56 protein-coding genes and 1 tRNA gene (2 of these 57 cut by a window edge) are annotated in these 57,671 nt (G+C 50.2%); 32 read left to right on the top strand and 25 right to left on the bottom strand.

Annotated elements, in window-relative coordinates; all coding sequences use genetic code 11:
• The 3 genes from ABF87_RS00255 to ABF87_RS00265 all read right to left on the bottom strand — a co-directional run.
• Positions 1 to 853, bottom strand: partial view of a hypothetical protein gene (locus tag ABF87_RS00255; protein ID WP_160827124.1) — the 5' portion only. The gene continues 422 nt to the left of window position 1, outside the view; 853 of the gene's 1,275 nt are visible here — the first part of the coding sequence; the start codon lies at positions 851 to 853; its stop codon lies off the left edge, out of view.
• 255 nt (positions 854 to 1,108) lie between these two features.
• Positions 1,109 to 2,935, bottom strand: coding sequence for a DUF5666 domain-containing protein (locus ABF87_RS00260; protein WP_160827125.1), 1,827 nt, complete (start codon positions 2,933 to 2,935; stop codon positions 1,109 to 1,111).
• 16 nt (positions 2,936 to 2,951) lie between these two features.
• Positions 2,952 to 3,836, bottom strand: a complete 885-nt coding sequence (locus ABF87_RS00265) for a DUF6502 family protein (RefSeq protein WP_160827126.1) — start codon at positions 3,834 to 3,836, stop codon at positions 2,952 to 2,954.
• Positions 3,837 to 4,053: 217 nt separating this feature from the next.
• On the opposite strand from ABF87_RS00265, the gene ABF87_RS00270 reads away from it, so the two are divergent.
• The 17 genes from ABF87_RS00270 to ABF87_RS00350 all read left to right on the top strand — a co-directional run bounded on the left by ABF87_RS00270 (position 4,054) and on the right by ABF87_RS00350 (position 21,337).
• Positions 4,054 to 5,874 carry a copper oxidase gene (locus ABF87_RS00270; RefSeq protein ID WP_160827127.1) on the top strand — a complete coding sequence of 607 codons (1,821 nt, stop codon included), beginning with the start codon at positions 4,054 to 4,056 and terminating at the stop codon, positions 5,872 to 5,874.
• A gap of 289 nt (positions 5,875 to 6,163) precedes the next feature.
• The gene (locus ABF87_RS00275; protein WP_160827128.1) at positions 6,164 to 7,054 is read left to right on the top strand and encodes a hypothetical protein; all 891 of its coding nucleotides are present in this window, start codon (positions 6,164 to 6,166) and stop codon (positions 7,052 to 7,054) included.
• Positions 7,055 to 7,300: 246 nt separating this feature from the next.
• Positions 7,301 to 8,374 carry a molybdopterin-guanine dinucleotide biosynthesis protein B gene (locus ABF87_RS00280; protein WP_160827129.1) on the top strand — a complete coding sequence of 358 codons (1,074 nt, stop codon included), beginning with the start codon at positions 7,301 to 7,303 and terminating at the stop codon, positions 8,372 to 8,374.
• 252 nt (positions 8,375 to 8,626) lie between these two features.
• Positions 8,627 to 9,916, top strand: a complete 1,290-nt coding sequence (locus tag ABF87_RS00285) for an HlyC/CorC family transporter (protein WP_160827130.1) — start codon at positions 8,627 to 8,629, stop codon at positions 9,914 to 9,916.
• 119 nt (positions 9,917 to 10,035) lie between these two features.
• Positions 10,036 to 10,112 (top strand) — tRNA-Arg (locus ABF87_RS00290).
• 84 nt (positions 10,113 to 10,196) lie between these two features.
• Positions 10,197 to 10,793, top strand: coding sequence for a TetR/AcrR family transcriptional regulator (locus tag ABF87_RS00295; protein ID WP_160827131.1), 597 nt, complete (start codon positions 10,197 to 10,199; stop codon positions 10,791 to 10,793).
• 62 nt (positions 10,794 to 10,855) lie between these two features.
• On the top strand, positions 10,856 to 11,128 hold the full coding sequence (locus ABF87_RS00300; protein ID WP_160827132.1) for a DUF4242 domain-containing protein: 273 nt from the start codon (positions 10,856 to 10,858) through the stop codon (positions 11,126 to 11,128).
• 50 nt (positions 11,129 to 11,178) lie between these two features.
• Positions 11,179 to 12,897 (top strand): hypothetical protein, encoded by a 1,719-nt coding sequence (locus ABF87_RS00305; protein ID WP_160827133.1) that lies wholly within the window; start codon positions 11,179 to 11,181, stop codon positions 12,895 to 12,897.
• 298 nt (positions 12,898 to 13,195) lie between these two features.
• Positions 13,196 to 13,801: a riboflavin synthase gene (locus ABF87_RS00310; RefSeq protein ID WP_160827134.1), complete on the top strand. Its 606-nt coding sequence runs from the start codon at positions 13,196 to 13,198 to the stop codon at positions 13,799 to 13,801.
• A gap of 10 nt (positions 13,802 to 13,811) precedes the next feature.
• A complete protein-coding gene (ribBA, locus tag ABF87_RS00315) occupies positions 13,812 to 14,921 on the top strand; it encodes a bifunctional 3,4-dihydroxy-2-butanone-4-phosphate synthase/GTP cyclohydrolase II (RefSeq protein WP_160827361.1) in 1,110 nt (369 codons plus the stop codon).
• A gap of 192 nt (positions 14,922 to 15,113) precedes the next feature.
• Complete coding sequence (gene ribH / locus ABF87_RS00320; protein ID WP_160827135.1) at positions 15,114 to 15,596, top strand: 6,7-dimethyl-8-ribityllumazine synthase; 483 nt, start codon at positions 15,114 to 15,116, stop codon at positions 15,594 to 15,596.
• Complete coding sequence (nusB, locus tag ABF87_RS00325; RefSeq protein ID WP_205012637.1) at positions 15,593 to 16,087, top strand: transcription antitermination factor NusB; 495 nt, start codon at positions 15,593 to 15,595, stop codon at positions 16,085 to 16,087. The genes ribH and nusB overlap by 4 nt, the downstream gene beginning before the upstream one ends.
• 78 nt (positions 16,088 to 16,165) lie before the next feature.
• On the top strand, positions 16,166 to 17,074 hold the full coding sequence (gene thiL, locus ABF87_RS00330) for a thiamine-phosphate kinase (RefSeq protein ID WP_240143461.1): 909 nt from the start codon (positions 16,166 to 16,168) through the stop codon (positions 17,072 to 17,074).
• Complete coding sequence (locus ABF87_RS00335) at positions 17,055 to 17,603, top strand: phosphatidylglycerophosphatase A (RefSeq protein WP_160827137.1); 549 nt, start codon at positions 17,055 to 17,057, stop codon at positions 17,601 to 17,603. The genes thiL and ABF87_RS00335 overlap by 20 nt, the downstream gene beginning before the upstream one ends.
• A 150-nt stretch (positions 17,604 to 17,753) precedes the next feature.
• Positions 17,754 to 19,016: an extracellular solute-binding protein gene (locus ABF87_RS00340; RefSeq protein WP_160827138.1), complete on the top strand. Its 1,263-nt coding sequence runs from the start codon at positions 17,754 to 17,756 to the stop codon at positions 19,014 to 19,016.
• Between the two features lie 10 nt (positions 19,017 to 19,026).
• Positions 19,027 to 20,910: a HAMP domain-containing sensor histidine kinase gene (locus ABF87_RS00345; protein ID WP_160827139.1), complete on the top strand. Its 1,884-nt coding sequence runs from the start codon at positions 19,027 to 19,029 to the stop codon at positions 20,908 to 20,910.
• Entirely contained in the window at positions 20,900 to 21,337 is a 438-nt protein-coding gene (locus ABF87_RS00350) for a response regulator (RefSeq protein WP_160827140.1), read from the top strand. Before ABF87_RS00345 ends, ABF87_RS00350 begins: the two co-directional genes overlap by 11 nt.
• A gap of 43 nt (positions 21,338 to 21,380) precedes the next feature.
• Here the strand turns inward: ABF87_RS00350 and ABF87_RS00355 are convergent, their stop codons facing one another.
• Positions 21,381 to 21,581: a YbdD/YjiX family protein gene (locus ABF87_RS00355; protein ID WP_160827141.1), complete on the bottom strand. Its 201-nt coding sequence runs from the start codon at positions 21,579 to 21,581 to the stop codon at positions 21,381 to 21,383.
• A gap of 16 nt (positions 21,582 to 21,597) precedes the next feature.
• A complete protein-coding gene (locus ABF87_RS00360; protein WP_160827142.1) occupies positions 21,598 to 23,670 on the bottom strand; it encodes a carbon starvation CstA family protein in 2,073 nt (690 codons plus the stop codon).
• A 139-nt stretch (positions 23,671 to 23,809) separates the two neighbouring features.
• Here ABF87_RS00360 and ABF87_RS00365 point away from each other — a divergent pair, with 139 nt between their 5' ends.
• Complete coding sequence (locus tag ABF87_RS00365) at positions 23,810 to 24,529, top strand: Crp/Fnr family transcriptional regulator (RefSeq protein WP_160827143.1); 720 nt, start codon at positions 23,810 to 23,812, stop codon at positions 24,527 to 24,529.
• 69 nt (positions 24,530 to 24,598) lie between these two features.
• Here the strand turns inward: ABF87_RS00365 and ABF87_RS00370 are convergent, their stop codons facing one another.
• The 3 genes from ABF87_RS00370 to adk form a co-directional block, all read right to left on the bottom strand.
• Positions 24,599 to 26,656 carry a sodium-translocating pyrophosphatase gene (locus tag ABF87_RS00370; protein WP_160827144.1) on the bottom strand — a complete coding sequence of 686 codons (2,058 nt, stop codon included), beginning with the start codon at positions 26,654 to 26,656 and terminating at the stop codon, positions 24,599 to 24,601.
• 222 nt (positions 26,657 to 26,878) lie between these two features.
• The gene (locus ABF87_RS00375) at positions 26,879 to 28,138 is read right to left on the bottom strand and encodes a 6-phosphofructokinase (protein WP_160827145.1); all 1,260 of its coding nucleotides are present in this window, start codon (positions 28,136 to 28,138) and stop codon (positions 26,879 to 26,881) included.
• Positions 28,139 to 28,271: 133 nt separating this feature from the next.
• Positions 28,272 to 28,925, bottom strand: a complete 654-nt coding sequence (adk, locus tag ABF87_RS00380; RefSeq protein ID WP_160827363.1) for an adenylate kinase — start codon at positions 28,923 to 28,925, stop codon at positions 28,272 to 28,274.
• Positions 28,926 to 29,145: 220 nt separating this feature from the next.
• Here adk and recA point away from each other — a divergent pair, with 220 nt between their 5' ends.
• The 8 genes from recA (at position 29,146) to mutS (ending at position 37,910) form a co-directional block, all read left to right on the top strand.
• Positions 29,146 to 30,195 carry a recombinase RecA gene (gene recA / locus ABF87_RS00385; RefSeq protein WP_160827146.1) on the top strand — a complete coding sequence of 350 codons (1,050 nt, stop codon included), beginning with the start codon at positions 29,146 to 29,148 and terminating at the stop codon, positions 30,193 to 30,195.
• A 9-nt stretch (positions 30,196 to 30,204) separates the two neighbouring features.
• On the top strand, positions 30,205 to 30,657 hold the full coding sequence (gene recX, locus ABF87_RS00390; RefSeq protein ID WP_160827147.1) for a recombination regulator RecX: 453 nt from the start codon (positions 30,205 to 30,207) through the stop codon (positions 30,655 to 30,657).
• Positions 30,654 to 31,019, top strand: coding sequence for a hypothetical protein (locus tag ABF87_RS00395; protein WP_160827148.1), 366 nt, complete (start codon positions 30,654 to 30,656; stop codon positions 31,017 to 31,019). Before recX ends, ABF87_RS00395 begins: the two co-directional genes overlap by 4 nt.
• A complete protein-coding gene (alaS, locus tag ABF87_RS00400; protein WP_160827149.1) occupies positions 31,016 to 33,613 on the top strand; it encodes an alanine--tRNA ligase in 2,598 nt (865 codons plus the stop codon). The genes ABF87_RS00395 and alaS overlap by 4 nt, the downstream gene beginning before the upstream one ends.
• Positions 33,614 to 33,684: 71 nt before the next feature.
• A complete protein-coding gene (locus ABF87_RS00405; RefSeq protein WP_160827150.1) occupies positions 33,685 to 33,846 on the top strand; it encodes a hypothetical protein in 162 nt (53 codons plus the stop codon).
• Positions 33,847 to 33,911: 65 nt separating this feature from the next.
• Positions 33,912 to 34,736, top strand: coding sequence for a class III extradiol ring-cleavage dioxygenase (locus ABF87_RS00410; protein ID WP_160827151.1), 825 nt, complete (start codon positions 33,912 to 33,914; stop codon positions 34,734 to 34,736).
• 49 nt (positions 34,737 to 34,785) lie between these two features.
• Positions 34,786 to 35,199: a YceK/YidQ family lipoprotein gene (locus ABF87_RS15190; RefSeq protein WP_205012638.1), complete on the top strand. Its 414-nt coding sequence runs from the start codon at positions 34,786 to 34,788 to the stop codon at positions 35,197 to 35,199.
• 104 nt (positions 35,200 to 35,303) lie between these two features.
• Complete coding sequence (gene mutS, locus ABF87_RS00420; protein ID WP_160827152.1) at positions 35,304 to 37,910, top strand: DNA mismatch repair protein MutS; 2,607 nt, start codon at positions 35,304 to 35,306, stop codon at positions 37,908 to 37,910.
• Positions 37,911 to 37,939: 29 nt separating this feature from the next.
• On the opposite strand, the gene ABF87_RS00425 is transcribed toward mutS, so the two are convergent.
• Positions 37,940 to 38,419 (bottom strand): peptidylprolyl isomerase, encoded by a 480-nt coding sequence (locus tag ABF87_RS00425; protein WP_160827153.1) that lies wholly within the window; start codon positions 38,417 to 38,419, stop codon positions 37,940 to 37,942.
• Positions 38,420 to 38,775: 356 nt separating this feature from the next.
• Between ABF87_RS00425 and ABF87_RS00430 the strand changes: the two genes are divergently transcribed.
• Positions 38,776 to 39,219, top strand: coding sequence for a hypothetical protein (locus ABF87_RS00430; protein ID WP_160827154.1), 444 nt, complete (start codon positions 38,776 to 38,778; stop codon positions 39,217 to 39,219).
• A gap of 42 nt (positions 39,220 to 39,261) precedes the next feature.
• On the opposite strand, the gene ABF87_RS15195 is transcribed toward ABF87_RS00430, so the two are convergent.
• Positions 39,262 to 39,393 carry a hypothetical protein gene (locus tag ABF87_RS15195; protein ID WP_275689390.1) on the bottom strand — a complete coding sequence of 44 codons (132 nt, stop codon included), beginning with the start codon at positions 39,391 to 39,393 and terminating at the stop codon, positions 39,262 to 39,264.
• Here ABF87_RS15195 and ABF87_RS00435 point away from each other — a divergent pair.
• The 5 genes from ABF87_RS00435 to ABF87_RS00455 all read left to right on the top strand — a co-directional run bounded on the left by ABF87_RS00435 (position 39,386) and on the right by ABF87_RS00455 (position 41,123).
• Positions 39,386 to 39,529 (top strand): hypothetical protein, encoded by a 144-nt coding sequence (locus ABF87_RS00435; protein ID WP_160827155.1) that lies wholly within the window; start codon positions 39,386 to 39,388, stop codon positions 39,527 to 39,529. The genes ABF87_RS15195 and ABF87_RS00435 overlap by 8 nt on opposite strands.
• Before the next feature lie 45 nt (positions 39,530 to 39,574).
• Positions 39,575 to 39,886: a histidine kinase dimerization/phospho-acceptor domain-containing protein gene (locus tag ABF87_RS00440; protein WP_160827156.1), complete on the top strand. Its 312-nt coding sequence runs from the start codon at positions 39,575 to 39,577 to the stop codon at positions 39,884 to 39,886.
• Positions 39,887 to 39,966: 80 nt separating this feature from the next.
• Positions 39,967 to 40,269, top strand: a complete 303-nt coding sequence (locus tag ABF87_RS00445; RefSeq protein ID WP_160827157.1) for a hypothetical protein — start codon at positions 39,967 to 39,969, stop codon at positions 40,267 to 40,269.
• 59 nt (positions 40,270 to 40,328) lie between these two features.
• On the top strand, positions 40,329 to 40,676 hold the full coding sequence (smbP, locus tag ABF87_RS00450; RefSeq protein WP_160827158.1) for a small metal-binding protein SmbP: 348 nt from the start codon (positions 40,329 to 40,331) through the stop codon (positions 40,674 to 40,676).
• 93 nt (positions 40,677 to 40,769) lie between these two features.
• Complete coding sequence (locus ABF87_RS00455; RefSeq protein ID WP_160827159.1) at positions 40,770 to 41,123, top strand: DUF883 family protein; 354 nt, start codon at positions 40,770 to 40,772, stop codon at positions 41,121 to 41,123.
• Between the two features lie 114 nt (positions 41,124 to 41,237).
• Here ABF87_RS00455 and ABF87_RS00460 read toward each other — a convergent pair whose 3' ends face one another.
• The 15 genes from ABF87_RS00460 to bamA form a co-directional block, all read right to left on the bottom strand.
• Entirely contained in the window at positions 41,238 to 42,716 is a 1,479-nt protein-coding gene (locus ABF87_RS00460; RefSeq protein ID WP_160827160.1) for a tyrosinase family protein, read from the bottom strand.
• A gap of 30 nt (positions 42,717 to 42,746) precedes the next feature.
• Positions 42,747 to 42,962: a hypothetical protein gene (locus tag ABF87_RS00465; RefSeq protein ID WP_160827161.1), complete on the bottom strand. Its 216-nt coding sequence runs from the start codon at positions 42,960 to 42,962 to the stop codon at positions 42,747 to 42,749.
• 106 nt (positions 42,963 to 43,068) lie between these two features.
• Positions 43,069 to 43,629: a hypothetical protein gene (locus tag ABF87_RS00470; protein WP_160827162.1), complete on the bottom strand. Its 561-nt coding sequence runs from the start codon at positions 43,627 to 43,629 to the stop codon at positions 43,069 to 43,071.
• A 4-nt stretch (positions 43,630 to 43,633) separates the two neighbouring features.
• Positions 43,634 to 44,407, bottom strand: a complete 774-nt coding sequence (locus tag ABF87_RS00475) for a Kazal-type serine protease inhibitor domain protein (RefSeq protein ID WP_160827163.1) — start codon at positions 44,405 to 44,407, stop codon at positions 43,634 to 43,636.
• Between the two features lie 154 nt (positions 44,408 to 44,561).
• Positions 44,562 to 47,594 (bottom strand): galactose oxidase-like domain-containing protein, encoded by a 3,033-nt coding sequence (locus tag ABF87_RS00480; RefSeq protein ID WP_160827164.1) that lies wholly within the window; start codon positions 47,592 to 47,594, stop codon positions 44,562 to 44,564.
• Positions 47,595 to 47,751: 157 nt separating this feature from the next.
• Positions 47,752 to 48,210: a Kazal-type serine protease inhibitor family protein gene (locus ABF87_RS00485; protein WP_160827165.1), complete on the bottom strand. Its 459-nt coding sequence runs from the start codon at positions 48,208 to 48,210 to the stop codon at positions 47,752 to 47,754.
• Between the two features lie 915 nt (positions 48,211 to 49,125).
• A complete protein-coding gene (locus ABF87_RS00490) occupies positions 49,126 to 49,815 on the bottom strand; it encodes a response regulator transcription factor (RefSeq protein ID WP_160827166.1) in 690 nt (229 codons plus the stop codon).
• A gap of 202 nt (positions 49,816 to 50,017) precedes the next feature.
• A complete protein-coding gene (locus ABF87_RS00495; RefSeq protein WP_160827167.1) occupies positions 50,018 to 51,286 on the bottom strand; it encodes a glycosyl hydrolase family 28-related protein in 1,269 nt (422 codons plus the stop codon).
• 94 nt (positions 51,287 to 51,380) lie between these two features.
• Complete coding sequence (locus ABF87_RS00500) at positions 51,381 to 51,752, bottom strand: hypothetical protein (RefSeq protein WP_160827168.1); 372 nt, start codon at positions 51,750 to 51,752, stop codon at positions 51,381 to 51,383.
• Between the two features lie 361 nt (positions 51,753 to 52,113).
• A complete protein-coding gene (locus tag ABF87_RS00505; RefSeq protein WP_160827169.1) occupies positions 52,114 to 53,082 on the bottom strand; it encodes a helix-turn-helix transcriptional regulator in 969 nt (322 codons plus the stop codon).
• A 319-nt stretch (positions 53,083 to 53,401) separates the two neighbouring features.
• Entirely contained in the window at positions 53,402 to 54,535 is a 1,134-nt protein-coding gene (locus ABF87_RS00510) for a LuxR C-terminal-related transcriptional regulator (RefSeq protein WP_160827170.1), read from the bottom strand.
• Positions 54,536 to 54,681: 146 nt separating this feature from the next.
• On the bottom strand, positions 54,682 to 55,296 hold the full coding sequence (gene rnhB / locus ABF87_RS00515) for a ribonuclease HII (RefSeq protein ID WP_345789857.1): 615 nt from the start codon (positions 55,294 to 55,296) through the stop codon (positions 54,682 to 54,684).
• A gap of 37 nt (positions 55,297 to 55,333) precedes the next feature.
• The gene (gene fabZ / locus ABF87_RS00520) at positions 55,334 to 55,777 is read right to left on the bottom strand and encodes a 3-hydroxyacyl-ACP dehydratase FabZ (protein WP_160827171.1); all 444 of its coding nucleotides are present in this window, start codon (positions 55,775 to 55,777) and stop codon (positions 55,334 to 55,336) included.
• Positions 55,778 to 55,840: 63 nt separating this feature from the next.
• Positions 55,841 to 56,380 (bottom strand): OmpH family outer membrane protein, encoded by a 540-nt coding sequence (locus ABF87_RS00525; protein WP_160827172.1) that lies wholly within the window; start codon positions 56,378 to 56,380, stop codon positions 55,841 to 55,843.
• A 22-nt stretch (positions 56,381 to 56,402) separates the two neighbouring features.
• Positions 56,403 to 57,671, bottom strand: the 3' portion of a protein-coding gene (bamA, locus tag ABF87_RS00530; RefSeq protein ID WP_160827173.1) for an outer membrane protein assembly factor BamA. 1,086 nt of this gene lie beyond the right edge of the window; only the last 1,269 of its 2,355 coding nucleotides appear in the window; the start codon falls outside the window, past its right edge; it ends in the stop codon at positions 56,403 to 56,405.

The raw sequence follows: 57,671 nt of genomic DNA on the forward strand, positions 1-57,671 counted from the left end.
GAGCATGGTCGAACATGTTGTAACTGAACGCCGTGACGATATCGCCGAGTCCGGATTGCGTCGTGCTCCTGAGGCCAGGTTCAGTGCCTATCGGAATTCCTCCGACTAGAGCCAGAGCAGCGACTTTGCTTTGCCTTAGCGGAGTGTCATCTTCGCTATCACCGTTATTGTCGCGGTTATCGTCATTGCCGCCGCCACTGCCGCTATTTCCGCCATCGTCATTACCGCCGCCGCTGCCGCTGTTTCCGCCATCATCGTCACCGCCACCATTGCCGCTGTTGCCGCCGTCATCGTCACCGCCACCGTTGCCGCTGTTACCACCGTCATCGTCGCCACCGCCATTGCCGCTATTGCCTCCATCATCGTCGCCGCCGCCACTGCCGCTGTTGTCATCATCATCGTCGTCACCGCCACCATTGCCGCTGTTGTCATCATCGCCGTCATCGCTACCGCTGCCTCCAGAACCGGAATTGTCTTCGTTTCTGCCGGGATTTTCCCCCGAGCAATCCTCGCTGGCTTCATCACAAACGACGATACCGCCGCCTATGGTTGAACCGCCGCCGACTGCACCGCCTCCGATGATGGTTCCGCGGCCATCGATGCCGCCTATGCCGGGTCCGAGCACATTTCCGGGTCCCGTGATGTTGAGATAAGGAATGATGACCCGGAACGACGCGCGATCTTTGTCGTAGCGGGCAGTAAAAGGCACATACCAGATATCCGTGGAAGCAGCGCCACCATACTTACCGGTGGTGAAGTCGGTACCCGCGCCAAAGCTGAATCCTTTGGCCGATACGATTGACGGGCTGCAAACCAAGAGCAGCAACAGGATGCGATTCATTCGCTGAAACATGAGAACTGGATACATGGACGTTAGCGGGTGATTGTCATTGAGCGTAAGTGATGAAAGCAAGCCTGATAATCTATCTGTATTCCTACAAAAAACATAGTTATCTTTTCTTGCAAAAATAATAATAACTGATTGAAAAGTAAATAAATATTTTGATTGGTATGATGCAAGAATAGATTTCTTGAGTGAGACTTTGCTAGCTCGCTAGTATTCTGATGCTGGCTTGCCTCACCTTCGTTTTGTGCTGACTTATTGGGTTTACCGGTCAATCCCGCGGTCATGAATGGGCCTGTCATGATGATGGCTATGATCACGGGCACGATCGGGAATGTCGATGGTATCGCGTACGTTGTCTCTCAGGTCATTGCTGGAGTTATCGCGCAGATCGAGATTGTCCGGTTTTTCGGGCCTGTCTATCACTCGTTCGATGTGCGAGTGGTCAATGCGTTTATCGTGATGTCCGCTATGGTCCCGGTTCAATCCATCCCGTGCATCCACATCCACAGGTTTCTCCGGTTTGTTATCCAGCTTATCGATCCTGTCCATTTGCGGGCGCTCATCATGCGGTTTGCCTCCACCGTGTCCGGAGTGATCGAGTTCTTTGGAATCTCGTGAAGATCCAGAAGAATCCCTCGAATGAGAGTCGCCGCCCGAAGAATGATCCTTACCAGAACCCGAACCGGAATTTCGATCGAGTTCCTTGCTGGAGTCGTCCCTACTCCCGTGACCATGGCCGCTGTTGTCCTGGCTCGAATCTTTGCCTTTATGCTCCGATTCTCTATCGGAATCATTCCTGTTGCCTTTGCCGCTGTTATCGATCTGATTCTTTTCCATTCTTTCTTGAATTTGAATGGATAATTCCTGCTTGGTATCGATATGCTCAGCAATGATGCGTTGATCCGACGCTACCCGACCGCTGATCTGGATGCGTTGGCCCAGCCGGAGCTCGTCTTTTCCGGAAGCCGAAAGCTGAGTTCCGGAATCTACCGTGATGATCCGATTATTTACTGTCAATTCTTTACCGGCGATGGCATGCACATAACCTTCGATGACGATTTTCTCGACGTTGCCGATGCTTTGGCGAGTTGGTTCAGTCAGGATATGCTGAGCCTTCATGCGAGTGCCATCCCAGCGTCCTGCTACCTGTACCTCCATGCCTGGAGTGACGGTAACCGGTGATGATTTAGAATCTTGGTTGACACGGGTGCCATTGATTTCGAATCCATCCTTGAAAATTCCCGTGACATGTCCATTGATTTTTGCTTCGGGCCGCGGAGCGATCGAGTCAATTCGCGACGCCATCACGGTGCCGCCCGACAATCGATGACCGCTGACCTGCACCCAATCTCCAGCTTTCAAATGTAATAACTGATCCTGTTGATTGGATTGAGCAACGTAGATGGTTTGATCCAGTACATGTATTAGCCGGGTCTCTGAATTCAGGTTGCTGATAGGGCCAACTACTGCATGGATGACTGTAATATTACGGGCTGTCAGTTCGCGATCGGCCCCGACGGCATTCGCAGCAATGATTTGCCCGACAGCGAGTTCGCGCAGAGTGGCTGGTTTTCCATCGACTGAAATCGGTGTGCTCGGGTCATAATGGATTTCCACGCCATTGACGCACACACTGGCAAATCCGGTAATCGTGCCGACGATACCTGTGCCGCCGATTCCTGAATTGCCAGCGATGTTTCCGGTGCCGCCGATTCCACCTCGCTCAACACTGCCAGTGCCGCCAATTCCTCCATCATGATGACCGGTGCCGCCAATGCCTGAATCGGATGCGATGATTCCCGTCCCACCGATCCCAGACTCCGGTTTCGCTGACGAATGTACGCCTGTTCCTCCGCTGCCGCCAGAGCGAATGCCTGTGCCGCCAATGCCTGAATCAGATGCGATGGCGCCTGTGCCACCAATTCCTGACTCGATGAGAAGTGCCGGATTAATTAACGATGCACTGACATCACAATTATTTTTTGCCAGCGCGTTGGCTGAATAACTCAGGATCAGAGAAAAAATACTCACTCCATATACGACATATCGAGTAAGGCGGTCTAACGATGTCAATGCAGTGAGGGCCATTTGATGAACTTATTGATTACATATCGGCAGTATGATTTTGATGATCTTTTGTTTCTGTCAGGATTGGTGATTCCACCGGCTCGCTGAAGTAATAAATACCGAATGTCATCCGATACCGCGGACCTTGTTCAAGAGAATCATTTTTCTCCAATTCAGCAGCTTCTTTGTTGATTGCCAGCAATGACTCCATCCCAAGAATTTCAGACTTTTCGCCCAATAATTTGACCGAGTCGGCGCTTAACTCATCGTAGTACACACTTCGCTCCATGAAGGGTTGATTTTCTTCCAATAAGTTGCTGGTAGCTGCGGCAGCATGATCATGCAAGTTATGGCCAAAGAAGAACACTTTCTCATCAAAGCCATGTACGGGAATAAAAGCCGCGGTATTGAGGCAGACCCGCTTTTGCTCATCAAAACGAGCAACACCAAGCCTCAGCCATTCATCAAGCACCACCCGCGAACGAATGTCACAGCTCACATTGGCCACGAGCCCTTCGAATGAGATATCTCCACCTTCCCGGATGAAGCGGGGGAGCGGTTTCGGTTGATTATTCTCATCGAGAAAACGCTCGTCACTCGTCCATAAGCTGACGAGGCGTGCCCCCATTGAAATCGAATGCGGGGCGACATCCGTATCGGTGCGGGCGCAGTGGCGCAATCGCCGAATATCCTTACGATGAATGCCGGTCAGCAAACTCAAGTGGCTATCGGTTGAGGGTTTTCCTGCAATCCTGAATTCCTTATCCGCCACTTCCACAAAAATATCCTTCAGCATGTCGGACAAGTAAGTGTAAGTAATTCCTTTGGCAAGCATTAGTTTGATCAGAGGTCGCAATACACGACGCAGGGCATTAACCAGCGCAGGTGAGAGTATTGAAATCGAAGGAAGAGTACCGTGCATAATCAAAGCCAAGATATTGGGTAAGAAATCAAAATTATATTAAATAATAAAATGAATAAATAGCGTAATAATAACATTATTTTCCTTTTCGTGGGAAATTTTTACACAAACTGTTGACATATAATTTGACGCGTGTACTATGTGTCATTGTGGGAAATAATCACACAAACGGATAAGGTAAAAAAGTAAATCTCTAAACATTTTTGAGGAGGGTATTGTGTTTAAAAAAAATATTCAAAAGATTGCGAATAGAACGATTTGTTCTTCGGCAATCTTGACGATGTTGTCGATAACGAATGTTTCAGCCGGGGATAACGAAATCAAATTTGAATTGACCGATAATCCAGGGCGTTGGTTCGATACCGGAACACCCGTGGCAGGGAACCGCTCGATTGCCGTTGCCACGCCTGGGGTAAAAGTTAAGTTTTCCGGCAATTCCAATACGGTGCATACCCGATCGAGCTTAATTTATCCTACCGGTGCGGCTAATATGCCGTTCAATACGAAGCCAACCAAGGGCGGCGATGATGTCACCCTGACCACACCCGGTTTATACGTATTCACATGCAGCATCCATCCCTACATGTTCGGTGCAGTCATTGTCGACGATCCCAATACTCAGGGACTGGATCTCGGCTCATCGATCAGCTTGATCAATGGAATCAAAGTTCCTACCAGCAGTGACTTGGCCACGCGTTTGCTGCGGACTTTCTTTATCGCAACTAATCCGCAGAACTGGCAAAACTATGCCAGCAACAAACCCTGGCATATCACTTATCCGGACGTGAATGTGCGCGTGGACGCCGGTGTCGTTAATCTGCCCGAGGTATTGAACGCTCGCTATGGCAATAATATTGCTCTAGCTCCACTGAAAAACCCCGCCACCCCAGCAGTTGGTGAAATTTGGGTAGCCACGCAGTTTGAAACGACGGCCAATAAAGACAAACCTGGCACCGTGTCGGCGATCAACGGTGCTTCGTGGCAAGTCACGCGCAAAGTGGCCTTGCCGTCTATCGACATGAACAATCCTCACAATATGTGGACTGATCGTAATCAAAATGTCATTTACGTGACGCAATGGTTCGACAAGAAATTGACGGTCTATGATCGCAACACCGGCGCTCTTATTCGCAACGTCTCAGTCGGCGAAGCTCCGGCGCACGTGATGACTCTCACCGATTCCGACCGGCTGCATATCACCAATAATGGCGATACCCGGGCAGACTCGGTGATGGAATTGTCGCCCCTGGCCACCAATGTACTGCGCCGGATCAATATTGGACGAGGCAATGCGCATGCTCACTGGATGAGTCATGACGGTAAGACCATGGTGACGCCCAACGTGCTCTCAGGTGACTCCACACAATACAATTTTCACAGCAACTCGATTGACGCCATCACCAAAGTCAGCGGCCCGCTCAGTCATCCGCTGGCGACAGGCATGATGCCCGATGCGAGCAAATACTATGTGGCCAATCTGCTCGACAGCACCATTGCTGTTGTCAATATGGATACGCACAAGGTTGTCAAACACATCAATTTGATTAAGAATTATAATCCTGTCACCGGTGCCGTTACCGGACCTGTCGGTGCACTGCCGATTCAGACGCCGGTCTCGCCGGATGGCAAGAATATGGTCACCGCCAATACCCTGACGGGAACGATTACTGTGGTGGATACCGACACCGACACTCTGGTTGCAATGTTGCCCTGCGACCCTGGTTGTCATGGCGTGCAGTATGGCGCAAAACGCGGAGGTGGGTATTATGCGTACGTTTCCAGTAAATTTTCTAATCGGATGCTGGTGGTCGATCCCGATCCGAACAATGACGGCAATCCGGCTGATGCCAAAATTGTCGGCTCAGTAGGATTGTTCTCAAAAGCATCGACAGCGGCGGATGACACCGTCAGTGGTAACGCAGGAATGGGTGGACAAGGTATACTCCCGATTCCAGTCGTCTATAATGGTTGGGTTCAGAATCTTCCTGCTGCCTGGGGGAATCAACTGACCCCAGCGCAACGTAATCCTATCCAATAATCCATTTTCAGATAGAATATAAACTGTTTGACCCCTGACTGAATGGATTGACAACGAACATAAAGGGTGCTGAAAGGCGCTTGAGCTTGCTCGGCACCCTTTATTTAGGGAAGCTCTGAAAACGGTAGCCAGCGGCAGTCAGATCAGCAATCGGGTAAGAAAAGCGCAGCCAGAGGCTGTAAATGTAAATATAAGCCAATTGAGCCTGATTTCATGCATTATGACCTAGTCGCAGTAGTTTTCAGATTTCCTCAGCTTGACCTACTTGAACCTTTAACAGGAGAAAACTATGAGTACAGTAAACGATGATTCATCCAACAGTAACAAACATTTTGAGTTCACGTTTGATGACAATGGTGAGGTCACCGCTTTTTACGAGGTCGAAAACGACGTAAGAACACAGGAATCGATCGGCACTGATGATTTTTTTGAAGTCGATGGCACGACGATCACTCAAGTCAAATCAAGTTCCAATGACCCGGTGGAAATCGTCTATTCGGATCCCGAAGCGGATGGTACCTACGTCATCACGTCCGATTCCTCCAATACCGGCGGCGAGGACAACTCGAGCGGCGGCGGAAAAGGGTATAAATTTACCATCGATGCCGGTAACAATATTACAGCGGTGTTTGAAGTCAAGGATGGCGAAGAAAAACCCTTGCCCATCGACGATGACGGTACCGAAACCTATACTGTAGGCGACAACAACACCGTAGTTCGCACTGATGAAGAAGTGGGCGTGGGTTCAGAAATTACCGTTTACGACGATACTGATGGCGATAAAATTTACCATCGTCTCTCAGAGCAATGGGCCCCTGATTCACCGGGAGCTGGTCCATTCAAGATCGAGGAGCGCCTGGTCTATACTGGAACGGATGATAGTGAAAAAATCGCTGTCCGCGACGGCGAAGATTGCCATGGTGGGGGCGGCAAGGATGATTTTGTGCTTCGCGAAGCCGGCAATTTGCGCATTGCGGATTACAGCAGCAGCGATGACGGTCTGATCATATTCGATACCGGTCTTGGCTTGACCTCGAAAGAGGAAGTGCAAGGTTATGTCACCGATCTGCACTATGAAGGTGACGATTTAGTGGTTGTCTTCGGTTCCGCGGCAACGGTCACGCTGGTTGGCGTGCCGTCCGATCAAATCAGTTGGGACAATGTTGACGTTCAAAGTTAAATCTAACAACGGCAGAGGGGGGGTAATTCCCCTCAAACTGCACGGCAATTCTCTTAATGTTGATAATCCGTTAAACAGATTAGGCAATTTCACTGTTTAACGGTTTTTTCAAAGCACATCAATGACGATGCATGGCTTCATTCTCGTTCCGATGGTTGAACTTTTCTGAGTCCGTACATCCTTATAGTAACGAATCACAATAAACAGCAATTCTTCGTTTCATCCTACTCGTTAGGAAATTAAAATATGAATACTTCTCTGATTAATCAGGCGAATCTACGGAATGGCAAGATTGCTTACAGCGCTCGAAATGTAACGCTCGAGTCGACTGCTTTACTGTTGCACGGAGATGATGTCATACCGAATAGCGGCGATATTGTTCTGGCACGGGTGACCAAGATCGGACAGCAAAATGAGTTGGAGCTGGCCAATGGCCGCCGTTCAGTGCTTTTTGTCGACGATGAGATCATCGCCTGCTATGGCGATTGCCATGCCCCGGATCAGTATGACGCGCAAGTGCCGACTGATCTGGAATCCTGTGATTTGGTTGCTGCTGGCGGGATTGCTTCGCTGATCAATCACCGTCATGTCCATGCCAAGCCGTCGACTACGCTTCAGCCCATCGGCCTGTTGGCTGACAGTCACCAGCGCCGCATCAATTTGAAGGATAGTGCGCTACCCAAGGTTGTCAGCCTGTTCTCACGTCCTTACACCGTCGCTGTTGTCGGCACGTCGATGCATGCCGATAAAACCACGGTAGCGGCCAACATGATTCGCGGTCTCACCAACGCTGGCTATACCGTAGGCGCCGCCAAGATCACCGGAACGGCGTCAGGCAGCGACACTTGGCTGATGATCGATGCCGGCGCGCAAATAGCGCTGGATATGATCGATGCCGGATTCCCGAGCACTTATCTGGCTTCGCCCGAGCAAGTGGAGGGCATCGTCGAGACATTGATGACGCATCTGTGTGTAGCTCGAGTCGACGCCATCGTGATTGACGTCGGTGATAGTCTGTTTCAGCGAGAAACGGCAGCACTGCTGGATTCCAAGATTTTTACAAAAACGGTCGATGGCATCATTCTCGCCGCGACTGATGCCATGAGCGCCGTCTCGGGCGTGGAAACGCTGGTGAGCAAGAAATTACCCATCATCGCCCTCGGCGGCCATTTGATCGATTCTCCGCTGGCGGCCATGGAAACCGTCAGCGCCATCGGACTCCCGTTGTTAGATCGGGCGGCGCTCGGCTCATCCGGTATTGTCAATACATTGCAAATCCCGTTGCAAGAAAATATCCATCACATCCAAGCCGCGGGTTGAAGTAACTTATCGAAACCAATCGGCTTGATCATACGCCGTCGATAAATCACCTATTGCAGAGTTTATTCAGAGAGTTTTCTTCAGTATCGTTGCTATGCTCGTGTCTCGGCGTATGCCGATGCATGGAGGGCTCATTTTCTTGTTGACAAACCTCCGTTGGAATCCGGAATATATCGGCATTCGACTGAAGATCGAGTTATTTTTAGTCCTTAGTTACGCTAATTACAATATAAAAGGTGATCATTGGAAGATATGCCGCTGCACCTCATGCTGATTGTGCTGGTGTTGTTGTTGATTTTATCAGGCTTTTTTTCCCTTTCCGAAACCAGCATGATGGCGATAAACCGGTATCGTCTGCGCCATCTGGCCAAACAAGGGCATCGCGGCGCTCGTTTGACGGTCAAGCTGCTCGAGAAGACTGATCGGTTGCTGGGTGTTATTCTGCTTGGCAACAATCTGCTGAATACCGCATCGGCAACGCTGGTAGCCATTATTGTGGCGACACTGTTCGCAAACGATGATTTTGCGTTGTTCATCGGCACAGTGGCTGTCACTTTCGCCATCCTGATATTCAGTGAGATCACGCCGAAAGTCATCGCAGCCGCTTACCCTGAACGCATCGCGTTGGCAGCCAGCTATGTCCTTACGCCGCTGCTATTCATTTTTTATCCCATCGTCTGGTTCGTTAATTTATTTGTACGGGCATTGCTGGTGCTGTTCAGGTTGCAGCCTCAGGAGGGCGAGCTTGATCAAAAAATAAGCACGGAGGAACTGAAAACGCTGGTGTTGGAAGGCGGGCATTTCATTCAACACAAATATCAAAGCATGCTGTTGAATTTATTTGATCTCGAGACCATCACGGTGGACGATGTGATCGTGCCGAGAAGTCAGGTCGAAGCGATCGATCTGGACGCGGACGATGATCTCATCGAATCGCAGTTACTGACTTGTCACCACACGCGTTTGCCTATTTACCGCGAACGCATGGACAACATTGTCGGCATCGTGCATGTCCGCAAGGTGCTCAATCAAATGCAAAATGGAAAAATCACCGCGGCGACCCTCGAGAAAGTCATGCGCAAGCCTTATTTCATCCCATCCGGCACGCCACTCTTTACGCAGTTGCAACTGTTTCAGGAAAACCAGAAACGCGTCGGCTTGGTGGTTGATGAATATGGCGAATGGATGGGTCTGATCACGCTGGAGGACATCGTCGAAGAAATCATTGGTGAATTTACTACGCATGCGCCTACGCAAACAAGTGCTTTCCAGAAACAGGACGATGGCAGTATCATTGTCGAGGGCGGTACATTATTGCGGGAACTCAATCGCAAATTGAATGTTCAGTTTCCTCTGGATGGGCCTAAGACTTTGAATGGCCTTATTTTAGAGCATTTTGAAGATATTCCGGAGGCTGGGATCGGACTCAGTATCGCAGGTTGTCCGATGGAAATTATTCAAACTAAGAATCGTGTGGTAAAAACCGTTAAAATCTTTCCGTCCTTGATGATCTCGGATACAAAACCAAAACCGACCGATTGATCAGTTGTTTTTTCTGAAGCACAGAATAATTTGCCTGGTCTTCATCATCGTGGTTGGACGAGGAGAACAAAAGCGGTTATCCTGTCGCCCGGTCAGTCATTTGGACAATGATCACCCGCGCGCCCATAGCTCAGCTGGATAGAGTACCGCCCTCCGAAGGCGGGGGTCGCACGTTCGAATCGTGTTGGGCGCGCCAATTAATCAAAAAAACCTTCAGGCTGATGTGATTCACAAATAAATTTTATTTGATTTTTGAGACAACCGGTCGTATTATGCCGATATGTCAAAACTCAACAAAAAAGACTCCAATCGGGAAAGCTTGCTGAATCAAGGGGTCACTTTTTTCATGCATCAAGGCTATCACGGTACCGGCCTGCAGGAGATTCTGAATGCAGTCAAGGTTCCGAAAGGTTCATTTTATAATTACTTTGAGAGTAAGGAAGAATTTGGGGCGGCGGTGATTCAGCACTATGTCGAGCCATTCATTTCGAAGTTATCGATGCATCTCCAACGATCGGATTCGGATGCGCTCAGTGCCATCCGGCGTTATTTTGACGAGCTTGCTGTAGAACTTGAGGAAAACAAATTCAAAGGAGGTTGTCTGTTGGGCAATCTTATGGGAGAAATTGGCAGCACCAGCGATGCATGTCAGCAATCCTTGCAATCGGCCATCAGGCGATATCGGGATGTATTGCAGTCCGGATTGGCCCAGGCGCAGAGGCAAGGATCGGTCAGGCTGGACAAATCAGCAGAAGAAATGGCTGATTTGCTGATCAATACGTGGCAAGGTGCGCTTTTGCGAATGCAAATAGAAAAATCATCTGCGCCGGTTAAGCAATGTTGTCACGATTTGTTGGATGATTTTTTTTTACGGTAATTATTTTTTTGGTTTTTAAAAATACGACCGGTCATTTTTAACTGAAAGTAAAGGAGAAAGATATGCCTAAATATATTATTGAACGTGAAATTCCTGGCGCAGGCTTGCTCACGCAACAAGATCTGCAGGTCATTTCACAAAAATCATGCTCTATTCTCAACAGAATGGGGTCACACATCCAGTGGCTGGAAAGTTATGTGACCGATGATAAAGTGTATTGTCTCTACATTGCCCCTGACGAGGCCGCTATTCGAACGCACGCAGAACAGGGTGAATTTCCTGTGACACGCATTGCCCAAATCAAATCCGTAATTGATCCCGCCACGGCGGAATAGAAGCGAAATTTCCGGACAACCTGATCATCAGCATTTTTTGGAGTAAGGTCATGCAACCTCGAATTATTTTCTTTTCTTTTTTGATAGCGGCGCAGGTCGTTATCAATCCATCCCAATCATCGGCCGCTTCTGAAATGGAAAGTGGCCAGCCTCACGTATCGGCAGCCAGCGCAGCACAGCAACCGGCGAGCAACGATCAGCCTGGCCCCCGACTGCAAAACCTGGGCAAGCACACATTTTCGGTCAGTACCCGCAATCCATTGGCGCAGCAATACGTCAATCAAGGGCTTAACCTCGCGTATGGATTCAACCATGCCGAAGCGCGTCAGGCGTTCCGCGAAGCGGCCCGGTTGGATGCCGACCTCGCGATGGCTTATTGGGGGCAGGCGCTGGTGCTCGGCCCGAACATCAATGCAATGATGGAGCCCAACGAAGAACCTCGCGCACTTGAAATCCTGCAACAAGCCAAATCCCTGATGAGGCAAGCTTCCGAGAAGGAACAGGCACTCATTCAGGCACTGGAGAAACGTTATTCCGGCAAGGCCGAGCATAGAACAACGAATGACAAAGCTTATGCAGCGGCAATGCGCGAAGTGCATCAGCGCTTTCCGGACGATCCGGACATTGCGATGCTCTATGTCGAATCCATGATGGATCTGCGACCGTGGGGTTATTGGATGGTTGATGGCGTGCCGTATGAAGGCACTGCCGAGATCGTTGCGCTTACCGAAGAGGTATTGCGGCGCCATCCGCAGCATCCGGGCGCTTTGCATATGTACATTCATCTGATCGAGCCGACGTCCACGCCGGAGCGCGCAGAAAAAGCGGCCGATACGCTGCTTGAGTTAATGCCGGGAGCCGGACACATGATCCATATGGCATCGCATATCTATCAACGTGTCGGCCGCTATGCCGATTCGATCAAAAGCAACCAACTGGCTATCGCGGCAGATGAAGCCTACATCGCGCAAGATCATGCTCACGGTTTATACCCAATGGTCTACTATCCGCACAATATTCACTTTCTCTGGTTTGCGGCGACTTTGGATGGACAAAGTAAGCTTGCAATAGAATCAGCAAAAGAAGCTGCCAGAAAAATTGATGATGACGTGCTGAAAGCACTTCCATTGACGGCCATTTTCCGCGTGACGCCGTATTGGGCGCTGGCGAGGTTCGGTCATTGGAAAGAAATTCTTGACGCACCGCCGCCGCCATCGATCAGTGCATTCTTGACCGGAAGTTGGCATTATGTGCGCGGCCTGGCATTCCTGGCCACGAAACAGTTGTCCCAAGCAGAGCAGGAACTCGCGGCACTACGTAAAATCATGCAGGATCCACAGTTGGATCATCCTTTGCTGTCGAAGAACACTACGCACACAGTGCTTCGCATCGCTCCGGAAGTTCTGGCGGGTGAAATTGCTGCTGCGCGGGGCCAATTCGATCAGGCCATTGCGTATCTTGAAAAAGCGGTTCGGCTGGAAGATGCGTTGGTTTATACCGAACCGGCCGAATTTCATCAACCGCCACGGTTGTCGCTCGGTGCCATCCTGCTGGAATCGGGGCAGCCAGATCAGGCGGAAACAGTCTATTGGGAAGACTTGCGGCGGAACCGCAACAATGGTTGGGCGCTGTATGGCTTGGTGCAGGCGCTGCGCGCGCAAAAAAAGGATGATCAGGCAGCGCTCATTGAAGCCCGCTTCAAAAAAGCTTGGGAACGCGCAGACATTCCGTTGAATGCCTCACGCTTTGGACGTTTGGCAGAAAACTGATCAGACCCTGTTAGGGAAATCCCTGGACATAATAACAAGAGGGGTCACGCCAGAAATAGAGCGACCCCGCACACGCGTATAAAACACCCCATATTCAGCAATAAGCGTTGTGATCATCGTATTTCGGTATTTAAACTTGAGGAATTTTGGGAGTCAGCAGCATATATTCTCCACTACGTTTATAATGCCGATTATCGATGGACTGCATTATGAGTAGATCACTCAAGAACAGTATTCTTGATTTTCCGTGATGCCGATCCTGTTGTTCCGTCATCTCGAAAAGCTAGGAAATATCTGAATGTTTACCGGAATCATACAAGCGATGGGGGAAATCAAGCATACGCACCCCATCGCTGAGCCCAGCAATCACGGATTGACCATACATATTTCTGCGGGTGTGCTCGATCTGAGCGATGTGAAACCAGGAGATAGCGTGGCTGTGGATGGTGTGTGTCTGACGGTCACTGGCTTGAGGGATGACGTGTTTACCGTCGATGTCTCGGAGGAAACATTGCACTGCACACATGGGCTCGATCAGGTGGGCAAACGCGTTAATCTGGAAAAGGCGATGCGCCTGTCCGACCGCTTGGGAGGTCACCTGGTCAGCGGTCATGTGGATGCACTCGGGACGGTAGCTGCGTATGAACCTGTCGGAGAAAGTGTTGATCTGGTGGTGAAAGCGCCATCATCGATTCTCGATTTTCTGGTGCATAAAGGCTCAATTACCGTCAATGGCGTCAGCTTGACGGTCAATCGAATCGATGGCGATGAATTTTCCATCAATTTGATTCCGCATACGTTGGCGATGACCACGTTGAGCGAGCTCGGGCCAGGAATGACTGTCAATCTAGAGACGGATATGCTGGCTCGCTATGTCGCAAAACTATTACCCCTTCAGCGTTAGTTAGATCATGATCAAAATCAGCGCCATCCAGGACATCATCAGCGACCTTGCCGCGGGTAGAATGGTCATTCTGGTTGATGAAGAAGACCGTGAGAATGAAGGAGATCTGGTTCTTGCCGCCGATTTTGTCAGCCCTGAAGCCATCAATTTCATGGCGACTCACGGACGCGGCCTGATCTGTCTGACTTTGACCGAAGAACGTTGCCATCAATTGGATCTGCCGCTGATGGTTTCGGCCAATCGCGCGCCGCTGGGAACCAATTTTACGCTGTCGATCGAGGCTGCCACGGGTGTGACCACCGGAATTTCCGCCGCTGATCGGGCGCGCACCATCCAGGTGGCGGTAAAAGCGGATGCAAAACCGCACGACATCGTGCAGCCGGGACATATTTTTCCGTTAATGGCACAAAAGGGCGGCGTTCTCGTCCGTGCCGGTCATACCGAAGCGGGATGCGATCTGGCGCGGCTGGCTGGCCACACCCCTGCCGCGGTGATTTGCGAAATCCTGAATGGCGACGGCAGCATGGCGCGCTTGCCGGATCTGATGCAATTTGCCGCCCAACACCGGCTCAAGATTGGCGCCATTGCGGATTTGATTGAATATCGCAGCCATAACGAAAGCCTCGTCAAACGCGTTGCCGAGCGCAGGATTCAAACGTTGCACGGAGAATTCTTACTGGCCGCCTACCGCGATGAAATCGCCAATACCATTCATCTGGCGCTGGTCAAGGGAACCATTCACCCCGACGAAGAAACTCTGGTGCGCGTCCATGAGCCATTGTCGGTCATCGACTTCCTCGATGTACGGGATGCCACGCACTCATGGAACGTTCATGACGCCATGAAATTAGTTGCTGAAGCGGGACAAGGCGTGATTGTACTGTTGCATCGCAAGGAAAATTCAGCCAAATTGATTGAACGGATAGAATCGAAAGAAACGCATCTTCCTCACCCTGCCAAGACGGATCTCAGGAATCATGGCATCGGCGCTCAAATTTTGAAGGACCTGAACGTCGGCAAAATGCGATTGATGGCTGCGCCCCGGAAAATGCCCAGCGTGACCGGCTTTGGCCTGGAAGTGACCAGCTACGTGGAATACGGTAACCCATCGCAACCTTAAGGAAGCCATGAGAAAGGTAGTGAGCGATCGCTACGCAAGTCGGACTCAGTAAAGCCACTCTAATGGGTGCTGGATGAACATTTCGAACACGATTTCAATGCAATATAACCAAGTACAGCAGTTTTTCTTAATTTAAACTTACCTTTTGAACAATTGAAAATTGCCCCCATCGATGATGAACAGGAGCCAGACATGACCTACTACGACAATATAGTTGAATTCGAACCCAATCTGGATGGCGCGGACGTGCGTGTCGGTATTGTCATGAGCCGTTTCAACAGTGATATTGGTGAAGGATTGCTGAGCGCCTGTACGGCGGAGCTCAAGAAACATGGCGTTCAGGATGCCAATATTCTCCTGGTTACCGTTCCGGGCGCACTCGAGATTCCGCTTGCTTTGAAAAGAATGGCGATATCCGATCAGTTTGACGCACTTATTGCACTGGGCGCTGTCATACGCGGCGATACCTATCATTTTGAGATCGTTGCGAACGAATCTGCCCGAGGGGTGATGGACGTTCAATTGGATATGGAAATTCCGATCGCGAATGGCATATTGACGACCGATAACGACGATCAGGCCATTGCCCGCATGAGTCAGAAAGGCATGGAAACCGCGCAGGCCGCGTTGGAAATGGCCAATTTGCAACTGAAAATCGATGAAATAGCCCTATGATGACACTTACCCCAGAAACCGCTTTCCCGATCGCCAACGCTAGCGAAAAACCCAAGAGCCGTCGCCGTATTGCGCGTGAGTTCGTGGTGCAAGGTATTTATCAATGGAAAATAGCCGGCGGAACAGCCAGTACCATCGAGCAGCAGTTGCGCGAATCGGAGACATTCAAGCATGTTGACGAAAAACATTTTTCGCAGGTGTTGAAAGGCGCGCTCAACGATGTCGATACGCTCAACCAATTGATCCAGCCCTGCTTGGATCGTCCCGCACACGAACTCAGCCCCGTGGAATATGCCATCTTGTTGTCGAGTACATTCGAGTTGGCTTCCCATCCGGAAATTCCTTATCGCGCGATCATCAACGAAGCCATCGAACTGGCTCGCACGTTTGGCGGTAGCGACGGCTACAAATATGTCAACGGCGTGCTCGATAAACTGGCCGTTCGGCTACGCCCGGTAGAAATAGAAGCGCAACGATTGACCAAAAAATAGGGCTAGCTATTGACCGACGCGCGCTCAGAATTTGGCATCATCGACCGGTATTTCAATCGACCCGCATCCGGGGCGGTTATGGGCATTGGCGATGACGCCGCCCTGGTCACCGTGCCGCCACAGACCGAATTGGCGATCTCGACGGATACGCTGGTATGCGATATACACTTCTTTGCGGATACCGATCCCTATCAGCTCGGATATAAAGCGCTTGCCGTCAATTTGTCGGACATGGCCGCGATGGGGGCCAAACCGCGCTGGGTATTGCTGGCGTTGACACTGCCGGATCATTTGGTCAGACATCCGACCTGGTTGACCGAATTCAGCCGGGGTTTTTACGCGCTCGCTGATGAACATGACGTGGCCCTGATCGGCGGCGACACCACTGCCGGCCCATTGAACATTGGCGTGCAAATCATCGGTGAAGTGCCGGCCGGCAAGGCATTGCGCCGAAGCGGCGCGAAGGTGGGTGACGACATTTGGGTATCCGGTCAGCTTGGTAATGCGGCGCTGGCGCTGCAACATGCATTGCAAAAGATGGCGCTTGCGCCGGATGAGATAGCCTGTTGCCTGCCTGCGTTACTGATGCCAATCCCCAGAATTATATTAGGGCGGCGGCTGTTGGGCTTGGCCCACAGCGCCATCGATATATCCGACGGATTACTCGCTGATTTGGGGCACCTGTTGAAGGCTTCCGGGAAATCTGCCTGCATAGCCTTGGCGGATATTCCCTGCTCGAAGGTATTGAAGAACTATCTGCCTCATCCTGCCGCTATCAATTGCTTGCTAGCAGGTGGGGATGATTATGAGTTATGCTTTACCGCACCAAAAATAAAACGCCATTGCATCGAGCAACTGGCGAATGAATTTGCTGTGCCGCTCACGCGTATCGGCGAAATCCAGGCCGGTAACGGATTGATCATTAAAGACGCCGATGGCAATGTAATGACATGGGAGACCCGAGGATATGACCACTTCAATGCCTGAGACAAACAATCTGCCCAGCACACCAACGACCTTGTTTCGTCCCACTTTGGCCTTGGTTTACAGTCATCCTGCTTATTTGATCGCATTTTCCGGCGGCGTTGGGTTGATTGCGATTGCGCCGGGGACGATGGGAACGCTGGTTGCATTGCCATTATTCTGGTTACTGGATCAGTATCTCGATCCGATTCCTTTATTATTGCTGATCGACGTCATGTTCATTGCCGGCATCTGGGCCTGCGGCCTGAGCGGCAAGGCGTTAGGCTCACCGGATCACGGCAGCATGGTCTGGGATGAAACCGTCGCATTCCTGCTGGTGTTGTATTTCACACCGGCCCATTGGGCCTGGCAACTCGCGGCGTTCCTATTGTTTCGCTTCTTCGACATCGCCAAACCGCAGCCCATTCGTTATTACGATAGCCGTCTGCGCGGCGGCTTCGGCGTCATGTTCGACGATATGCTCGCAGCTTTCTTCACGCTATTATGCCTGGCCGGCTGGAAAGCCTGGGTGCCAGCCGGTTTTTTTGAATAAAACTGTCTATTCATATAGATGAATTGGAGTTTCGAGCAAAATTTGCAAGCCTGCACTCAATACGCTACATTGCTCACCTATTTGAAAAAGCATTCAAATTAATAGTCATAAAAGCTGCAGTTCAGTTTTGAGAACAGGCGGGGATTTTTAATGGATCGGCGGACTTTTATATTCCAGAGCGGAGCAATCGCATCGGCAGCGATGGGTGCTCTTGCTTTTCCCAGCATCGCTAAAGCGTATAACCGAAAACCTACCATCAAGGTTGTCGGTACGCATGTCACATTGCAGGAATCCATCCGCCGGCAGGCAGAAAAAGATCTCGGCATCGCAATTGAATTCTATCCTGGCGGCGATGCGGAAGTATTGCTGAAAGCCTCGACCGACCCCCTGAGTTTCGATATCTATGAACAGTGGTCGGATAGCATCAAAGTGCTATGGATGGCCAATGCGATACAGCCCATCGATATCCGCAAACTCACCTATTGGAAGGAAATCAACGGCCTGAGCAAACGCGGCCGATTGACTGACACTGCACCCATTGGCCTCGGTGATTCTCCTCATAAGCTATTGTATTTTCAACCCGATGGTTCGTTGGGTTCAACCGCGTCCGGTCATATCAGTTTTTTGCCGTATGTGCATAACACCGATTCGTTTGGCTACAATTCCGCGATCATTCCGCAGGCCATTCCTTATCAGACCGAAAGCTGGGGCTGGCTATTGGACGAGCGCTACCAGGGCAAAGTAGCCATCATCAATGCGCCTACGATCGGGATTTTTGACATGGCATTGGCAGCCCAGGCACGCGGTTTGATGACTTTCAACGACATGGGCAACATGAGCCGGGATGAGATTGACGCGCTGTTCGATATCATGATCGCCAAGAAAAGGCAGGGCCATTTTCGCGGTGTCTGGACGTCGGTGCCTCATTCGGTCGAGCTCATGGCATCTGGGGAGGTCGTGCTTTCCAGTCTGTTTTCTCCCGCCGCCAGCCAATTGAACGGCATGGGTGTGCCGTGCGTGTATGCGGCGCCGAAAGAAGGCTACCGAGCTTGGCATGGCGTGATGTGTCTGTCGCGGGCGTGCCAGGGTGAACGGTTGGAGGCCGCTTATGCGTTCATGAACTGGTGGTTATCGGGATGGCCAGGGGCGTTCATCGCGCGGCAAGGATATTATATTTCGAATCCGCAGCGATCCAAGGCGTTCATGTCGCAGGCTGAATGGGATTACTGGTACGATGGCAAACCTGCAGCCACAGCACTTCGGGGCACCGATGGCAACATTTCGGTACGTGAGGGCGATATCCGAACGGGAGGTTCCTATACTAAACGCTTTGAGCATGTTGCGATATGGAACACCGTCATGGATACCTATGAGTATTCGCTCATGAAATGGAACGAATTCGTTCTGTCCTGAAATTCACGCCATGATTCAGTACCTGATCAATCATGTCACATTGCAGCATCGGATCTATGCCAGCTTCATCGCGGCCGCCATCGTCATCGTCGCGATCATTCTGATCACCTATGCCGTTTTCGCGAACAACGACCGCGATTTGCGCGATTTCGTCACGTCCAGCAATCAATCGCATATTGATCTGAAGCTCACCGCTCAAGTCGCCGAGCTTCATCGCCTGGCGCTCACCTATACCTATGAAGGGCACCGCTCGGCTGCTGATCAGGTCATGCATAGTTTTCAGAACCTCATGCAGCAGATCGACAATACGCTTCAGCATGACTCGCTAGCGGTCAAGACCATACTGGCCACGATCAGACACCGCCTGGAGAGTTATTATTCGGCTTTCCTGCGGCTCAAGCAGCAACGCGATCTGCGCCAGCAATTGATCAACGTCGAGTTCCGCAATAATGCCAATAACGTCGAAGCACTGATCAACCAATTGCTTGCAAACCCGAGCGACTCCCCTTCAATGCGGCTTGAACTCAAAAATATTCTCAACACACTGCTGCTGGTGGAGAAAAATGTCTTCCGTTATCTGGATTCGTTGGATGCAAGCTACATTACAGCCGCCAAGCATAACCTTAACCACGTCGTGGATCGGCTCAATGCCCTCAATCAAGCGGAGAACTCCTCCAATTCGACCATACACCAAGCTCTTCAAAAACTGGATCAATATCAGCAAAGCTATATCGAAGCTGTCCAGCATACCCGGGGATATCTATATCTGATCAATGTCGTGATGGCGGCCGAAGCATACGAAATCAACTTTCAATCGAAAAAGCTGTCGTCATTGATTACCAGCGAAATGCGCCTTAAAGAGGAAGCGCTTCATACCAGCCAGACCGAAGCGCTCAACATCCTGGTGATATCGGCTTCGTTGCTCCTCAGTCTGCTGATCGCCTTGTCCTATGGCATCGGGCAAAGTATTTCCAGACCGATCATGCGCCTTACCGAAACATTCCGGCAACTGACGAGCGGTTCCGGTAATGCGAAAATATACAGGTATCCTGTCGTCGATGAGATCAGTGAATTGTCGCAAGCCGCGGCCGCATTCAGAGACAAGAACACCCAGACCGAAAAATTATTGATGCGATCGATCCAGCTCACCCAGGCGCTGGAAAAGAACCGGCTCGCGCTCGAACGCTCGAATGACGAACTCGAACAGTTCGTTTACACAGTTTCGCATGATCTCAAGGCGCCGTTGGTAACCAGCATGGGGTTCATCGGCATCATACGCAAGCTCGCCGATCAAGGGAAATATGAACAGGCCATCGAAAAACTGGATAAAGTTACGTTGTCGATCGAGCGAATGGGGCAATTGACCAACGACTTGCTTGAGCTCAGCCGTATCGGCCGTATCGACGTCGATATGAAAAAAATCGACCTTAATGTCTTGTTGACGCAATTGGCGCAATCTCAGCAGGAGCAATTACAGGGCGCAGGATTGCAGTTCATCGTTCAGCCCCGGCTCCCCGTCATTGTCGGGAATGAAAGCCGCATACTGCAATTGTTCGAGAACATTACTTCGAACGCAATCAAATATGTTCGCAATCCTGAGCAAGCGCCTGTGCTTGAAATTGGATCAATCACTGATCAGGGACATCATCTCATCTACTGCAAAGACAATGGGCCAGGCATAGAACTGGCCTTTCAGCAGAAGGTTTTCGCACTGTTTTACCGACTGGATACGCAACCGGAAGGCACCGGCATTGGATTGACGATTGTCAAAAAAGTGATGAAGGCTCACGGCGGCGACATCTGGATTGAATCATCCGGCGGAAAAGGAACGATCTTTTGGTTAAAATTTCCAATTTCAGATAAGGAAACGAAGGAGGCAAGATATGACCTATGAGCATCGGGACTTGCTGTTAATCGAAGATAGTGACGAGCACGCCGAATTGGCACTGTTTTACATTTCCGAGTATCGCCCGGATATCCATGTCATCCGGTTGGCGGATGGCGGTGCCGCAATGGACTATCTCGAATCCGTCTGCAACTTGAACAAACCGCTGCCGTGGTTGTGTCTGCTCGATTTGCAGTTACCGAAATACGACGGTCATGAAATCCTGTCCGTCATCAAATCCGACAGCATATTGATCAAAATGCCGGTCGTGGTTTTTACCACCTCTGCTGCCAAAAAAGATATTTCCCGCACCATTAGCCATCACGCCAATAGTTTTATCACCAAACCGATGGGCGCGGATGGCTATGGCAAAGCCATCCAGTCTATTCTCAGTTATTGGGAATTGAATCAGCATCCCTTGATATCCATCGGCTAGGGAAAGCGCTGAGTATATTTTTCGACTCTTTCCCTAGAGATGGTTAGCAGCACCGATTCATCCGTCCTTTACCGCCATACCGGGCTTCCTGGCGTTCGCGAAAGAATTCTTCATAGGACATGACGGATCGATCCGGATGCGCCATTTTCATATGGTCGACATAGGTGCGGTATTCGGGCACGCCGACCATCAGCCTTAGGCTTTGTGAAAGCTGGCTTAGTGTTTGAGTAAAGGTATTTAACATCAGTTTTCTCCGCAATTTATTTGTCGAGGGTGGCGTACGCTGGTGAGAGCTCAAAAGGCGCTTCTTGGGCAGTCGGATGGTGCGCCCGTCGAGCGTAGAACACAGTTCTGATACCAAAGTACAGCATGCTGATCAGCACCAGCATGAACAACACAGCTAACGACGCATTGACATAATCGTTAAAAATGACCCGCTGCATTTGCTCGATCGATTTGGCCGGTGCCAGCACCATGCCATCAAGAATCGCTTGTTGGTACTGATTGGCATGCGCCAGGAAACCAATCCGCGGATTGTCATTGAAAATCTTATGCCAAGCGGCTGTCAGCGTGCAAATGCTTACCCAAGTTAACGGTACGATCGTGATCCACGCAAAGCGATCCAGCTTCATCTTGAACAATACGCTGGTGCACAAAATGAGTGCGATACCGGCAAGCATCTGGTTAGCGATGCCGAACAGCGGCCACAACGTATTGATTCCACCCAAAGGATCCACTACACCCTGATACAGGAAATATCCCCAGCCTGCCACGCACAGGCCGGTGGCGGTCAAGCTGGCGATGATCGAATCGGTGCGTTTCATCACGGGGATAAATGAGCCCAGGAGATCCTGCAGCATGAATCGCCCGGCGCGGGTTCCGGCGTCGACCGCAGTGAGAATGAACAGCGCTTCAAACAGAATCGCGAAGTGATACCAGAAGGCCATCATGGCCGTGCCGCCGACCACCTCCGATAAAATCTGCGCCATGCCCACCGCCAGCGTCGGCGCGCCGCCGGTGCGGGAAATGATGCTATGTTCGCCGACATTCTGCGCCGTCTGCGTAATCATCTCGGGCGTGACGTAGAATCCCCATTGCGCGATCGTTTGCGCCGCCGATTCCGCGCTCGTGCCGATGATCGCAGCCGGGCTGTTCATCGCAAAATAGACGCCCGGCTCCAGCGTCGCGGCAGCCACCAGCGCCATGATTGCGACGAATGATTCCATCAGCATTGCGCCATAACCGATGAAGCGTGCGTCCGTTTCCGACTGGATCATTTTCGGTGTCGTTCCGGAGGCGATCAGTGAATGAAAACCGGAAATCGCGCCACATGCAATCGTGACGAACAGGAAGGGAAACAGGTCGCCTGACCAGACCGGGCCAGTGCCATCGACAAATTGTGTCAGCGCGGGCATTTTCAATTGCGGTGAAATGATAATGACACCAATCGCGAGACCCACGATCGTGCCGATCTTCAAGAAGGTCGACAAATAATCGCGTGGCGCCAGCAATAACCAGACCGGCAATACAGCAGCAATAAATCCATAGGCGATCAGCGACCAGGTCAGTTGTTCGCCCGTCAACGTGAACATCGCTGCCCACTGCGGATCTTCCTGCACATATTGCCCCGCCACGATCGACAGCATCAGCAATGCAAAGCCGATCAGCGAGACTTCGCCAATCGCGCACGGGCGGAAGTAGCGGGTATACAGTCCCATGAACAAGGCGATCGGAATGGTCGCGGCCACCGTGAAGGTTCCCCACGGCGACTCGGCCAGTGCCTTGACCACGATCAACGACAGCACCGCCAGCAGCACCAGCATGATGAAGAACGTGCCGCTCATTGCGATCATGCCCGGCACTTGCCCAAGTTCCGATTTGATCAGATCGCCCAGCGAACGGCCGTTGCGCCGCGTCGAAATGAACAGCACGATGAAATCCTGCACTGCACCGGCGAACACTACTCCGGCCAGCAGCCACAGCATTCCAGGCAAGTAGCCCATCTGCGCCGCCAGAATGGGTCCGACTAACGGACCGGCACCGGCAATGGCTGCAAAGTGATGACCAAACAGCACGTATTTGTTGGTCGGCACATGATCGAGCCCATCGTTATGTTTATAGGCAGGCGTCATGCGCCGTTCATCCAGTTTCAACACTCGGTTCGCGATGAACAGACTATAAAAACGGAAAGCAATCAAGTAAATGCACGCGGCGGCAATGACGATCCAGATCGCACCGATCGATTCGCCGCGATTCAGCGCAATGATGGCACAGGCGGATGCGCCGCACAACGAAAAAAGCAGCCAGCCAAGCTTATTCATTAAGGTATTCATTTGTTTTCCTAACTATGAAAGGATATTGAGGTTATTTGGAAGTTGCCTGAGGTACATTTTAAAGCCAACGATTAAAAATTCTAAATCCGGTTGTTTGCAAGTAGAATATTCATAACCCTATTTTGCTTGAGAGGATTACATGACCGTACGCCATCTCCCTCTTGAACGCGCTTGTGCGCTGTTGACGACGATTAAGGAATTTAATGGTCTATCGCTGCCTGATCGGGAAATGATTGCACAAGTCTGTCAGTGGCACCGCTACGAAGCCGGTGAAGAGATCTTACGCTATCATGACCATTCAACGAGTGTCTATTTCATCACACAAGGTGAAGCGCGGGTGACGTTTTATTCGATGTGTGGCAAAGAAGTCATTTTGTGCGATTTGCCCGCAGGTGAAATATTTGGTGAATTGACCGCCATTGATGGCCAGTCGCGTTCTGCGACGGTTGTTGCCAGGACAAGTTCATTGGTGGCCACCATTTCTTCGGCGGATTTCCATGAGTTGATTTTCCGCAACCGGCAAATTTCGGCAGCGATCCTGAAGCGATTGACCGGGCAGATACGTCGCCTGACCGAGCGCGTTTTCGAGTTCAGTACCTTGGCTGTCCGTAATCGTGTTCAGGCTGAATTACTTCGCCTGGCCAAAAAAAATCCTGCTGTAGCGAATAAGGGAATTATTTCACCGATACCTACCCATACTGAATTGGCCAATCTGGTGAGCACCCATCGCGAAGCGGTGACTCGGGAGTTAAATCACCTGGAAAAAGAACAACTGATTCTACGTAAAGACCATGAACTGCATATTCTCGACATGGCAAAGCTGACAGATATGGTTGAAAACGCTCGTGGCGATCTCTAAAGCTATTTTCTAGTTGCAATAAAAAAAGCACATCAAAACTGATGTGCTTTTTTTGTGAGTAATGACCTGTTACAGCAGTGGAATGATCAACAATGCCACAATGTTAATGATCTTGATCAACGGGTTGATTGCAGGACCTGCGGTATCTTTGTAAGGATCGCCGACAGTGTCGCCTGTAACCGATGCTTTATGAGCTTCGCTACCTTTACCGCCAAAGTGACCGTCTTCGATATGTTTTTTCGCATTATCCCAGGCACCGCCACCGGTGGTCATGGAAATCGCGACAAACAGACCGGTGATGATCGAACCCATCAACACACCACCCAACGCTTGCGGGCCTAGAATGACACCGACCAACAATGGAATCAGAACAGGCAATAAAGAAGGCACCATCATTTCTTGGATCGCTGCTTTGGTCAGCATATCCACAGCGCGGGAATAATCCGGCTTGCTTGTGCCTTCCATGATACCGGGGATTTCCTTGAATTGACGGCGAACCTCAATCACTACAGAACCTGCTGCACGGCCTACCGCTTCCATCGACATCGCCCCGAACAGGTAAGGAATCATACCGCCGATGAAAAGCCCGATGATGACCATGTGATTGGATAAATCAAAAGTCAGTGTGTGGCCGGCATGCTCGAGCGCATGGGTATAGTCTGCGAACAGCACCAGTGCCGCCAAGCCAGCGGAGCCAATCGCGTATCCTTTGGTAACGGCCTTGGTGGTATTGCCCACCGCATCCAGAGGATCGGTGATGGCGCGGACTGAATCAGGCATTTCGGACATTTCCGCAATACCGCCGGCATTGTCGGTAATTGGGCCATAGGCGTCGAGCGCCACGATGATACCGGTCATGGACAGCATTGCGGTTGCTGCGATTGCAATACCATACAAACCTGCCAATGCATAAGCCAGCAATATGCTGATGCAGACTGCCAGCACAGGTGCTGCAGTAGCGCGCATTGAAACACCCAAGCCAGCGATGATGTTGGTTGCGTGTCCGGTGGTTGATGCTTCAGCAACGTGTTGCACGGGCGGGAAATCCGTTGAGGTGTAGTATTCTGTGATCACTACCATCAATCCGGTCAGCACCAGACCGATCGTGGCTGCCAGGAATATACGCATGACCAGCATGCCGCCTGCAACCTCAGTGCCGTCGATATTCAGGGACATGTCGCCCATGAACCAGACCGTTACCGGCAAATATGTGAACAGCGCAATACCGCCAGCCACGGCCAATCCACGGTACAGAGCGTTCATGATCTTGCCGCCTTCGCGCATTTTGACGTAATAGCAACCGATGATGGAAGCAACGATGGATACCGCACCCAGCATCAACGGATAAATGACGGCGTCAACGGCGTTGGTTGAAAATAGCAGTGCGCCCAGGATCATGGTCGCGATGATGGTGACAGCATAAGTTTCAAACAGATCGGCAGCCATACCTGCGCAGTCGCCGACATTATCACCGACATTATCTGCAATCACCGCAGGGTTGCGCGGATCATCCTCTGGAATGCCTGCTTCGACCTTACCGACCAGATCAGCACCGACGTCTGCGCCTTTCGTGAAGATACCGCCGCCCAGACGAGCAAAAATGGAGATCAATGATCCGCCGAAGGCAAAGCCGATCAAGGGCTTGATCACGTCACTGACTGCCTGGTTAGGATCGGCGCCGTCAAATAAAGACGCACAATATCCGGCAACACCCAGCAAGCCCAAGCCAACCACCAGCATACCGGTTACGGCGCCGCCCCGGAAAGCAATGGCCAACGCTTCATTCAAGCCGACACTGGCAGCTTGAGCGGTGCGCACATTGGATTGAACCGAGACCGTCATACCTAGAAAACCGGCAGTGCCCGAAAGAAGAGCGCCCAGCGCAAAACCAATGGCAGTATCCAGACTGAGTGCGACCCACAGGGCCAGAAACAGAACGATGCCGACAATGCCGATCGTCATGTACTGACGTTTCAGATAGGCAGAAGCGCCTTCCTGAATAGCGGTAGCAATTTCTTGCATACGCTGGTTACCCGTCGATTGAACATATATGCCCCTGATCCAAATACCACTGAATACCAGGGCTAAAATCGCGCTACCGATTGCGATAATTAAACCATTCGCCATAAAGAACTCCAATTAAAGTCAGACCACATATAATCACATGTAGAATTTGGCCTAATAATTCCACATTATTAAACACTTGTCCCAAACCATACAATCAGGGCGTATTTTATCTGTTCTTATTGCCTGAGTGCATCAAATTTCAAGAAATTTGCATTGGCACCGAAGTGGGTAATGAATGTTTGCTGTTGCTGCAATACCAACCACTTGTAATACCTAATATTTCTATAGCTTGAATTCGCTCAATTTTTTTGCAACAGCCACATTCTTCAATCGAACGTAATCAGGCAATCCATTCTTGTAAGGCGGATAGTCTTCGCCTTCAATCAATGGTGATAAGTACTCGCGGCATGCCGGAGTAATGCCGAATCCATCCTCGCTGATGAATTCAGCCGGCATCATTTTCTCGACATTCGCGACATTGGATAGCTGAGCCATTCCTACGGTCCATTTATACGGTGCATTCGATTGACGAACGATTGTCGGCATGACCGAATTGTGGCCTGCGATAGCGTATTCCACGGCGGCTTTGCCCATTGCATAGGCTTGTTCGACGTCAGTTTTCGATGCGATATGACGCGCCGCGCGCTGCAGGTAATCGGCGACGCCCCAGTGATATTTCAATCCCAGACCGTCTTTGATGATGTTCGCAACGACTGGCGCGACGCCACCCAGTTGCGCATGACCGAACGCATCCCGCAGTCCCTGATCGGACAGGAAATTGCCGTCATTTCCTTTGACACCTTCGGACACAACCACAGAGCAATAGCCGAATTCTTTCACGCAGCGATCCACTTTGGCCAGGAATTTTTCCTTGTCGAAAGTGACTTCCGGGAACAGAATGACGACCGGAATTTCGCAATCAGCGCTCGAAGCCAGCCCGCCTGCTGCAGCGATCCAACCGGCGTGGCGTCCCATCACTTCCAATATGAACACTTTGGTGGATGTCTTGGCCATGCTGGCGACATCGAAACTGGCTTCACGTGTCGAAACCGCAATATATTTGGCTACGGAACCAAATCCGGGACAGCAGTCGGTGATCGGCAAATCGTTATCAACGGTTTTTGGAACATGAATGGCTTGAATCGGATAACCGAGTGTGTCGGCTAATTGCGATACTTTCAGACAGGTATCGGCAGAATCGCCCCCGCCATTGTAGAAAAAATATCCGATATCGTGTGCCTTGAATATTTCGATCAGGCGTTCGTATTCGCGCCGGTTCTGTTCCAGGCTTTTCAATTTGTAGCGGCATGAGCCGAAAGCACCCGACGGGGTGTGGCGAAGTGCGGCAATTGCTGCGGCTGATTCGGCATTGGTGTCGATCAGATCTTCGGTCAACGCACCGATAATCCCATTGCGTCCCGCATAAACATTGCCGATTTTGTCGGAATGCTGGCGCGCTGTTTCCAGTACACCCGCGGCTGAGGCATTGATGACTGCCGTGACGCCCCCAGATTGAGCATAGAAAGCATTTTTTGTTGCCATTGTGATCTCCTGATTGATGAAGTCGTAAGTGAGTGATTTATTTGTCTGACGTACAAAAACTCAGGCACAAGCAAGGCTGTCCTGAGTTTTGAACTGTTTTATGTGCAATTCCGAATGAAGCCAGGCGGATTTGTTATTTCAGCGCGGCAAGAATGCGATCGCGTATTTCTTCCACTGTGCCAATGCCAGCTATTTTGATATAACGCGGAGCCCCGCTGCCACCGCTGGTTGCCCATTTTGAATAGTAATCCACTAAAGGTTCGGTTTGTTCATGGTAAACCTCCAACCGCTTTCTGACCGTTTCTTCCTTGTCATCATCGCGCTGTATCAGCGATTCTCCGGTAATATCGTCCTTTCCCTCAATTTTGGGGGGATTGAAATCGACATGATAGGTGCGGCCGGATGCTGGGTGCACTCTGCGTCCCGACATGCGTTTGACGATTTCGGCGTCATCAACATCAATTTCGACCACATAATCGATCTGAACGCCGGCTGCCTTCATGGCATCGGCCTGTGGAATCGTGCGGGGAAAGCCATCAAATAGGAAACCCTTGCTACAGTCCGGTTCAGCAATGCGTTCTTTGACTAAATTGATGATGATGTCGTCGGAAACCAGCCCACCTGCATCCATAATTTTTTTCGCCATGACACCCAATTCGGTGCCGGCCTTGACCGCGCTGCGCAACATGTCGCCGGTAGAAATTTGCGGAACCCCAAAATGTTCCTTGATATAATTGGCCTGCGTGCCTTTACCGGCGCCGGGGCCGCCTAATAAAATGACTCGAATGGTTATTCTCCCTTTGTTCCAATTAACATGATATTGAGTGACTGTCGCGGCTGATTTATCTGTGCCGCTTCAATGAGATCACGCGATTATATCTCAGGCAAAGCAGATACTCGAGTTTTTTACCGCGGTAAGAAGGATGAAGTTTGTCCCCTTCAAATTGAATTACATTGATATCATGCAGCTTATGCGATAATTTGACCGATTCTTAACAGGAAAAATCATGGACGAAAACAGAAGTAAAGCGCTTGATGTTGCGCTGGCCCAAATTGAGAAGCAATTTGGCAAAGGTTCCATCATGCGATTGGGTGCCAATGATGTCGCCTATGATATACAGATCGTCTCCACCGGCTCCCTCGGGCTTGATATCGCATTGGGTGTCGGCGGGTTGCCGCGCGGTCGGATCATTGAAATTTATGGGCCTGAGTCATCGGGTAAAACCACATTGACGCTGCAAGTCATTGCCGAGATGCAAAAATTGGGCGGAACCGCCGCTTTCATCGATGCGGAGCATGCGCTCGATCCACAGTATGCGCAGAAAATTGGCGTCAATGTGCAGGAGCTGTTGATATCGCAACCTGACAATGGCGAACAAGCGCTGGAAATAGCCGACATGCTGGTGCGTTCCGGCTCTGTGGACATTATCGTGGTTGACTCTGTGGCAGCGCTCACACCACGGGCGGAAATCGAAGGCGACATGGGTGATCCGCAAATGGGATTGCAGGCCCGTTTGATGTCCCAGGCGCTGCGCAAACTGACCGCCAATATCAAGCGCAGCAACACGATGGTGATCTTCATCAATCAGATTCGCATGAAAATTGGCGTGATGTTTGGCAATCCGGAGACGACGACCGGCGGCAATGCGTTGAAGTTTTATGCCTCAGTGCGCTTGGATATTCGCCGTACCGGGGCGATCAAGAAGGGGGAAGAAACCATAGGCAACGAAACCCGCGTGAAAGTGGTCAAGAATAAAGTGGCTCCACCCTTCAAGCAGGCGGATTTTGATATTTTGTACGGAGAAGGCATTTCGCGCGAAAGTGAAATCATCGAACTGGGTGTATTGCATAAGCTCATCGATAAATCAGGCGCGTGGTATGCCTATCAAGGTGAGAAAATCGGCCAGGGCAAGGATAATGCGCGTGATTACCTGAAAGAGCATAAGGATATCGCCCGCGAAATCGAGCAGAAGATTCGAGCGATCGTAGGCATCGTTGAACCGAATTCGGCTACGAAAGAGAAGGCTGAAAAGGACAAAGCTGAGAAAGAGAAATAATCGGTCAATATGCGCTCAGCTCTGGAAATGCGTGCCCTTCGCTATCTGGCGCGGCGTGAGTATTCCCGTACGGAGCTGGAACGTAAGCTTTCTGGGCCTGACCGCTTAGTTGCGCCGGAAATATTGGCGGAACTCTTGGATAAGCTTGAACATGACGGTTTGTTGTCGACCAAGCGTGCTGCCGAGCAGATCATTCGCGCCAGCCGATCACGTTTTGGCAGTAAACGAATTATTCATGCGCTGAGAGAAAAAGGCATCGATGCAGAATGCATTCAAGAAGCATTACCCAGTCTGAAGGAAACCGAGCAGGATGCCGCGTTCGCAGTCTGGCAGAAAAAATTCGGCAAAGCACCGGATTCCAAAGAAGAGTGGGGAAAACAGATGCGATTCATGATGAACCGAGGTTTTTCAATCGACGTGATCCGACACGTTTTATCGCAAGCACGCGAGGAGAATGAATGAAAACAGTATGGGTGCGGCTGCTATTGATGCTGGTGATCGGATTGACGCCACACGGAGTGAGCGCCGATGGCATCGTTGCGATTGGTAAAATCAATGCAGCTCCGGTCGATTTCGACGATAAGGAAGTGCGCCTGAGGGGTATCGCACAAAACCCGACACGCTTGCCGTTGATCGATTTAAAATCCTACGTATTGAAGGATGCCAGCGGAGAAATCATGATTCTGACGGAATCGGATCTGCCCAAGATGAATGAAGAAATCACCATTCGAGTCAGAATCAAAAGCGTGGCCATCATCAGAGGCGAAGCGCTGGGTCTGACGGCCCTTGAACTGGAACGATACGATCAACTACACGAACTATGAAAAGCAGCGAAATCCGACAAAAATTTCTCGAGTTTTTTGAATCGCATGGACATACCATCGTGGACTCGAGTCCGCTCGTGCCGAATAATGATCCCACGCTGCTGTTCACCAACGCCGGTATGGTGCAGTTCAAGGACGTGTTTCTGGGGCAAGATACTCGGCCTTACGTGCGCGCTGCCAGTTCGCAGCGGTGCGTGCGTGCCGGGGGCAAGCACAACGACCTGGAAAATGTCGGCTACACGGCACGGCATCATACCTTCTTTGAAATGCTCGGGAATTTCAGTTTTGGGGATTACTTCAAGCGCAACGCTATCTTATTTGCCTGGGATTTTTTGACGCAATCGCTCAAGATTCCGCACGAGAAACTGTGGGTCACCGTTTATGCGGAAGACGATGAAGCGGCTGATATCTGGCTCAATGAAGTGGGCGTCGAAGCCGAGCGGTTGGTGCGGATAGCCACTTCGGATAATTTCTGGCAGATGGGTGACACCGGACCATGCGGGCCTTGTTCCGAGATTTTTTATGATCATGGGCCGGATATTCAAGGCGGCCCGCCGGGTTCCAAGGATGCCGATGGCGACCGCTACATTGAAATTTGGAATCTGGTATTCATGCAATACAACCGCGATAGCGCCGGCACGTTGCATCCGTTGCCGAAGCCATCCGTCGACACCGGCATGGGGCTCGAGCGAATTTCCGCAGTCATGCAGCAGGTGCACAGTAATTACGATATTGATTTGTTCCAGAGTCTGATTAGGGCAGCGGCACGCGTAACCCATACCCAGAATCTGACTGACAATTCTTTGAAAGTCATCGCCGATCATATCCGCGCCTGCGCTTTTCTGATCACCGATGGTGTCATTCCGGGCAGCGAAGGGCGTGGCTATGTGTTAAGGCGCATCATCCGCCGAGCGATTCGTCACGGCTACCGATTGGGACACAAGCAACCTTTCTTTTATCAATTGGTCGAGGATTTGAGTCAGGCGATGGGCCAGGCCTATCCCGAGCTGGTGGCGGCCAAAGCCCGCGTCGCTGCGGTGTTGCAGCAGGAAGAAGAACGTTTTGCGGAAACGCTGGAACACGGTATGCAAGTATTGGAAAGCGCATTGAGCCACGATACCAAAATACTTGATGGGGAAACTGCTTTCCGGCTGTACGATACGTTTGGCTTCCCGCTCGATCTGACGGCCGATATCGCCCGGGAGCGAGGTATTTCGATCGATCATGCCGGGTTCGAGCACGCGATGGAACGGCAGCGTGAACAAGCGCGCGCAGCCAATAAATTCACGATGCAGGAGGGCATCGAGTATAGCGGTGGCCAAACTGTTTTTCATGGTTATGAAGCGCTGCAGCATGACGGACAGGTGGTGGCGATTTATAAGGAAGGCAGTTCGGTCAATTTTATCGAGGCCGGCGATGAGGCGGTCGTGGTGCTGGATCAGACGCCCTTTTATGCCGAATCGGGCGGGCAAGTCGGCGACAGCGGTGAATTGCTCGCGACGAATGGTATGTTTGTGGTGGCGGATACCCAGAAAATCCAGGCCGGCGTGTTTGGTCATACAGGAACACTGAGCAGCGGCCGACTCGTGGTCAGAGATAGGGTTCTTGCCAAGGTCAATCCGATCGCCCGGGCCAGCACGGCGAATAATCACTCGGCTACGCATCTGTTGCATGCAGCGTTGCGCAAGGTACTCGGTACGCATGTGGCGCAGAAAGGCTCGCTCGTGGATGCCAATCGCACCCGTTTTGATTTTTCCCACCATACGTCGCTCACGGCTGATGAAATTCGTGAAACCGAGCGCCTGGTGAACGAACAGATTCGGTACAACTCGGTTGTTGAAGCATCGACGATGAAGTACGACGATGCGATCAAGCGTGGCGCGATGGCGTTGTTCGGTGAAAAATATTCGGATGTGGTGCGGGTCATCGGCATGGGCGAATTCTCTACCGAATTATGCGGCGGCACGCATGTGTCGCAAAGTGGGCAAATCGGATTTTTCAAAATTATTGCGGAGTCCGGCGTCGCTGCTGGCATTCGTCGCGTTGAGGCGGTGACCGGCATCGCTGCGGTTGATTATGTGCAACAGCGCGAAGCGCAATTGCTTGAAATCGCGCAAACTTTGAAAGCGAATCCGCAAGAGGTGACCCAGAAAATTGCTCAAATCATCGACAATATGCGTCAAACCGAGAAAGAACTCAATCGCCTGAAAACCAAGCTCGCAAGCTCTCAAGGCAAGGATTTGGCGGAGCAGGCGCAGGAAGTTCAAGGCGTCAAAGTGCTGGCCGCCAATGTGGACAATGCGGACGCCAAAACCTTGCGCGATACCTTGGATCAATTGAAAGATAAGCTGAAAACCTGCGCAATCGTTCTGAGTAGTGTGGACAACGGCAAGATCACATTGATCGCGGGTGTCAGCGCCGATCTGACACGTCAGATGAAAGCCGGTGAATTGGTCAACTACGTAGCTCAGCAAGTGGGCGGTAAAGGCGGTGGCCGCCCGGACATGGCGCAAGCAGGGGGTACCGAGCCAGAACATTTGCCGGCGGCGCTGGCAAGCGTGCTGACCTGGGTGGGTAAGCAAATGATTTCGTAATTGTTGTCGGGAAACTTTGAAAATGGCTGCACTCGATCAGGATGTAGCGTTTGTATCGAGCTTCCGATCAGATGGCATTGAAATCCGCTCAGAATGCTCGTGTATCGTTCAAACTGCGCATTTCACTGGATTTTGCCCTGCTTGACCATCGCTTGTTACCGCTTATCGAGCGTTTATTGATCATTCTGCGTCACGATCCATTTGATATTGCACTACCGCTTGAGACTGAATGATTAGATCCGCTACCTGTAGATTCAGGGTAGTCACTCTCGAGAATTCAAGAATTGGAGAACTTATCATGATCAACAGTGCATCGTCTTCAACGTTGTCTCCTGTTCTCTATGTACCTCATGGCGGCGGCCCTTTGCCCATTCTGGGTGATGAACGCCATCAAAAAATGATCGCTTTCCTGACAGAAATTGCCACACAATTGAGCGAACCATCGGCAATCGTGGTCATCAGTGCTCATTGGGAAGAGGATCAAGCCACACTCACAGGCGGCGCTCATCCAGGGTTGATTTACGATTATTCCGGGTTTTCGCCTGAAGCGTATCAGATTCAATATGATGCGCCGGGGGATCCGAAGCTCGCACAGGACTTGCGACGCATGATTAGCGCTCATGACTTGCCAGCAGGCATCGATGAGCAGCGCGGGTTCGATCATGGATTGTTCATTCCGCTCAAGCTGATGTTTCCGGACGCACGGATTCCTTGTGTCCAGCTATCTCTGCTGAAAAATCTCGATCCGAAAATGCATATTGAGCTGGGAAAAGCGATTGCGCCTCTCCGTAAGCAGAATGTGCTGATCATCGGGTCGGGCATGTCGTTTCACAATATGAGAGCCTTTTTTTCCTTCAGCACCGACGGCATTGCAGCCAATGAAGCGTTCAATGATTGGCTGATCGACACCTGTACAGCGCCGAGTTTATCCTCCGAACAGCGCGAACAACGTTTGATTGCTTGGGAAAAGGCGCCGTCAGCCCGATTCTGCCATCCCCGCGAAGAACATCTATTGCCGCTGCATGTGTGCTATGGCGTTACCAGTGCTGAAACGCCGCAGGCCAACATCGTGTTTAACGACGAGATCATGGGAACGAAAGTGACGAGCTTCTTGTGGCGCTAGCTTCAGGAAAATAAAAAAATGTATTGTAGAGAGCCAAGGCAACTCATCCGTGACTACATTAATTATACTCATTGCAAGAAAGATCGTTTGTCTTGGAACGCTTATATTCAATAACCGCAAAGGAAAGAAAATTAATCAGAAAATTTATGCAGTTTTGGCATGCATGCTCGTTTGGGGACTGGCGGGGTGCGGAACCATCGACACCGTTGTCAGAGGTGATTCGGTTACCCGGCAAAACCTCAGTTACGTAAAATCTCCGTGCGCAGCCATTCCCCGAATCTACAGTGGCGTCATCTACGATATGTGTTTGTTACGCGGAAAACCCTCGCGTGCTGCGCTGTGGTTGGGGCCGGGGCCCGAACTGATGCTCGTGGATTTGGCACTGTCAGGTGTATTGGATACCGCTGTTTTACCCTACACTATCTTTGGTCAAATCTACAAAGGCTCTGTTGAGCTCAGATGAGGAATTGATCTGTTAGAATTTCTCTACTGAGAAATATACGATTGCCCAAACTCAGAACGATCATCGTTACTTTCCTGCTGAAAAAATAATCGCTCAAAGACTTGATGAACCTCCAAAAAAATGTGCATACGCCCATGATGCAGCAGTACTTGCGCATCAAGGCAGAGCATCCGGACATGTTGATGTTTTATCGCATGGGGGATTTTTATGAGCTGTTTTATGGCGATGCGGAGAAAGCTGCGAAGCTGCTGGGAATCACGTTAACGCAGCGCGGGGCTTCGGCGGGAGAGCCCATCAAAATGGCCGGGGTGCCCTATCATGCCGCAGAACAATATCTGGCCAAGCTCGTCAAGGCTGGGGAATCGATCGCCATCTGCGAACAAGTCGGCGATCCGGCTGCCAGTAAAGGGCCGGTGGAGCGGAAAGTGACGCGCATCATTACTCCGGGCACATTGACCGATGCCGCATTGCTGGAAGATAAGCGTGACTGTCTATTGCTGGCATTAATGCTGAATGATTCGACATTGGGACTGGCCTGGTTGAATCTTGCGGCAGGGCAGTTGCGCGTATTGGAAACCTTGCCGCGGCATTTGCTCAGCGAGTTGGAACGCTTGCAGCCGGCTGAGATTTTAGTGCCTGAAACGCTGACATTATCCGAGCTGCAGGATAAGAACTTGGCTCTGAAGCGACTGCCGGCGTGGCAATTCGATCGCGATAGCGCAGTCAATGGTTTGACGCGGCAATTCGAAACTCATGACTTGGCGGGATTTGGTTGTGAAGATTTGCCGATCGCGTTGTGCGCCGCCGGCGCATTGCTGGAATATACCCGCCTGACGCAGGGTTCCGCAGTTCTGCATATCACGTCGTTGCAGGCGGAGCGTGAGAGTTTGTACGTGCGCATGGATGCCGCCACGCGCCGCAATCTGGAAATATCGGAAACCATACGCGGCGAGCGCTCGCCAACTCTTCTATCCTTGATGGATACGTGTTCGACCAACATGGGCAGCCGGTTATTGCATTTCTGGCTGCACCATCCGCTGCGCGATCGTGCTGTGATCCAGCAACGGCTCGACAGCGTAGCGGCATTGATCGGTGAAGACCAAGAGGATCATCATTCGGCCGTACGCAAACTGTTACGGCAGTGCGTCGATGTTGAGCGAGTCACGGCGCGGATTGCTCTCAAATCGGCGCGGCCGAGAGATCTGTCGGGTTTGCGCGATAGCTTACAGATATTACCGGATGTGATCCTTGCCGTTGCCCCGTGCGGAACTGAGAAAATCAGTCAGTTGCTTGAGGCGATGCGCATTCCGCCAGCGTTGGCGGAACTGTTGGGCAATGCGTTATTGCCGGAGCCCGGCGTGGTGTTGCGCGAAGGCAATGTGATCGCCGATGGTTACGATGCCGAGCTCGACGAATTGCGCGCGTTGCATACGAATTGCGGTGAGTTTCTCCTGCAGCTCGAATTGCGCGAAAAAGCGCGCACCGGCATTCCTACTCTGAAAGTGGAATATAACCGCGTGCACGGTTTTTATATCGAAGTCACGCATGCGCATAGCGACAAAATTCCTGATGATTACCGGCGCAGGCAGACGTTGAAAAGCGCTGAACGCTATATCACGCCTGAACTGAAAACATTTGAGGATAAAGCGTTATCCGCGCAGGATCGAGCGCTGGCGCGAGAGAAGTATTTGTATGAAGCGCTGCTCGATGCTTTGGGACAGTACATTCACGCGTTGCAACAGTTGGCCGGAAGCATAGCCGAACTCGACGTGCTGTGCGTCTTTGCCGAGCGCGCTCAGGCGCTGGGTTATGCAGCGCCGCAGTTGACGGATGAGCGTGTGCTGATGATCGACACTGGCCGCCATCCCGTGGTGGAACGGCAGGTGGAAAATTTCGTCGCCAATGACGTTCAGCTAGGCGCCGAATCAACCGGCAAGCCGCAGATGCTGGTGATCACGGGCCCGAACATGGGCGGTAAATCGACGTATATGCGGCAAGCCGCGCTGATTGCATTGCTGGCGCACTGCGGGAGTTATGTTCCGGCAAGAAATGCGTGCCTGGGAGTGCTGGATCAAATCTTTACCCGCATTGGCGCGGCGGATGATCTCGCCAGTGGTCGTTCGACGTTCATGGTCGAAATGACCGAGACCGCCAATATTCTGCATAACGCCACTGCCCAGAGTCTGGTGTTGATGGACGAGGTCGGGCGCGGCACCTCGACATTTGACGGGCTGGCGCTGGCGCTGGCGATTGCGCGGCATCTGGTGAATAAGAATCGCAGCTTCACGCTGTTTGCCACGCATTACTTTGAGCTCACCAAGCTGGCTGACGAGTTCAAGTCCATCTGCAACGTTCATTTGGATGCAGTGGAATATAAACACCGCATCGTCTTTTTGCATAAGGTTGCGGACGGCCCGGCCAGCCAAAGCTATGGCTTGCAGGTTGCTGCGCTGGCAGGCGTTCCTGACGCGGTGATCAAGCTGGCCAAGAAGCATCTGATTCGATTGGAACAGGAGAATATTACCCGGCAGCCTCAGATGGATCTGTTTTCTGTGCCCGCACTTGAGTCTGATCCTGAATCAGAGGAAGATCAGCCGCGCCAGCACCCGACCATCGCGATGCTGAACGAGCTGTCGCCGGATGAGCTTACTCCCCGGCAAGCGCTTGAGCAGTTATATGTTTTGAAAAAAATGCTGGAAGCTGGAAAATAGCCGCTGGCAGATGAGAGAATGGATATGGCCTAATGTTCATGACCATGGGCGCCATGCACATGCTGATGCGAAATTTCTTCCGGCGTGGCGATACGAACATCGGTCACTGTGCATGCAAAGGTTAGTTTCATGCCTGCAAACGGATGATTGCCATCGACAATTACCGAGTCATCGGTTACATCGGTCACTTTATAAATAACGACATCGTTCGAGCCTTCGACGCCGCCTTCAAAATGCATGCCTGCAGTCACATTCTCTGGAAATGAACTGCGCGGTTCGACGCGGATCAGCTCAGCATCATACTCACCGAACGTATCCTCCGGTTCCATCGACACCGAGCAGGAAAAACCTATTTCCATGTCATGCAATGCTTCTTCTATCATCGGAAAAATGCCGCCATAACCGCCATGCAAATAGCTGATCGGCATCTCGGTTTTTTCCAGAACGTTTCCTGTGGCGTCTGTTAATTCATAGTTAATTGAGACTACAGTGTTTTTTTTGATGCGCATGGTGGAGCCTTCTATTAATCAATCAAAAGTAACCACATTCGATAGTTTTTCGAATGCCAATATTCAACTAAGTTCAGGCCATTATACGCACAAAGTGCTTTTCCGTTGCTCTTAAATGGTTTTTGCATGAGCAGCATGCTGAGGGGATTTTCGATAGGGTAACAAGCCGGGCGCTTCTCAGCTATCTGCCCCTGAAACAATGGTTTTGCTAAGCTTGGCGCCGTGATAATCTCTATCGGGTAATTTTAAAGCACATCGCTATTCCGCGCTTGTCTCAGAAAGGAGAACATCGGTGTGCGATCATGACGATGAATCAATTTGAAAATAAAAGATTGAACAATCTGTGGAGATAATAAATGAACGAGCTCATGAAAAAAATCATTGCAGCGGAACAAGAAAAAAACTCAAGCGGAAAATTTGATCCCGTTCCTCGGGTTCTGAAGCTTGTTTCATCAGCAGGGAAACTTTCCCGGACAGTGGCTGGCAGAGAAGATTGCAGAATTGATGTGGGGTGCTGCATCGTCGATATTCTGGTTCTTTCGGTCGATAACAACGCCAGCATCGAACAATTCTTGACGGCATCCAATTTATCCAATATCGATGACAGCCACGACAGCGCCACCAGCTACATGTATGAGCTATGGCAAGCATTGGGCCTGCTGTCTACCGCTATCACGGCAGGAAATGACTACCGGTCGATTCTGGACGACATGTTGATCATATTGGCCGGTGTAGCGAGGTTCTCGAATTATTCTCTCGAAGAATGCGTGAAGATGGCTTACTCTCATTTCAGCCATTGAGTGCGGAAGCGTTTTAGCCAGGTCTATTTTTCACCATTTCAGTCAGCCAGGGTGTTGATGGCCTATATGTAATTTCCGTTTCCAACGCTTCGGGCCAGCATACATATTCTGGTGCTGTTGCTTGGAGCGGCAAGCATGATCATTGGCATGATTGCTCATCAGTTTTATGATCATGGACTCCGAGTGCCGGTGTCCACTGACTGATCACGAAGTCACGTGGATCATGACACGCCTCGATGTGCGCGCCACTGATGCTGCAGAGCGTTATGCGCTGGCGTTGGGAGGATGCGCTGTGATGATTTTGTCATAGGGATCCCTGGCATCCCTTACTTTCAATATTCGCATCAAATCAGCGTTGGATCGAGCCACGCATCTCGAGCGTGATCTGCAGCATGCGGAGCGAAGCGCCTTGGGAGGGGCGCATGGTGGCTGGCCGGTACATGAAATACGTAATCCCCTCGCAGCCATACGCCTGAAAGCCGAGAATGCATTGGCGGGAGGGATGGAACGGCGCACCGCACCGCCGCGGCCGATTCTTAGACAAATAGATCGATTGGAAGGATTATTGGCGCGTTTGCTGTTGTTAGCGCGATCGATAAAACCAGACATCCAAAAAATCGATATTCCTGAGTGCTGTTGTTCGTTCGCTATCCCACAACAAATGTGACCTCGCGAACCGACTTATATTTGTTTATTCGCTAAATTTATTTTTCGAGCCCTTTCATTAATTATATTTGAGATCATAAAATGAATAAGTTAAATAAAAATAGTGTCTTATCGTTAATTGTCAGCTTGATTATTTCAATTTCTTCAATTGCTTGTTCTGGTGGTACGAGCCCTAGTGCCGAACGAGAAGCCGATCGGTTGGAAAATAAAGCGGATCAAATCAGAAAAGAAGATGAACAAATTCGTAAAGCAAATGAAAAAGCTGGGGAAGCAGTAGCTGATAAGAAAGAACAAGAGGCTAAGCAATTAAGAAAATCCGCTGAAGAAAGAGCTGATCAGATCGAAGATGATGCGGATAGGATCAGAAAAGCCACTGAGAAATAAATCATTAATTGTTACAAATTATTTTTATTCACAGGCTTATGTAATGGAGGAATAATAAAGTGAAATTATTTAATTTATTTTTTAGTGTTTTACTCTTCAGTATGCTTTCCTCTCATGTCATGGCGCAACATGATCAGTTAAAGAACGCTATTTCACATGCGGAAGAAGCAGTCAATGCTCCTACCGGAAAAGAAATTTTAGCGCACGCGAACGCCGCTAAAGCTGCTGCGTTAGAAGCTAAAAAAATGGGCGACTTTTCTGATGATGCCAAGTATCACCTTGAAGCGGGAATTATCAGTTTAGAACGAATAATTGAAAAAGGTGGTAGTGACGCTATAAATGAGGCGCATAAACAAGCGAATGATGCCGCCAAACATTTCAAAGAAATTAGCATTCAAAAGAAATGATTTAGCAAAATTAACAGATGGATAGAGACATTTGGCATTGATTAAGATGATTCTATCCATGATGTATTACGTATAAACACAAGGAACTGGTTTATGGAAACTGCAGAAAACGCATCAAAAGCAAATAAAACTTCTGGATTAAATAAAGCAGCCCATGTCGCTCACGAAGTGATTGACGACACCACTCAGGCAACGTACGAAGTGGCTAACAAACTTGTCGATACAGGAGACGAGTTTAGTAATGTGGCGCACGAGACTGTCGATAGAGTAACGACTTCTGCACAGCAAGCGCTCGACAAGTTGAATGAAAAAAAAGATCAACTTAGGAATGCTGAACAACAACTCTTGGCAAACTATTCCACGTATGTGCGTCAAAATCCGATTACGTCGGTAAGTATTGCGATGGGCGTGGGATTTTTATTAAGTAAATTGCTCAATAATCGATAAATTTTCTGATTGTGAGCTATGCGGAAGGATGCGGGGCGCTCAATTATGAATTTGAGAGCCCGCGCAAAGTGAAGGCGTCAATCCAGATCTGAATTTAAGCCCATTCTTTCATCATTACCCTCGAATTATTCGAATGGTGTACGCACCGATTCCGATCGGCGAGTAATGTCGGACGCGGGCAAAATATTCGCCCGGGGCAAGCTGGCGGCGAATGCGGGCATTGAAAGAGTCGCCGCCATCGTCGTCGCTGCCAATTTCCGGTATCTGGCTGTTCGGGCCGTGCAAGGTCATTACGGTATCGGTTGCGCCGCTGGTCTCGATCGTGTAGGTATCGTCGGCGGTAACGGTAAACCGGTAGACGTCGCTTTCATTCGCCGCGGAAATGGTGGCATTGACACTGGCGCCATTGATGATCAACTCAGGAATCGGGTTGGGATTTGTGCCTTCGGTGCGCACTGCAACTGCGTAATTTCCAGTGCTGTTCGGACTAAATAGACGAATGCGCAAATAGTACGCGCCTGCCGACAAATTACGCGTGATTTGTGCATTGAAATTCTCGCCGGCGTCGTCGTCCGAGGTCACTTCGAGGTTGGCATCGTTCGGGCCGAACAGCGTCATGAACGTATCGGATGGACCGGTGGTGACCATCGTATGCGCCCCGAATGCCGGAACATCGAACCGGAACACATCGATTTCGCCCGCTGTAGCGATATCGGCCTGGCTCGGCGTGGCGCCAACCACCAGCACGGGGATCTGTGGTTGCGGCTGGGGTGCTGCATCGTCATACACAATCCCCAAGGCGGCGCTATCAAGCACATCGATTGGCCGCGAACCGACCGGCCCCGACGGCGTGTTATTCATCAGATCGGTCATATTCTGCCCAAACGGCCCGCCGGCGGCTGGCAAATACCCCTGATTCGGGAAGCGCAGTTGCCATTCATGCCAGATTTTGTCCACCATGCTGTGATGCATGAAAAATACCGGATCATTCGGCGAGGTCATCGGCAGCATCGAACCGCCAACCCAGACATGGCCGCGATTGTGCAGGTTGGGCCCAACCCAGCCTTCTACTTGATTACGGAAGCTGGGATTGCTGTTCATATCCCAGGGAGATCGGTCATACGGCGTGACCGCCATGACTTGGTTAATTTCCGCTTGCGTGGGCAAGTTTGAGAATCCGTTCTGCCCAAACTCGCGCATCAGCGGCCCTGCCGCTACGCCACTGGCATTGATGATGGTCCATTGACCAGCGCGGAACGGCCCGGTGCGAACGACGCCGCCGGCATCACCGTTGCCGCCGAGCAGATCGTCATTCCACATTGAAGCAGTCGTTCCGCCTGAGGGCCAGTTCCAGTAAGGTATGCCAAGATTCGGATTGCCGGAGACGCGCTGCAACTCACGCTCGAGATCGAAAATGAAGCGGCGGTGCCAGGGCAGGAAAGCCGGACATCGATGAATCGCGCTCATAATCGCGTTTGCGTGCCTGAGAACGAATTGGTCATAGACGCCTTCGGCCTTCAGGGCAAGAATGGCAGCGACGAATTCAGCTCGCTCCGCAGTGGTTAAGGTATTTGCATCTTTTCGGATAGCCATGAGAATTTCCTCCGTATTGATTACAATGAATTACTCATCGACATGAGAAAATTCGACGGAATGCTTGGCGATCGCTCGCGCCAGCTCCAGTAATGAGCCATACAAGGTATAGGGCATGTACTTCGAGGAGAACTTATCTTTTATCGGATCATACTGATAGTCGATTTCCTTGCCGTTGATGGTCAGTTCGGTATTGTTCGTGATCGTAATCGTGCAACCGGCGAATGTTTCGGTATGTTGTGCCATGGTCTAGCTCCTCGTTTAGGGGTTTGTTTTATTGATCATGATGAAAAAATCCATGTCTTCTCTCTCTCGATCGTGCTTCGGGTAAGTCGCACTTTTTCGGATGACGTTACTCATCGATGTCACATTGCAGTTCTGCAGGGGCGATCTTTTCCGCATGACGTCCTTGCCCGCGGATCGTTGCTGAGAAATCCACCCAATAACCTTCCAAAGTAGCGTCATTGAGATTCACGATCCCAAGTGTCCGCGGGAAATCCGTGGCCACGCTCTCGGTTCCCGTTGCCTGGATAGTGAGCAGTTCAAGGCGGAGGGTTTTATCAACATGCAAGGCTCTGAACCGCCCGGAACGAGTGGCCTGCTCAGTCATGAAACAGCTCTGATATTGAGCCTGCAGTCTGAACGTGCCTTCCTTGGCCATGGTCAGCAATCCCGACTGCACTGTAGGCAGCGCCGAGCATTTGTCTGTTTCAGCGGATCGTATCCGGCAAGTCATGTTCTTCAAATCAACGGTCTGCTGCGCAAAGGCAACCGAATACGTGGCCAACAGCATCAGCGTGCTGGCAAGTATCGAAACGGATGCGGTCTTGATGCGTTGTCGGATAATCCAGCAAACAGGGTGATTCTCGAATTTCCCATATTGCCTGTTTGCAGGACTATCTTTGTATTTCATGCCATCATTTCACGCACATGCCGGCACAATCCGCGCCGTTCTTCGCAGGATCGCAATCATCTGCCGGATCATCAACGCATTTCATGCCGTCAGGACAGGGGAATCCGGCAATGCCGCCACACATTTGTTTCGGTTTCTGGCCGTTATAAGCGGAGCTGCCTTTCGGCGGATAATCGATGCGTTTTCCTTCCCCGGATTTGGAAGGTTCTGTTGAACCGATCCTGACGGTTTCTTGCAGCTTGTGCGGTTGAACGGTTTGCACATCGATCGACTCGACATCGCCATCGGTATGCCGGGCGGTATATACACTGACGACATCCAGCGGGACTGGACTTTTCACCACCAGAAATCCTTCCAGAAATGCGAAATCGACGCATACCCCATTAATTGGGCAAAAATAGCCTGCGATGTCGAAACAGCTTACGCCGACCGCGCCATCCGGCTGAAGAACGGCGCTTTTGAACGGAGTGACATCGAAGGGGCCGGGTTCCGCGCCAAATTGTGTGGCCAGCGCCACTTTGGCAGCAATCGTGATTTTCTTATTGGTAGGGTTATGGATATTCACGAGGGTACGATAAGTGCCTCGTGCCAATGTGCCGTCCTGGTGCGGCAGCAATAGCGAGCAAGCTACTTTTGCAGCATATTGATACTCGGTTTTGACGGTCTCTGCATATTTTGCCGGTTCTGCCTGAGAAATGCCGGGCATGCCGATCAAACCGAGTCCGCCATATAGTCCAAGCAGCACAGAAAAAGCAGTCATTTTGTCGAGTTGTTTCATGATCATCATCTCCCTGGGTTGAATGCGCTCAATCGAGCAGGTTTTTGTAATGCCAGCCAGCTTGTCACTGAAAGAATTGCTCTTAAAACTGCCGCTTTTGCTTCCCCGGCAATGTTTCCATTGCCGGTTGTGGAAGCTGACTGACGCTCTACAATCAAGAAATCAACACAAACCGTGCCTCGGACGGCACGCCTTGGTCATTGACTACAAACAGCATGTAATAGCCCGGCGGTGCGATATTGCCATGTGCCGGGGCTGCGGTTTCCAGCGTGGTGGCTGTGCGCGAGCGAATCGGCAATTTGATGTAGCGTTGGCCGGCATCAGTGTGGTGCGTGACGGCGATCGGTGCGAGCAAGGCTATTGCAGCGATATCCGCAGCCTCCGGTGTTTCGATGACAAAAATGCTTGCATATGAAACCGCCGGCGGTGCATTGGCGATGACCGGGCGTGCCCCCAAGCTCAGATAGCCCGGAGAATAGAGTTCCATCGAATGCTGATCCGGATCCGCCGTTCCTGGCGCCACGCCCCCTGCGGTCACAACTTTGCCTTCCGGCAGCAACAGGCAGACCGAATGATACTGGCGCGGGAAATTCAATGGTGCGCCCACTGTCCATGTGTCGGCTGCAGGATCGTAGATTTCCGTTTCCAGCACCGGTGTGGGTGACCATTTCTGACCATTGCTGTGTCCGCCGATGATGAGTATCTTGCCGGTCGGCAGCACCACGGCATTGACATTGGTGCGGCCGACATTCATATCCGCGATCCGCGTCCACGCCGAGCCTGCAATGCCGCCATTGAATTCGATCACTTCCGCAGTTGCGTTATTGCGGGCCGTGGCCGGGCCGGAGACTCCGCCGCCGAACACATACAGACGAGTGTTGACCGGGTTGACTGTGGTGTCGATCATCAGCAGGCTCATTCCTTCCTGCCGGTCGTAAAACTGTTGCTGGCCGTAATCGGTCCAAACGCCCGCGTTGGGCCCCGTCAGCGTCAGATAAGCGGTCTGAGTTCCGGTTGCGCCGGCCCAGCCGGCGCGGGTATAGAAAATTTCCCCGGAAGGCAACAGATGCATGCCCGGATAGAGCTCATCGAACGAACGGTTTGCGCCAGCGATCGGTGTCCAAGCGCCGCCTCCGAATACCTCGACTTCTGCCGCGACGGGATGCCCGCCCGAGAATGCGAGTACGTGCCCATCGCTCAGGCTCGCGGCGGTCGGATACCAGCGGGCATGAGCCATGCTGGCAGCCGGCGCAAATGTCCCGCTGTCGGGATTGGCGGTATTCGGCGTGAAAATAAAGCAACGATTATTGGTATGTCCGGCGCCATTGGTGTCCCCGCCGGTGATCAGCAAGCGGCCGTCCGGCAGAAAAGTATGTCCGCAACAGAAAAAATCTTCCGGCAACGTGATGACGCCGGGCATGATCTGTTTAGTCGAAGGATCCCAGATACGCGCCTCGAGCGGATAATTCCGTTCTGCCGCGCCGGAAAAGAGCAATACATGGCCGCTGTTCAATAATGCGCCATGAACCACGAAAATCGGCGAGGGTTCGAGCAGTTCCCAGTTGTCCTTACCGTCTCCGCCGCAGGGATGGTGCTCGACCTCGGGGCATTCATGCACGCGCAGGGTCGGCAATTGGTAACAGATCCGTTCCAGCTCGTCATCGCTCAGCTCGACTTCCTGCAACGCTCGAAGGATGGCTGCCATGCCTTCCATCATATGCATTTCGACGTGGCAGTGGATCAGGAAATCTCCCTGCAGGCGGTATTTCTTGCGTTTTTTCCCATACTTGTCATTGTGATCAGTGCAGTTCGAGTGCGCATCGTGCTCATGATCATGATCATGGTCAGAAGAGTGGTGAGAAGTAGACATGGATTCATGCGCATGCTCATGCCTGGATTCGCTTCTGGAGTGGGAATGGCCGGCTGTTTCATGTTCATGGGGATGTCCGCTGTCATTTTCAGACCCAGAGGATGAGTGAGGATGAGTGCCGGTATGATCGTCATGCGGTTCGCATTTACAATCCAGCGGCAGCGGCAACAGCAGCACGGGTGGCACGATGGTGTCGGCGACAAACGACTCGGCCGGGCCGAGTGAGCGCGTATCGACCCATTCATTGCCCCAGCGCCAGCGCTGTCCATGCAAATGGAAATTGTGCCATACCATGCTCATGTCCAGGTTGAACACATACCAGCGCACGCGCATTCCGCTGTTCGCAACGATGGTCGGCGTATTACCGACGAATGTGCGGCCATTGATCGCAAACGACTCTAAGCCTGCGCCGCTGCGCTCGGTCACGGTATGTGGCTGATTGCCCGCATGATTCCAGGTGACCACGGCGCCGACGCCGACCGTAATGTCGTCGAGTTCGAAGCGCGGCGGTGTGTCCATAATGTTGATCGTCGCGGACAAAAAACCGGTGGCTGTGACGCGGACGCGTCCTTGCATTGGATGAAAGCGGCAATAATAATCGTATGTTCCTTCCTGATCGAAGGTATGGGTGAATGTATCTCCGGTATTCAGCGTACCGCTGTCGAACAGCGCATTATCGACATTTGCGGTAAGTTTATGAAAAAAGATCGGCACTTCAAGGTCAGTTTCTTCGCAATGAGGATCACGCACGACAATGCCGCCGAACAATCCGCGCTTGGTCACCTCCTCAATATGCATGTGATGGTCGTGGAAAGGCCACGCACCGATGGCATCTTGCTTGACATCAAATACGTAACACCATTGTTCGCCCGGACAGATCGCATCGCTGCGGTTGGAGCCGTCGTATGCCTGAACGCCGAACGGCCAGGAACCATCCGAGTCGATGCCATAATGCAAGCCGTGGACATGCAGGCTGTGTGGCTTGTTATCGCCATTCAGCACATGGATATACAGTCTTTGTCCGGGTTGCGTGTAAATGACGGTGCCCGGGATTCTACGCTCGATCCGTGGCTCGTTGGTGTCTGCAGCAATGAGCGGCGCAGTGTTCAGGATCGTGTATGCGTCATCCAGATATTCACGGTAAACTAGGGCGTCCAGAGAGCGCCGATCAACTTCCGTCTGAGGTATGGTTGCATCTGCATGATCCATGTTTTTCATGCAATCCAACCGGTGCTTATGATGCTCTGCATCATCGGGAGCGACAGGACTGTAATTGGGAACAGTCTCGATTTTGAGATAAATATGTCTGATAGTCATGATAGGCGCCTCCTTGTACACAGATACTCATCAACATGAAAAGTACGCTCGATCAGTCGCAGCCTCAGCCTATCCATGGCCACTGCACTTTCAGATATCAGATTTATTCATTCCATCAGTTCATAGCGTACATTTTCCTGTTCCGTTTTTGGGCGAGCTATTTACCCTGGCATATTCCCGGGCAATCTGCACCACCCTGAGCAGGGTCGCAGCTATCGCCGGGATCATCGATACATGTCTGTCCATCAGGACATGATTTTCCGGTAATTCCACCGCAGGCTTGCGGTTCGGTAGCCTTGCAGGTTCCCGGGTGATCAATCGATATGCCTGCAGCAACAGCTTCACAGGCGTTGCCATAGGTTTTTCCATCACAACCGCATACCGGCTGGTATTCTTTGGTGCATATCTCAGGTTTGGTTTTGCACTGACCTTGCGCGTCAGCAACTTTGCATTGCCCGACGCCGAAGTCGCAATATTGCGCTGCCGGACAGGTCAAGCCTTGGATGGTGCCGCAAATCTGAGATTGGGGTTGTGGTTGGGGAGGCGTGCTTTTCTCACATCCGATCAGCATGATGGAAATAAAAAAAGCAATTGATACAGTAGTCAATCCATTCATGATGTTTCCCCTTTTAATGATCGATAGGCTGCTCTTTTAATTTATTTTTATCGTTGGCTGCTCGTTTCTGTCTGTATGGTTCTTAAGCAGCCATTTGAGCATAGCTGTACAGTAATGATCTTTCTGTACGGTAGGTAACATTGCAGAGAGGAGGTTAAAGCTCTAAAATTTCCGCGTTTTGCACGCAGTCATTCTGTCGCCGCCAATTCGACTGCTTATTGGATCCAGATGAGCTGGGATCATCTGATTTTGCTCATTGGTTACGTTGAATGATTCGCAAGATCACGCTTCTTCTTGTCACTGCGGAACTGGATAAACTGAGGCTTGTTGGTACATCCAGAGATAACCCAGATGGATGATATGACTCATATTTTTTCATTCCTACTCTTCAGTGGGGTGTCTAAGCGAATATAATAACAAACACCATATGTTATCCCTTCCAACTTAGGGGCTTTCTCCAGTGCGCCCACTTCTCTCAAACCTCCTGCGCACTGGGGTATATTTCAACCAAGCGTATTAATCCATAAATAAACTGTGAAGAATGAATGGGTATGATCCCTACAAAATTTTCACATTCAATATGTTATTTTCTTTTCAACCTGTGGCTCTCCCCTAGATGTTGCAGGTTAAACGGTTATTTCTAATTTTTAGCCATTTTATTGATAACTGATATCCTTTCATTATAGACCTGAACGCGCTTATCGAAAGATGAGCGCGTTTTTTTACACCTCATCCGCAGACCTATGTCGAGGAAGTGAATGCGCATGCGTCAACACAATCCGGACGGAATACACATCTGATCAGAGATTGGTTTTTATTCATAGTTTGCTTGGTGGAATGAGAGGTAGAACGGTAAACGATGATCGCTCTGATTGCAGTAGGGCGATATTGGGCTGAGAAATTATTTCAAGAGCCTCAGTCCTGAAAATAATTATGCAACGGCGCTCTCAGACATAGCTCAATCTGTTTTTTGACGCCCATTTTTTTATAAACGGCGGATAGATAATTGCGCACGGTTTTTTCAGTCAGCAAGAGCTGTCGGCTGATTTCTCTGGCAGATAAGCCTTTGCCGGCGAGTCGCGCGACCCGGCGTTCGTTATTGTTCAACTCGGGATGAAGCGATGCGGTGATTTCGCCGGGCAGAGAGGGCTGCGCGGTCACTTGCTCCGGTGATTGCGGTGCTCGAGTTAGGGCCGGATTGGTCATATCAGCACAGCGGCGGTTGATATGAGCCTTGCAGATAGCGGCGACCAGCATGCTGCTCGGGCTGTATTTGCTGATAATGCCTGTGACGCCCGGTGGAAGTTCGTAGGATTGGAGCTCGTGCGAGTAATGATGTGAAAAAAGCAGGATCCTGCTGTGGGAACCGATATTCATCAATCGTAACCGATGTTCAGGGCATCGATCATTGATCAGCCCGAGATCCATCAGAATGACGTCCGGCTTGTTCGTAGTGATCAAATCTGACAAGCCATCGATACTACCGGTTTCTGCCAACATGCTGATGACTGGATGGTTCTGAAACAGCATTCGTAAGCCCATGCGGACAAGATCGATGCGCTCTGCAACCACTAAGCGGATTTTATGTTGAGTCTTTTCCATCATAAGGTTCATCCAACTCTGGCAATCCGATAAATCGAAGGCCGTGAATCAATCGTGTAACACGCATAGTTTCAAATTTCAGAGAGCGTGGCATCACCCATTTGGGTGAGAAAAAGCAAACTATGGAGAACTATCAGTCTCGGCCAAGCAGAGTTGATTCACGTTCAAGATGCGCAGTGATTGTTCATGTTCTATGCTTTCGTAATTATGAATTTTCCACTTTTCCAAATGGCACCCAATCGCTAGAAGGGGCAGCACCTAATTTAACCCAGCCGATATAATCCCCCGGTGAAGGCGCGAGTTTAAATAAAATAGTGCCATGAGGATATGAGTTTGGTTTTTCAGGAGGAAGGTTTTTATGCGTATTCATAACAGCCGTTGGAACATGTACTAGTGGATCGCTACCAATAGGCATGAGTGCTCCCATTTGTCCCTGAGCGTTAGACAATATACCCCAATTAAAGCTGGGATTACTGATGCGAATTGGTTCTCCGGCACAGTTGAGGGTGTCTATGGTTATACCGGCAGCATATCCCAAAAAGAACGACTCGGCTCCCAAGTCTTCCGTATAACATCCATGAAAACTGGATCCGATGACGTTTGAGCCGGTAGCCATCCCAACCACAAACCCAAATGCTTTATTGAAATCACTTTGACCGTTTTCAACACGCGGGCCATAAAGTCCAGCAAAACGCGCTCCACTACCGGCATTTCCACGATACAAACAGTCCCGGTGTACGCACAAATTATTATCATTAAAAATTTCTTCTCGATATCCATCGCCTACATGTGCGGTATATTTTGTACCCGCAACATGACCGGCTGATAAAGGATGTAAAGCACACGTAATTTGGGTTTCAGAATCTACAGTGGCAACCTGTAGCCACTCTTCTCCTACATGAATGAAATCCCCTGAGCGAATTCCATTTTTTCTGAATTGAGTGCCCGACCCTGTAATGATGGCAGATACACCTTTACTGACACTGACTGTTCCTTTGGCGAAGGTTTGCCCGCTATGCTGAAAGATACACCGTTCAAATTTCATGCAATCATTTCCACCGGCTGATCCTTTTGCATCCAAAAGCACTGCATCTTTCCTGGCTCGCAAAAATATTACTCGCTCGAATTTTGATTGTCCTGCTCCTCCACAATACATCGCATGATCCGCTATGAGAGAAGCATTTAAGGTGAGGTGCCGTACTTCAACTAGAGTTTGATTCTGAACAGCTAATACTGAACGTAGAGGTGCGTTTGTCGTTCCAATCTGGGCGCCATGACCCTCGATGATCAAATCTGATGAAATTTGTAATTCATTGCTGACAATATATGTTTGAGGTCTAAAGTGAAGGGTTTTATTAGAAACTTGAGCTTCTGTTATTGCGGCTTGAATAGCAGCAAAATCATTTGTTTTCCCATCTCCAATGGCACCAAAATCATGTACATCTAAATTCCACGTTGTAAAATTTGCACTCATAGATAATTCTCAGGAATTTGAAGAAATTCGCAAAATCAAGTAAACAGAAACCATAACTTAAGTTAACGTTTCTGTTTACTCTTTAGGCTGCGTTCTAAAGTGGCATGAGGTTTACGACTAAAAGACTACACCTACCTGCGAATGCCGTATGTGCGGCATTATCAGTTATCCATAATTGAACATCTTTTTGGGATTCATGTGCTTGTTGCAACAGCGTAAGCATGCTTCTGCCCGGATCATTTCCCTTTTTTGTGGTAATAAAGTTGGTATCGCAATTCACCCCTGCTGGAAGTGTAAAGCCGGTTTTTATTTTTATTTCCATATTTCCAGCCAGCTGGCCATTAAAAGGAACATTGCCAAAAACTGCGACACGCTCAATTTTTCCTTGGATAAGTCCGTTACCAGCAAAAACGTTGTGTGTTAGTGCAACCGTTAAAATGAAGGATATTAATAATTTTAATTTCATGTCTCACTCTCCTTGAATGGATATTGGATTAAAAAAAGGAAATTATTACAGCTACCCTTTCCAGGCTTTTTAAAGATAAATCCATCAGGTATTTATCTTCCCTAAAAATTACTTTGGCTTACATTACCTTAGTCAAAGTAATTTTTAATATAATCCAGAAATCCTTGGTTGACTCCTACAAAGCGCTACATAACTAATCCTAAACGCTACAAGCAAGCTAATCCTTTATTTATTCTATAGTCGTTTAAAATGAATCAGCAGATTTAACTAAAATACCCGCCGCATGGGGCGATGAATTAAATCCGAAGAGATTAAATATTTGGCGATTACTGATAAGTATTGATTTTTGAAAACAAAAAACTTAAAGAAGATCTATCTGGTGGACTCTAACTTCGGAAGGAGATAATCCGAAACGTTTTTTGAATAATCGATTGAACCAGGAAAGATTGTCAAACCCTGTATTTAATGCGAGTTCGCTAATGCTCAAATGATGATATGAGCTGTTACATAACTGAGTATAGGCAAGCTGTAATCGCATTTCATTGACATAGTCACTGAATTTTGTCCCTAGGTCATGAAACATGGATCGAATATATTGAGGAGAGACGCCATTTCTGAAGGCTACATGATTAATTGATAAGTCATTATCGGTAATATGATTGTCGATATCCTGCTTGATCAATTTGAAGCGAGCAGCTTTTGCTCCCCGCTGTTTTGCCAGCATCGATTCTTCAATTCGTGATCCCGCTATCAGCGTAATCAAGTCGTAAATATGCTGGGTAGTAACCGACGCAGTTGTTTGAGAAAGACTATTCCTGAATTGTGCAAGCGATGTAGCGTAATTCAATAATAATGATAATTCGGGAGTCGATTCTCGAGTTATTCTCTTCAAAAAACAACTTTCCAAGTCTCTGACTCGAGGATAAATAACCTCGATGGGCACAGTCGTCACTGCAATGGATAACGTTTCATTCGTCTGCACTTGGTAAACGGCGTCATTGGGCATTAATAACCCATCACCAGGCATGCAGCTTATTGTCGTATTTATTCCCAATGTAACGTTCATTCTTCCGTCGATGGGAATGATCAATGACATCAACTCGCTATTTTCTTGGGCAGCCTGGGAATGCGTCCTTTGGGAGCTATGTGATGACATCGTCACTTTATGAACATTGAGCTCGGGAAGGAGCTGAGAATTTACTTTGATTAATGGAGATGGTCCCTGGCGCGGCTGTATATCCATGTTGGCAATTGTGGAGTATACGTGCCTAAAGGCATTATCTTTTTCAGTTGCAGGTAAATCTTCTGAAGAAAATTCCCAATAACTCATGATGATCTCTCCCCTCAGAGATGTTATTGGTCATACTACTATACAAAATCGCGCCTATGAAAAGATTCTGCCGTTTCTCGGTTTTATCATTGGATTTCTGTGGGCGTTGCCGCGCGAGCAGCTACTGACTACTTGAGAGGAAATCCGCGCCAAATACCCCGCGGTGGACAATGAAGCAGAAACAGGGGGAATTTGGCGATCCAATGCCGCCAAAAATCAATGATCGGCAATCCGTGCTCAGAGAAACTGGCAGTAGTTCCAAAAGATTTAAAATTGCTGATTATTCATTGCTTTCCTAATCGCTAACATCTTCAATGGATTAACCATTAGGATGAGATCGACAGAAGTTGACTAATTCTCGTTGATTCTTAGTAGATGTTTTTGCGAACAATATCTTTAAATGGGTTCGCAGGGTATTCATGCTGATGTGCAATACTTCGGCGATTTCGTGCGTGCTTTGCTGTTGTAACAATTGATTGAGGACGCGAGTTTCTGCAGGAGTCAACCGGTACATTTTTGCAAAATCGTCGAGCCCGCCGCCCTTGAACTTATCCGGCTCGGTAATGACAACCATGATTCTCGCTGGCGTATGCAATTGCTCGCCTCGTGCCCCTGATACTGGAGAAAATAATGCCACACGAGCAGGCATGAATGGGATATTGCTAAATTTCAATACACAACCTTTTCCTTCTAGCGCATTACGCAAGGCATTCATCAATGCACTATTTTCAGAAGATACTGAACTGCGCAAATATCCTTGCTTGACGGTAGGGTTTCCACGACTCAGCATCAACTCGGCTTTTCGATTAGCAAAGTGTACTCGGCATGTTGCATCCAGGAGAAGAATGGCATCCTTGCTGTGATGTAAGACTTGCTCGCTAAATTGACGCAGTTCTCTTTCTTCATTCATTCTTCGGCGCATGAAGAGTGAGCGCTGAAAATGCGGCATTAACAGCCGGATCAGATCTTCATCTTTTTGATTGAAAGGTTGGGCAAGAAAAGATTTGTAAAAACTGAGAATGACGGGATTGGGTCGTTCGTGTGTCGCTTCTTCAATGATCGACGTCAGCACTACGCCGGTGCCATTCATCATGGGTTTGAAGAAATCGGTATAGATTTCAGTGTTCTGAAATGAATGCCGGTCGATGAATTGATCGCCGTGAAAAATCGCACCGCTGTAAGTCAATTGATGCTGGGCCGCGCCAGTTTTCCATTTATCGTGTTCCCAAAAATAGGATCCATAAGCCTGAGCGGCATCATGGGCAGCGTTCTGCAAAGGTGATAGTACCACCATCTGATGATTACCCACTTCAGGCGAACCAAACATGATGCTGTCTTCGGCATTCACGATCTGCGCAAGCGTGTGGACGAGAGATGGCCAGAGCGTATCATCCAGCGCCGCATCATAAATACGGGCGATGAGCGCATTCACTTTTTCTAAATCATAGGTCATGGCACAGCCTTACGATGACTTATTGTATTGCGCGCAAATTACTCACACAGTGCTTGGTTCTTTATCAATATAGCTGATTATTGCGCTTATGAGAGCAGTTGTGAAGGAGACTTGGGGAAATAGAGTCTTCAGAAAACAGTGCGAGATCACACCGAATATGTCGAAATATCCTGAAGCGCTTTTACCGGCGCAAAACTTTGCCGGTGTATCGTGCATGCGCCATGCAGTTGCAGTGCGGCCAAATGCTGTTTGGTCGGATAGCCCTTGTGTTGATCGAATCCATATTGCGGAAAACACTGATGCATTCTCTGCATTTCAGCATCGCGCGCCGTTTTGGCCAGGATAGAAGCGGCTGAGATTGATGGAACCAGGCTGTCGCCTCGGATGATGGTCTGGACTTTGCAGGTCAAGGCAGGTTTCTGATTGCCGTCGACCAGCACGATGTCAGGCAGATAGGGAAGGTTTTCAACAGCGCGTTTCATCGCCAGTAAGCTGGCTTGCAGAATGTTGAGTTGATCGATTTCCTGGACCGAGGCATGAGCGACTGACCATGCCGCGGCATTTTTTTTGATCGCAATGGCCAGGGCGGTGCGTTTTTTTTCGCTGAGTGTCTTGGAATCGGCTAAGCCATCAATGTCGAGGTCAGGATTCAAGATCACACAAGCGGCAAACACAGGCCCGGCCAACGGCCCTCTGCCTGCTTCATCGACACCGCCGGTCAATGGAGAAATGGCAAAGGCATTGATTTTGATGGATGTCACGGTGTTATATCGGGTCGCCGCATGAAATCATCATCGGCTATACAGTTCGAGCGGTGCACATCAACTGAGCTTCGGTGACCAGTTGATCGTCGACTTCAGCGCGGGCGGAATATTTCCATAATCCTTTGATTTGCCGCTCAATCGCCACTTTGAGAATTAATTGATCGCCGGGCATGACAGGTTTTTTGAAGCGCACGCCATCAATGCCGACAAAATAATATACGCTGTCTTCTTTGGGGCCGGTATCTTCGGATTTTATGGTCAGGATCGCGGCTGCCTGAGCCAGTGCTTCCACGATCAGAACACCGGGCATCACCGGGTGGTGGGGAAAGTGTCCTGAAAAAAAAGGTTCATTGATCGAGACATTTTTCAGCGCAACGATTTCTTTGCCCGGCTCGAACGAAAGAACGCGGTCGACCAGCAATATCGGGTAACGATGCGGTATATATTTCAGGATTTCGTGGATATTCATGGTGCTCATGCTGTTTTCCTAGTGGCGCAAGGTTCATCGCTGAAGAGGATGCTTGCTCTGTTGAGTGGTAAATTATTCATTCTCGAGTACCTTGATGACTTGATCGGTAATATCGATGCGCTGGCTTCGATACACTGAATCCTGCAATTGCAGTATCAGATCATATTTTTCCCGTTCTGCGATTTTACTGATTGCGCGGTTGATGCGATCCAGAATCACGCCATATTCTTCATTCTGCCGGGCGCTGAGATCTTCGCGCAGTTGCTTTTGGGCGCGCTGATATTCTCTGCTGAGATTGGCCAGATTTCTTTCCAGGCTGCGCCGCTCGGTTTCTTCCATGTTGCTGCCATCTTTCTCAAGCCGATCCTGCAGGGTTTTGGCCTGAGCAGTGATTTTCTTGATGTCGTCGTCGCGTGACGTGAATTCCAGCTCAATCTTTTTTTGCGCCTGGACTGCGAGCGACGATTCACGCAGGATTTTTTCGGTATTGACGACGCCAATTTTGATGCTGTTGGCAACTGATACGCCATGCACGATCGCAAGCGCGATAAACCCCGCAAGCCACATGGGCAGTACGGAACTCCATCGATGGATTGGATACGACTTATTCATTGGCATAGCCTCGTCGTCACGATTAGAACTGCTGGCCAAACATGAATTGGAAGCGTTGCAGATTATCGCTTTCTTTTTCATTGAGGGGTTCTGCAATACTGACTTTGAGCGGCCCCATCGGCGAGATCCAGGTCAGCGCGATCCCTGCCGAGTAGCGCATCAAATCGCTAAGTCCATCGACTCTGACCAGTTTTCCGTCGGCATCCAAAACAGTGGTCGATGTAAATCGATTGAAAGTGGTACCGCCATCGGCAAATACGCTTAGACGGAACGACCGATCATCCTTCAGGAAAGGTACCGGGAACAACAATTCGATATTACCCACTACGCGTTTGCTAGCGCCGACGGCAAGTAACCTGCGGGCCGTTGAATTGGTACTACTGAAGATAGTATCATCGCGCGGACCCAGCGAATTCAGATCATAGCCGCGCACCGAATTATTACCACCGGCAAAGAAATTCTTGAAGAAGGGCAGATCTTTTCCAGAGTAGCCATCACCATAGCCGAACTCAGTATTAATATGCAATGTCAGGAAATCGGTGAGCGGAAAATACCATTTTTGATGGTAACTGGCCTTGTAGTAATTCAAATCCCCGCCGGGTACGCTGACTTCGCCAAACAGGCGATGTGTCGTTCCGGACGTCGGCCAGATTGCGCTATCGCGCCGGTCTCTGGCCCAACTGATGGTGAATGGAAAATTGTTGGTGGATTTGCCAAATTCCTCAACAAATTGACGATAACGTTGCGGGCTATTGGCAAATACATCGATGGTGGTGTTTTCAGCGGCCAGACCCAGCGATACGATATCGTTCTCAGCAATCGGCACGCCGACGCGAATGCCCGCGCCGATGGTGTCGGTTTTGAATTCACCAAAACCAGGTAATTTACGCGTATCCAGCACCCGCTTATAGGCATCGAACCCTAGGCTCAGGCCATTCACTGTGAAATACGGATTGGTGAACGATACCGCATAGGTTTCGTTGATGGCGCCGCGGTTGGCGTCCAAGCTGAAGAAATTGCCGGTGCCGAAAATATTGTTCTGCGACACCGAGGCGTTCAGGATAATCCCTTGGCGATCGGAATAACCCGCACCGAACATAATCGCTCCGGTAGGACGTTCTTCCACCTTGACATTGATATCGACCTGATCGGTTTTATTGGCTACAGCCGGGGTTTCGATATTGACGCTGTTGAAATAGCCCAACCGATCGACCCGTTGTTTGGAATTATTGATATTTTTGGTTGAGTGCCAAGCGCCCTCCATTTGGCGAAATTCCCGGCGTATGACTTC

The sequence above is a fragment of the Nitrosomonas sp. JL21 genome (assembly GCF_009833095.1).
GTDB lineage: Bacteria > Pseudomonadota > Gammaproteobacteria > Burkholderiales > Nitrosomonadaceae > Nitrosomonas.

Bases quoted from the DNA above. Each gene is read 5' to 3' on its own strand.
- ABF87_RS00260 (WP_160827125.1), bottom strand. From the start codon at position 2,935: ATGGCCCTCACTGCATTGACATCGTTAGACCGCCTTACTCGATATGTC.
- ABF87_RS00265 (WP_160827126.1), bottom strand. From the start codon at position 3,836: ATGCACGGTACTCTTCCTTCGATTTCAATACTCTCACCTGCGCTGGTT.
- ABF87_RS00275 (WP_160827128.1), top strand. From the start codon at position 6,164: ATGAGTACAGTAAACGATGATTCATCCAACAGTAACAAACATTTTGAG.
- ABF87_RS00280 (WP_160827129.1), top strand. From the start codon at position 7,301: ATGAATACTTCTCTGATTAATCAGGCGAATCTACGGAATGGCAAGATT.
- ABF87_RS00285 (WP_160827130.1), top strand. From the start codon at position 8,627: ATGCCGCTGCACCTCATGCTGATTGTGCTGGTGTTGTTGTTGATTTTA.
- ABF87_RS00295 (WP_160827131.1), top strand. From the start codon at position 10,197: ATGTCAAAACTCAACAAAAAAGACTCCAATCGGGAAAGCTTGCTGAAT.
- ABF87_RS00300 (WP_160827132.1), top strand. From the start codon at position 10,856: ATGCCTAAATATATTATTGAACGTGAAATTCCTGGCGCAGGCTTGCTC.
- ABF87_RS00305 (WP_160827133.1), top strand. From the start codon at position 11,179: ATGCAACCTCGAATTATTTTCTTTTCTTTTTTGATAGCGGCGCAGGTC.
- ABF87_RS00310 (WP_160827134.1), top strand. From the start codon at position 13,196: ATGTTTACCGGAATCATACAAGCGATGGGGGAAATCAAGCATACGCAC.
- ribH (WP_160827135.1), top strand. From the start codon at position 15,114: ATGACCTACTACGACAATATAGTTGAATTCGAACCCAATCTGGATGGC.
- nusB (WP_205012637.1), top strand. From the start codon at position 15,593: ATGATGACACTTACCCCAGAAACCGCTTTCCCGATCGCCAACGCTAGC.
- thiL (WP_240143461.1), top strand. From the start codon at position 16,166: ATGGGCATTGGCGATGACGCCGCCCTGGTCACCGTGCCGCCACAGACC.
- ABF87_RS00335 (WP_160827137.1), top strand. From the start codon at position 17,055: ATGACCACTTCAATGCCTGAGACAAACAATCTGCCCAGCACACCAACG.
- ABF87_RS00340 (WP_160827138.1), top strand. From the start codon at position 17,754: ATGGATCGGCGGACTTTTATATTCCAGAGCGGAGCAATCGCATCGGCA.
- ABF87_RS00345 (WP_160827139.1), top strand. From the start codon at position 19,027: ATGATTCAGTACCTGATCAATCATGTCACATTGCAGCATCGGATCTAT.
- ABF87_RS00350 (WP_160827140.1), top strand. From the start codon at position 20,900: ATGACCTATGAGCATCGGGACTTGCTGTTAATCGAAGATAGTGACGAG.
- ABF87_RS00355 (WP_160827141.1), bottom strand. From the start codon at position 21,581: ATGTTAAATACCTTTACTCAAACACTAAGCCAGCTTTCACAAAGCCTA.
- ABF87_RS00360 (WP_160827142.1), bottom strand. From the start codon at position 23,670: ATGAATACCTTAATGAATAAGCTTGGCTGGCTGCTTTTTTCGTTGTGC.
- ABF87_RS00365 (WP_160827143.1), top strand. From the start codon at position 23,810: ATGACCGTACGCCATCTCCCTCTTGAACGCGCTTGTGCGCTGTTGACG.
- ABF87_RS00370 (WP_160827144.1), bottom strand. From the start codon at position 26,656: ATGGCGAATGGTTTAATTATCGCAATCGGTAGCGCGATTTTAGCCCTG.
- ABF87_RS00375 (WP_160827145.1), bottom strand. From the start codon at position 28,138: ATGGCAACAAAAAATGCTTTCTATGCTCAATCTGGGGGCGTCACGGCA.
- recA (WP_160827146.1), top strand. From the start codon at position 29,146: ATGGACGAAAACAGAAGTAAAGCGCTTGATGTTGCGCTGGCCCAAATT.
- recX (WP_160827147.1), top strand. From the start codon at position 30,205: ATGCGCTCAGCTCTGGAAATGCGTGCCCTTCGCTATCTGGCGCGGCGT.
- ABF87_RS00395 (WP_160827148.1), top strand. From the start codon at position 30,654: ATGAAAACAGTATGGGTGCGGCTGCTATTGATGCTGGTGATCGGATTG.
- alaS (WP_160827149.1), top strand. From the start codon at position 31,016: ATGAAAAGCAGCGAAATCCGACAAAAATTTCTCGAGTTTTTTGAATCG.
- ABF87_RS00405 (WP_160827150.1), top strand. From the start codon at position 33,685: ATGGCATTGAAATCCGCTCAGAATGCTCGTGTATCGTTCAAACTGCGC.
- ABF87_RS00410 (WP_160827151.1), top strand. From the start codon at position 33,912: ATGATCAACAGTGCATCGTCTTCAACGTTGTCTCCTGTTCTCTATGTA.
- mutS (WP_160827152.1), top strand. From the start codon at position 35,304: ATGAACCTCCAAAAAAATGTGCATACGCCCATGATGCAGCAGTACTTG.
- ABF87_RS00425 (WP_160827153.1), bottom strand. From the start codon at position 38,419: ATGCGCATCAAAAAAAACACTGTAGTCTCAATTAACTATGAATTAACA.
- ABF87_RS00430 (WP_160827154.1), top strand. From the start codon at position 38,776: ATGAACGAGCTCATGAAAAAAATCATTGCAGCGGAACAAGAAAAAAAC.
- ABF87_RS00435 (WP_160827155.1), top strand. From the start codon at position 39,386: ATGATCATGGACTCCGAGTGCCGGTGTCCACTGACTGATCACGAAGTC.
- ABF87_RS15195 (WP_275689390.1), bottom strand. From the start codon at position 39,393: ATGATCATAAAACTGATGAGCAATCATGCCAATGATCATGCTTGCCGC.
- ABF87_RS00445 (WP_160827157.1), top strand. From the start codon at position 39,967: ATGAATAAGTTAAATAAAAATAGTGTCTTATCGTTAATTGTCAGCTTG.
- ABF87_RS00455 (WP_160827159.1), top strand. From the start codon at position 40,770: ATGGAAACTGCAGAAAACGCATCAAAAGCAAATAAAACTTCTGGATTA.
- ABF87_RS00460 (WP_160827160.1), bottom strand. From the start codon at position 42,716: ATGGCTATCCGAAAAGATGCAAATACCTTAACCACTGCGGAGCGAGCT.
- ABF87_RS00465 (WP_160827161.1), bottom strand. From the start codon at position 42,962: ATGGCACAACATACCGAAACATTCGCCGGTTGCACGATTACGATCACG.
- ABF87_RS00470 (WP_160827162.1), bottom strand. From the start codon at position 43,629: ATGAAATACAAAGATAGTCCTGCAAACAGGCAATATGGGAAATTCGAG.
- ABF87_RS00475 (WP_160827163.1), bottom strand. From the start codon at position 44,407: ATGAAACAACTCGACAAAATGACTGCTTTTTCTGTGCTGCTTGGACTA.
- ABF87_RS00480 (WP_160827164.1), bottom strand. From the start codon at position 47,594: ATGACTATCAGACATATTTATCTCAAAATCGAGACTGTTCCCAATTAC.
- ABF87_RS00485 (WP_160827165.1), bottom strand. From the start codon at position 48,210: ATGAATGGATTGACTACTGTATCAATTGCTTTTTTTATTTCCATCATG.
- ABF87_RS00490 (WP_160827166.1), bottom strand. From the start codon at position 49,815: ATGATGGAAAAGACTCAACATAAAATCCGCTTAGTGGTTGCAGAGCGC.
- ABF87_RS00495 (WP_160827167.1), bottom strand. From the start codon at position 51,286: ATGAGTGCAAATTTTACAACGTGGAATTTAGATGTACATGATTTTGGT.
- ABF87_RS00500 (WP_160827168.1), bottom strand. From the start codon at position 51,752: ATGAAATTAAAATTATTAATATCCTTCATTTTAACGGTTGCACTAACA.
- ABF87_RS00505 (WP_160827169.1), bottom strand. From the start codon at position 53,082: ATGAGTTATTGGGAATTTTCTTCAGAAGATTTACCTGCAACTGAAAAA.
- ABF87_RS00510 (WP_160827170.1), bottom strand. From the start codon at position 54,535: ATGACCTATGATTTAGAAAAAGTGAATGCGCTCATCGCCCGTATTTAT.
- fabZ (WP_160827171.1), bottom strand. From the start codon at position 55,777: ATGAGCACCATGAATATCCACGAAATCCTGAAATATATACCGCATCGT.
- ABF87_RS00525 (WP_160827172.1), bottom strand. From the start codon at position 56,380: ATGAATAAGTCGTATCCAATCCATCGATGGAGTTCCGTACTGCCCATG.